Raw genomic sequence first — 56,804 nt, forward strand, 5'->3', positions numbered from 1 at the left:
GTTTTCGGTATCTAGCTTGGCAAAGGTGATGTCCTCGTGCTCTTCCGAAGCCTTGTCAAAGACGGGGGCAAAGCGCTTGCATGGACCACACCATTCAGCCCACGCATCAACAATGGTGATGCCGTCACCGATAGTGGTTTCTTCGAAATTTTCCTTGGTTACTTCTACGGTTGCCATTTTTCTCCTTAAGTTACGAAATTTTCCGCTCTGTAGTTACTCAACGGTACCGAAAGGCGAAATATTCCGTCACCAACCCCTTGCCAGATACCCTATGGGGGTATATCGTGGAGGTCGTTCAGGAAAACCACGTACCAATTCAAGGAGCATTCATCATGGCAACGAAAAACTACACCGTAGAAGGCATGACCTGCGGACACTGCGAAATGTCCGTGCAGGAAGAAGTCGGCGAGATCGCCGGCGTTACCAGCGTCAACGCTGACCACAATACCGGTGCCGTAACGGTTGAAGGCGCCGATTTCACAGACGAGCAGGTCTCCGCAGCCGTTGCGGAAGCCGGATACAAGTTGGTTTAGGCTCCCATGTCCACCACACATATTGATCTCGGCGTCACAGGCATGACCTGTACGTCGTGTTCTTCGCGCGTGGAGCGCAATCTCAACAAGGTCGAAGGCGTCAACGCGACGGTCAATTACGCCACCGAGTCGGCTTCAGTGGAATATGATTCCTCGCTGACCGCACCAGAAGACCTCATCAAGGTCATCCAGGGCGCCGGGTACGACGCCTACGATGCCAATCCCAGAACCGAGGACGCAGATTCGCTTGACGATGCCTCCCCGGCCGATGTAGCACGCGAAGAAGAAGCAGCACAGCTGAAGCGTTTGACCATCATGTCCGCTGTGCTGTCTGTCCCAATCATGGCATTGTCCATGATTCCGGCCTTGCAGTTTGATTACTGGCAGTGGGTCAGCGCCATTTTGGCCACGATTGTCTTTATCAACGGCGGCGCGCCGTTCCACAAGGCCACGTGGACCAACCTCAAACATGGCTCTTTTACCATGGACACGCTCATTACCATGGGCACCTCCGCGGCCTATTTCTGGTCGCTGTATGTCATGATTTTCGGCAACGCCGGCGAACCAGGCATGCGCATGCACATGGAGTTTTTCTCCAACGACGCCCAGATGGACCACATCTATCTGGAATCCGTCGGCATGGTCATTACCTTCCTGTTGCTGGGCCGCTACTTTGAGGTCAAGGCCAAGGGACAATCATCGGAAGCTTTGCGCACCTTGTTAAATATGGGCGCCAAAGACGCTTCCTTGCTTGTCGATGGCTCCGAGACCCGCATTTCGATCTCCCAGCTAGCAATCGGCGACGTCTTCGTCGTACGTCCTGGCGAAAAGATTGCCACAGACGGCAAGGTCGTCGAAGGGTTCTCAGCTGTCGATGAATCCATGCTCACCGGCGAATCCGTCCCGGTAGAAGTCCAAGAAGGATCAACCGTCACCGGCGCTTCCATTAATACCTCCGGCAAACTGGTCGTCCGCGCAACCCGCGTTGGCTCTGATACCACCTTGTCGCAGATGGCAAAGCTGGTCACAGAAGCTCAGTCTTCCAAGGCTCCCGTGCAGCGCCTCGTCGATCGCATCGCGCAGATCTTCGTCCCGGCCGTGGTTCTCATTGCCATTGCCGCGTTAGTGGGGCACATGCTGCTCTCCCAGGGCTTAGCGCCGGCGTTCGTGGCCGCTGTCTCGGTCTTAATCATCGCCTGCCCGTGTGCGATGGGTCTTGCTACCCCGACCGCCATCTTGGTTGGCACCGGCCGCGGTGCACAATTGGGCCTGCTGATTAAAGGCCCCGAAATCTTGGAATCCACCAAGAAGGTCGACACCGTTGTCTTAGACAAGACCGGCACGGTGACCACGGGTGTTATGAGCGTTACCCACGTCGCCGCCGCCGAAGGCACCGCTGAACAGCAGCTACTTAATTACGCAGCCGCGGTCGAGTCTGGCTCCGAGCACCCCATCGCCAAAGCGATCGTGGCACACGCACCGGATCATCCTGCCGCCCACGATTTCCAGTCCGAAGCTGGCATGGGTGTGAGCGGCACCGTCGAGGGCCACCGCGTCAGCGTTGGTCGCGCCGGTGACAAGGACCTCGGTGCTCTCGCTGACGCCTTTGCCGCCGCCGAAGCAGACGGTGGCACCCCAATTGTGGTGCACATTGATGACCAGCTCGCAGGGATCATCACCGTGCGCGACACCATCAAAGACACCTCCACTGCTGCTATCGCGCAGCTGCAAGAATTAGGTCTGACCCCCTATCTACTCACCGGTGATAACCCCGGCGCTGCCCGCGCGGTTGCCCGCGAGGTCGGCATTGCCTCAGAACACGTCTTTGCTGGGGTCATGCCCGAAGATAAAGTCTCCAAAGTTCGCGAGCTCCAAGAGGCAGGCCTAACCGTGGCAATGGTCGGCGATGGCGTCAACGACGCCGCCGCCTTAGCCCAAGCGGACCTGGGCCTAGCGATGGGTGCCGGAACCGACGTCGCGATTGAAGCTTCCGATATCACCTTGATGAACTCGGATCTTCGCTCCGCCGCGCACGCCATCCAGCTATCGCGAAAGACCTTTAGCACCATTAAAGGGAATTTATTCTGGGCTTTTGCCTATAACGTCGTGCTGATTCCGGTCGCCGCAGCAGGTTTCTTAAACCCGCTCTTTGCCGGTTTGGCCATGGCTTTTAGTTCCGTCTTCGTCGTTGGCAACTCCTTGCGCCTGCGGTCCTTTCAAGCCACGTAGGTTTTAGCCCATTAGGCCGAAACCTGCGTGATTGTTTAACATCAGCGGCCATGACGCAAACCACTACTTCTCACTTATCGCGAAACGAGCGCCTTGACCGGCTGCCAGTAACCTCAAAACACAAAAAGCTGTTATGGGGCTCTGGCATCGGCTGGGCGCTCGACGCGATGGATGTCGGGCTTATCTCCTTTATTATGGCCGCCCTCGCGGTCCACTGGAACCTAGAGTCCTCGCAAACTTCTTGGATCGCCACCGCCGGTTTCGTCGGCATGGCATTAGGCGCAACCTTAGGCGGGCTGCTGGCCGATAAATTCGGCCGCCGCCATGTCTTTGCCCTAACCTTGCTGGTCTACGGTCTTGCCACCGGCGCGTCCGCACTCGCTACCGGTTTAGGTGTGCTGATTGTCCTGCGCTTTATCGTTGGCCTTGGCCTCGGCGCAGAATTACCAGTCGCCTCGACGTTGATTTCCGAATTCGCTCCCCGCAAAATCCGCGGGCGCATGGTCGTCTTACTCGAAGCGTTCTGGGCAGCCGGTTGGATTGCGGCTGCCATCGTCGGCACCTTTGTGGTGGGAGCCTCCGATTCCGGATGGCGCTGGGCCTTAGCCATCGGCATGATTCCCGCCCTCTACGCACTCTATGTGCGCATGGCGCTGCCAGAATCCGTCCGCTTCCTCGAAGCCACCGACCGCCACGATGAGGCCGAAAGCATCGTCGTCGACTTCGAAGACTCCGCCCGCCACGAAGGCCACGAGCTAAGCCTCGACGCCCCACCCGCAGAAGTCGACGCAGATGCCCGCGAATCCTCCATCTGGTCACCACGCATGCGCGCTCGCACCGCAGCGTTGTGGGTCATCTGGTTTTGCATCAACTTGTCCTACTACGGCGCGTTTATCTGGATTCCGTCGCTGCTGGTTGCCGATGGTTTTACCCTCGTGCGCTCGTTTACCTTCACGCTGATTATCACCCTCGCGCAGCTGCCCGGCTACACCGCTGCCGCCTGGCTGATTGAAGTATGGGGCCGCCGCGTCACCCTCGCCGTCTTCCTCGTCGGCTCCGCCATATCCGCCGGCGCCTTTGGCATGGCCGAGACCGAATTAACCATCATCATCGCTGGCTGCTTCCTGTCCTTTTTCAACCTCGGCGCGTGGGGCGCGCTCTACGCCATCGGACCAGAGCTCTACCCCACGCAAATTCGCGGACGCGGCACTGGCGCTGCCGCCGGCTTCGGGCGCATCGCCTCGATTGTCTCCCCACTCATCGTTCCCCCGATCCTCGCAGCCGCCGGCCAGCCGTGGCTGTTCGTGCTATTCGCCAGCGCCTTTGCCCTAGCCGCCGTCGCGGCCTTTACCTTGCCGGAAAATAAAGGAAAGGCCCTCGCTGACTAGCAGAGGTACTCCAAGCAACCGCGTCAAACCTTATCGTCCTGCAAAGCCTAGCTTCACAATGGACTGGTTATCCCCTCAATTGGGCGGCCAACCAGTCCATTGTTCTTTACCCCCAAGCCAATAATGAAGCAGAGAACAGGGCGGTACTCTTCAAATAAAGCAATTTAGATCTAGGAAATATTAAACTAGACGATTTTAGTATTTCTCACATATGCCACTCACCCATAAGATGTCTTACATCACATTACGGTTGCCACTGTTAGCAACCGCGCATTTAAGACATAGAAGGTGAGTCAATTGATGGACCAGCTGCTTCGCTACATCGCTAAAATCCCCGGCGCCCTGATGGTTGTTCCGCTCTTTTTCGGCGCGATCATCAACACTTTAGCGCCTGAGGTGTTGGAAATTGGTAGTTTCACCACGGCGTTATTCAAAGACGGCACCAGTGTCCTCATCGCCATATTCTTCGTATCGGTCGGCTCTCAGATTAGCTTTAAGACTGCACTGCCCTCCGTGGAAAAAGGTATTGTCCTCCTGTTATCCAAATTTGGTGTAGCCGCCTTAGTCGGCGTGGCAGTCGCCTTCTTAACTCCAGACGGCACGCTTTGGGGGCTCCTACCATTAGCTGTCATCGCAGCAATGTCGAATTCCAGCGGCTCACTTTTCGTTGCTCTAACCTCACAGTTCGGCTCTAAGACTGACAAAGGTTCAATCTCAATCTTGTCAATTAATGACGGGCCATTTTTAACGATGATTGCACTCGGTGCTGCAGGGCTGGCGGATTTCCCTGTCCAGACTCTCTTTGCAGCAATCTTTCCAATCATCCTCGGCTTTATCCTGGGCAATTCATCCAGTATTGCTCGTGCCTTTTTAGCTCCTGGTGAAAAACTTATTATTCCGTTCGTCGGATTCTCGATTGGTGCAGGTATTGATTTCAATGAACTAGTCCGTTCTGGGGCAATCGGGGTATTGCTCGGGCTAATGACGCTTGTATTCTCAGGTACTGCCACCATCACTTGTGTCTATCTATGGCACCGAATTCGTCGACACCCCCGGGAATCTCGCAACCTTGTTGCCGGCGCTGCGGAATCCGCTGTTGCAGGCAATGCAATTGCCACACCAGCCGCAATTGCAGCTATCGATCCTTCGCTGCTAGGCATCCAAGCTGAAGCCACTGCTCAAATTGCAACGGCTGTCGTAGTCACTACCTTCCTCACACCATTTCTCGTATCGTTTGTTGCTTCACGGCAAAGAAAGCTTGGGATTACACCAGAAGCAGAAGATCGACTCTTTGAAGAAGCTACTCCAGACACCAGTGACAATGAATCAGAAAGCATTGAGCATACAACTAGACCCACTGGCCAGGAAGTAAAACAGCCAGAATTTACGCTCGACCGAGAATAAACGGTCTAGGAAAACCTGCCGTTCGTTAGTTCATCTCTAATAACCGCGCTAACTTCTTGGATGAGCGCAGAGTTCTGTCCAACGAGCTTGCTAATTGCTAGCTCTATGGGCGGAACGTCTCGAATCTGGCGGTACTTCACAGGGTGACGCATCGGGGAACCAGAACCCGTAGGTACTACGGCGATACCGGCTCCTACCCCGACCAGAGTTAACAGGGTCGACATTCTATCGGTTTCATGGACTACATTGGGAAGGAATCCCGCCTTACTACACGCTGCATAGAATGCCGTAGCCGCCGCTGAATTTGCAGGGTACGAAACAAATTCACGACTTCTAAGTTCGGCGATGTCCAAAGGCTCCTGAGTCCCAGCCAGTTCGTCACTTGCTGAAAAGCAGACTTCAAATTTGTCGCTCCTCAGGAATTCAACCTCTATCTCAGGTGATGTGACCGGCGGGCGGATAACCGCAATATCGAGTTTCTTTCGGTGCAGCAGGTCCTCAATTTGTGGGGTCAAAAGCTCGCCTTCCACATCGACCTTAATTCCTGGCAGCTGCTTTTTGAGACCCGCTAACACCTGCGGCATCAGGAAATGAGTTGCAGTTCCCACAAACCCGATTCGCACGCGCCCTCTAAAGCCGGCTTGAATATCTCTCGCTTCCCGAATTACTCCCTGTAGTTCCGTCTGCCAATCGCGAATCTTCTCTTCAAAGAATTCTCCGGCCCTAGTTAGCTCGACCTTTCTCGTAGTGCGATGGAAGAGATTTACTCCGAGCTCAGTTTCTAGCGCCTTAATTTGCTGGGACAGCGGAGGTTGGGCCATATGCAACCGGTCAGCCGCCCGCGTGAAATTCAATTCTTCCGCAACTATTAGAAAATAACGCAACTGACGAAGTTCCATGGCTCTCCTGTTTTTCTTTTTTAAATTCTGCAAATGCTATCACTCTCAAAGGGATTCTCCTGCTACTACGTGGGGAAAGCGGCAGAAACCACTCACATTGTCAGCGGCACAAAAGTTCAGTATTTTTCCGGTACCCATCTGGAGCCTCGAGACATATCTTGAGAGCTAAGACCAATTCTCGAGAAGGAGTACTACATGTCACGCAACGTCGGTTATCTCTGGGACACTCTCTACGGGTGGATGGACACTGGCAGTGGTGGGTTCGTTCCGGCGGATCCCGCAGCTGGGCTTCAACCAATTGGACGCCATTTGGCACACCCTGATACGAAACGACGTTTTCACGAAGTCGTTCAAACTTCCGCACTTCGCGACCAACTCACAAATCTGCAGGCTCAGCCTGCCTCTGAGGAAGACCTTTTGCGTGTTCACACAGCCGAACACATTGAATACATTAAAGACCAATCTTCGCAGCCAAAAGGTGGTGACGCCGGAGATGGCGCCTCCCCACTTGGAAAAGGGGGCTACGAGATCGGGTTGCTAGCTGCAGGCGGTGCGATCCAGGCAACCAAATCCGTGCTAACTGGAGAGGTTGATACTGCCTATGCGCTTATCAATCCCCCGGGACATCATGCAGAACGCGAACGCGGCATGGGCTTTTGCCTCTTCAATAACGCGTCAGTTGCGGCCGCGTATGCCAAGGAGCACCACGGACTAACCCGAGTGGCGGTTGTTGATTGGGACGTCCACCATGGCAATGGAACCCAGCAGATCTGGTGGGACAACCCTGATGTCCTCACAATTTCGCTCCACCAAAATAAGTGTTTCCCGGCAAATTCTGGATTCCGCGAAGACAATGGTGGACCTGATGCACTGGGAACAGCACTCAACATTCCTCTGCCTCCTGGAAGCGGAAACGCTGTATACAACCTGGCTTTTGAGGAAGTAGTTCTTCCCGCGCTTGAAGCGTTTCAGCCGGAGCTAATTATCGTGGCCTCTGGTTTTGATGCATCAGCTATGGATCCATTAGCCCGGCAAATGGTCACGCAGGATGGATTTAAGCAGATGACAGAAATGATCGTCTCCGCTGCCGACTCGATTTGCGACGGCAAACTCGTCTTTGTTCAGGAAGGTGGCTACAGCCCTTACTACCTTCCCATCTGTGGCCTTGGCGTGTTGGAAGTCCTCACCCAAACGGAGTCCGGTTTTGGAGATCCTTTTAATACCCTCCTTAGCACCCAAGGAGTAGACGATCTCTTCGATCACCAGCGCGAAGAAGTAAACGAAGCTGCCAAGCTTATCGCAAACATTCCCGCCAAATAAACCTATCTACTTATCTACCGCTTCCTCGTGCTATCTGCTCCAACGGAGCAAGCCGGGGATGCGGTATGTAGAGACCTCGTCCAAGTGCAATTACAACAGCCTCGAGCCGGCTGGAAGCGTTCAATTTCTTTCTGAGCGAGCTAATGTGAGACTGCACCGTTCGAATGCTCAAATGTAGTCGGTTTGCCACTTCAGCATCCGATACTCCACAGCACAAGACGCTCAAGACAGCCAGTTCTTGACGGGAAAGGCCTGCAGTTTTATCCACAGGTGCCGGACGAGCTTGCAAATTGCCAGGTTGTGTAATTCCCACTTCCACAAGACAGTCGCCCGCCCACCACAAGTGCTCAAGCATCGCTAGGGGAGAGTTCTTACACTGTTCAAGTAGTGCAAGGAATTGCGGGTCGGCAAGGAGTGCCTCCTCAATTCCTGAGTGGGAGGAGATCGGCCAAGGATTGTTCTTACGAGCCGGATGCAACGCTACCAATTGTCCCAGGAGGCCAGATACTGCTAGCGCAGCTTTTCGGGGCTCCCCACTGAAGGCGGCAGCCCTTCTGCTGGAAAAGTGAGCAAGTCCCACCGGCCCACTTCCTGAATGTAGCTCCAGCGACATTCCTTCCGCATATCCCTCCCGTGACAAATGCTCCCGAAAGAGCGTCGATGAAGTAAATTCACCCTGAATCAAAGATGTCGATATCGTCGCCGGCAATGGAGGGTCCGCACTCGCGTAGCGAGTAAACCCATGGGGATACTTTTGTGGAAACATATGGGCCAGAGCCCACGCAGTGTTAGAACTATAGCCCTGTCGAAATATCTCTTGGGGCCGTCCTAGGGACTCAATACGCAATAGCTGTACCGCGTCGAAAGGGATAAGCTCACGCAGCATGTTAATTGAAGTGCGCATCGCTGAACTCCCTACCTTCATAGCCCAAAGCTTAATTGGCCGAGCAGTCTAATACGTCCGAATTCAGCACCGAAACTAATAAGGCAAAAGGGAAGGCCCTCGCTGACTAGCAGCAAAGGCCGTAGAGGTTCCAGGGTGGGAGACCATAGTCCGTGTCTCCCACCCGCATTCTATTGTTGTTTAGTTGGACTTATAACCAAAGACGCGGGCTAAGAACTGAGCAAAACCTGTAGGGCGCGCTGCCTGGCGTTCAATCTCGCTGATATCGCGGGGAACGTTCGACAAAATGGTTGCGTTCGTGGTGCGGGCGACCGAAATACTCATCTTTCCTCCTCACAAAATGTCGATAAGGATAGATTGCCACCCCTGAGCAGGGATTTCATCGATGGATAGGCATACCTAGCTATGGTCGCCCTTAGATAGGGCAGGCTCACAATACCAACAATTAACCCCGTGACCTGCGCAAATAAAAATCTCCGCCGCGAGCACCTACACCTAAGTGAGACAGCTCGCGACGAGAAGTGAGGAAGTTAACAAATACCGGGGCTAGCCGTGCGCCATATTCACGAACTTCGAGTAGTGCAACTGGTGCGCCACTTGCACCGTATCGATCGGTCCACCACGGTGCTTGGCCAAAATAACATCGGCCTCACCGGCACGCTCACTATCGCGGTCTTGTGAGTCCGGGCGATATAGCAACATCACCATATCGGCGTCCTGCTCCAATGAGCCCGACTCACGCAGGTCCGCCAATTGCGGCTTTTTATCCGTACGCGCTTCCGGCCCACGGTTAAGCTGCGAAATCGCAATCACGGGAACTTCCAATTCCTTGGCCAACAGCTTTAACTGACGCGAGAACTCCGAAACCTCCTGCTGACGCGATTCCACGCGCTTGCCAGAACTCATCAACTGCAAGTAGTCCAACACCACCAGGTCAAGGCCCTGCTGCTGTTTCAACCGACGCGCCTTGGTGCGAATTTCCATCATCGTCAGGTTCGGTGAGTCATCGATATACAACGGGGCGTCCTGAATCCGGTTCAGCGTATCCGTGAGCCGCTCCCAGTCTTCACCAGAGACCTTGCCCGAGCGCATGTCCGACAGCTTCACCTCAGATTCTGCCGACAGCAAACGCATGACAATCTCCGACGCACTCATTTCCAAAGAAAAGACCACAGACGCCTTATTATGGTGCAGCGAACAAGACCGCATAAAGTCCAACGCCAACGTGGACTTACCCACACCAGGACGCGCCGCGATAATAATCATCTGCCCCGAGTGCAAACCATTGGTTAGGTTATCCAGGTCAATAAAGCCCGTGGGCACGCCCGATTCCAGACCACCATTATTTTGCAGCGCCGTGAGCTCATCGATGGTCGGGATAATCAGATCACCGATGACTTTGTAGTCCTCCGTGGTCTTTTTCTGCGCAACTTTAAACACTTCCTGCTGCGCTAAGTCCAAGACCGCATCAATCTCGGCGTCCTCATCGCCGTTAAAGCCCAGCTGCACCACGCGCGTGCCGGCATCGACAAGCTTGCGCAGCAGTGCTTTTTCCGCGACGATTTCGGCATAGTAGCGCGCATTCGCCGCCGTGGGCACCGTGGCCAGCAAGGTGTGCAAATACACCGCGCCACCAATGCGCTCTAAGTTTTGCTGGCGGTCCAACCGGCTCGAGACAATCACCGGGTCAATATCGGTGCCATCGGAGTACAAATCCAACATCGCACTATAAATAAGCTGGTGCGCCGGGTAGTAGAAGTCCTCCGGGTCCACCTCATCGATGACCTCAATGACCGAGGACGGCGATAATAACATCGCGCCAAGAACACCTTGCTCGGCATCTTTATCCGAGGGCGGCTGGCGAAATTCGCCATAGCGCTGCGGGTTTTCTAACTCATCCCGCTTGCCGTATTTCCGGCGCCCGCCGCCATAGTTATCGCGCGGGAAACTTTGTCCTGGGCCATCGAAGGACTCCGGTGGTTCCGGGCCATATTCTGGTGCCGGTTCTTCCGGTGGCAGGTAGTTATCGTCATCGAAACTCGCTCCCATACTCGAAGTCATCGACGTACCTCTCTCATTTCTTGCAACTCCTTCAAGGCTAATACATCGCATCCCTTTTACGACGTTTCCCGTCCACCACGGTGAACACGACGTTGAACATTTCGGTGGGTTTGTACACACCCTTGGGGATAGTTATCCACAGTTATCCACAGGCGCCTGTGTAATTGCCTGCTAAGGCGCACAATTGCCGCCAATCCGCTTGGGAATAGCTTTCTGCCAAGGCACCTTCGCTTGACGATGCCCCCAGTTTACACAGCTCACATAAGGTTTCGGGTAGCAAAGTAGGCATCGATAAGCAAGCGATGCAACGTGTCACCGCGGGCACTGCGAGCGGTCTGTAGCATAAAAATCTTTGCCGCGGCAAGGAATCTATCCACAGATTTTCAAAGTTATCCACAGATACAAATGCGCGCAGGTCCCGATTTCACTCCCACCTCACATAGGAGTGTCCATCAGGACCTGCGCGCAATGCTGTTGTCGTTGGGTCTATAAATTTCTAAAAATTATGACCGTCGAACGCGCCAATTAATTAGGCAGCGACGACCGAGAAATTAATCTTGCCGAGAACGTCAGCGTGCAGCTTGACCTCGACCTGGTAGTTGCCAGTCTTTTTGACTAGGCCCTTGGGCAATTCGATGATTCGCTTGTCCAACTTTGGGCCGCCAGCCTTTTTGACTGCCGCAACAATATCATCAGCGGTAACAGAACCGAAGAGCTTGCCCTTGTCGGAGGTCTTGACCTCGACAACGACCTTCTCCAGCTGCTCGAGCTGAGTGCGGACCTCACGTGCATGGTCCAAGTCGCGGATTGCGCGAGCTTCCTGTGCACGCTTGATGCCTTCAATCTGCTTCTCTGCGCCGCGGGTAGCAACAATTGCTAGTCCGCGTGGAAGCAGGTAGTTACGTCCGTAACCGTTTTTAACCTCAACGACTTCGCCTGGAGCGCCGAGGTTATCAACGGCAGCGGTGAGGATCAGCTTCATGATCCCTGCCTTTCACTTATATGTGTTTAAGTTGAATGTTGATTATTCGCTGACAGTAACTTAGAACGGGGGTTCGTCATCTCCGCCGAATCCACCAGCTGGTGGGGCAGAGTTCCAAGGGTCATTAGCTGGCTGAGACTGACCACCGGAGGATTGGTTTCCACCAAATCCACCCTGGTTGCCGCCTTGGCTTGCGCCGCCTTGGTTTCCACCAAAGCCGCCACCGAATCCACCTTGGTTGCCACCGGCTTGTCCGCCGCCTTGATTTCCGCCGAAGTTCCCGCCGGATCCACCCTCACGGGGATTGCGAGTCACTTGCGCGGAGGCATAGCGTAGCGATGGCCCGACCTCATCAACGTCGATTTCAAAGACGGTACGGTTCTCGCCCTCGCGGGTTTGAAAAGTACGTGCCTTCAAACGACCAGTAACCACAATGCGCATGCCCTTGCTCAGGGTCTCTGCGACATTTTCTGCGGCCTGGCGCCAGACGTTGCACGTCAAAAACATAGCCTCGCCGTCTTCCCACTGATTAGTTTGGGAATTAAAACGACGTGGGGTGGACGCTACGCGAAAGTTCGCGACTGGCGCACCCGACGGGGTAAAACGCAGTTCTGGGTCAGCAACAATGTTGCCAACAACCGTGATATTGGTATCGCCCTGTGCCATGGTATTTGCCTACTCCTTGAGAATCGGATGAATGAGTTTGACCCCAGTATCCGTTATTTGCTGTCTGTGCGCAGAACCTTGGTACGCAGAACAGAGTCGTTCAGGCTCAGGCGACGGTCGAACTCCAGCACGGTCGCAGACTCGCACTCGAGATTTACAACAGCGTAAACGCCCTCTTCCTTTTTGTTGATTGGGTACAGCAAGCGACGCTTGCCCCACACATCAACGTTCTCGACCTTGCCGCCTTCAGAGCGAACGGTCTCGAGGAACTTGTCTAGGGACGGGGTTACAGTGCGTTCATCTTGGCTCGGATCCAAAATGATCATGACTTCGTAGTGACGCACGGACCTCATCACCTCCTATGGTCTAGTAGTTTCGGCCACATCACCTTTGCGGACATGGCAGGAGGGTACGTTGCGTCAAGCAACCTCACCAGCGTACCGCATCACCCCCGGGATCGAAAATCCCCTACACCAGCGCAATTGCTCCGCAAAATTACACCGTTGTAGTTTGCAAGTTTTTCAGTACCCGTTCGAGGTCGCGGCATAAAAGACCGCGCAAAAGACGGGGATGATGGTTAAAAAGACTAACGTCGCGATTCCCAGCGCAATAGGAACGCGTCGATCCTTGCCGCGCTGGAAGGTGTAGTACGCGCTCAGGAAACAAATAAACCCGATGGCGATGGACACGATTCCGATGGTGACAACATTCATGTCCTCCATTATCGCCTAAGAAATGCAAAAGACCCTCTTCCTTCACGAAAGAGGGTCTGCACGGCTCAAGCGCGCTAAGACTTAGCCAAATATATCTTCTAGGTCGCCGATGACATCATCGACTGATGGTGGCGCTGGTGGTGCTGGCGCATTACCGCCACCGCCTCCGCCGTCGTCACCGCCGGTATCGCCGCCTTCTGGCGGATCACTAGGACGCGCACCGTCTCCCGCATCGGGGCTTGGCGTGGTGCCGGAGTCGGTCTCTTCTTCCCGGGTGGCTTCGCCGCCTGCGCCACCGCCACGGGTGGTACCTCCCGTGGTACCTGAGCTATCCGTCGATGGCGTTGAGTTCCACGATGGATCCCAGGCCGTTGCATTGGATAGTTCGTTAAACCCGTAACTAACTGGCACGGCTTGCGGGAAGGACTCCCACTCGGCATCGGCAAGCGAGGTGTCTAGAATCTGCTTCCAAATCTGCGTCGGCGCACCCGCGCCGTACATCACGCCACCCCAGGCGTTGTTAATCGCCGAGGCATTATCCGCGGCACCGACCCACACCGCCGAAGCCAGCTGCGGGGTCGAACCGACCATCCAAGTGTCCTTGTTCAGACCCGTATCCCCCAACTGGTGGGTACCGGTCTTCGCGGCCGATTCACGGCCTCCGGCTAATGCACCATTCGACCAGCCCGCAATCGGCTTCATCGCCTGGATGACGTTATCCGCAACCTGCGCGGATACGCGGCGTTCGCCTTCATCGTTGGGGTGTTCATACAGAACTTCGCCAGAGTTGGTTTCCACACGCTGTACAAAGTACGGGTCATGCCACACGCCGCGGTTGGTCAACGTCGCCATCGCTACTGCCATATCCAATGGACGCGAGCGGTACTGGCCCAGCACGATGCCTTCATAAGGCTGCTTGCCATTTTCGGTCAAGGTGCGCTCAATGCCCGGCAGCGATTCCGCAACGCCCAAGGAATACGCCATATCGGCGGTGTCTTGGGTGGTGTTTTCCAAGTCCTGCTGCAGGCGCATAAAGGAGGTGTTGTACGAGTGCATCAGCGCTTCTTCAATAGAACACACACCACAGGTGTTGTTATTGACATTGCCGATGGTAATCCCAGTCAAATCATACGGCGCCGAGGAGTAGTTCTGGCTCAGCGGAATACCCTGCTGCAATGCTGCTGCCAGCGCCATGATCTTAAACGTCGACCCGGTCTCGGTGGCACCATTGGCGTAGTCCCAGCCCGAGGCTTCGTTGCCGCCAAAGTACCCACGCACGGCGCCTGTCGATGGATCGATGGTCACCGCCGCAGCCCGAGCATCTTCTTGCAATGGTGCCAGGTTGGCATCGACCGCATCAACGCTGGCATTTTGCACGGTGGGATCGATTGTGGTGGTAATGCGCAGCCCTCGGGTGTTGACGTCATCTTCCGAGATGCCGACTTCTTCCAATTCCGCAATCACTTGGTCTTTAATGTGGCCATTGGCACCGGTGGCCTCAGTGTATGCAGAGACAGCAGATTGCTCTTCGGTATGCGGAAATTGCATGCCCGCGCGTTGGTCTTCGGGCAAGGCATCCATTTCCACCATGCCGTCGAGCACGTAGTTCCAACGCTGTTCGGACTGCTGCGCGTCCACCGCTGGGTCCCAGTTGCTCGGTGCCTGAATGATGCCGGCGAGCATGGCACCTTCTTCCACGGTGAGCTCTTCGACGTCCTTGTCGAAATAGGCCAAGGACGCAGCCTGCAGGCCGTAGGCATTGCGGCCGAAGTAGACCGTGTTCAGGTAGGAGTTGAGGATGTCTTCTTTCTCCCACTGGTTGGTCATCTTGATGGAGTAGACCAACTCGCGCGCCTTGCGGATATAGGAGACCTCATTGCCCACCAGGGTGTTTTTCACATACTGCTGAGTAATGGTGGAACCACCACCGGCAGAGTCATTGCCGGTAACCTTACCCAGTGCAGCGCGAACAAACCCGGTAAAGGAAAAGCCCGAGTTCGTCCAAAAATCGCGGTCTTCGGCGGCGAGCACAGCATTTTCCACGTGGTCAGGAATCTCGTCCAAACTCACGTGGGTGCGGTTGCCTTCCGGCGGCACGATGCGCGCTATCTGCGTGTTGTTATCCGAGGCGTACATCGTCGAAATCTGGTTATTAGCCAGATCTTCCGGCTCCGGCACCTCGTATTGCACATACGCATACGCAAAAATTCCGCCTGGGATAGCGATGAAAATTGCAACAATAATCAACACAATCCACGGCCAGCGGCGTGTACCTTTTTTCCGCCTCCTGCCGGAAGACGGAGTCGTTTCCTTCTTATCGCTCACCTAAACGCGCCTTACTTCTATAGTGCTTAATTAGTCGCCGGGTATAACTCTGGGGTTTCATACTACTGCGATACACGCACGTTAACACTTTCCATAGGCTACTTCGGAGGTTAAAAGATGGTTCCATCGACAAGCAATGCATACCTCTACGGTATGGACAGTAAATTCTAAACCTTCTGCCACAAACTCGGCGATTTCCTTCTCGCTCCGGGCGCTGCCCGCGCGACGACCTAAAACCTCGCCATACACCCAGCGTGTATTACGCAGTGTAGACCCACATAACGGGCATGGCCGTAAAGAATCGACCCCGTGGTGGGTTGCGGCTGCGCGCAGCAAGAAATCCGCGTCACGGACCGCGTCAGTATCGACCCGCCCAGCACGCACCTCGCGCAGGGTTGCCGCGCGTTCCCACTCGTGTGAAACCTTGTGTTTATAGGCCACTTGAGGTGTTATGCCACTCACCTTTTCCACCTTAATATCATCAACTTTATCGATCCACCTCCGCACAAAGTAGCACTTGAGAGGCCGTCAACCCTAGGGTTGGGAGTTCAAGGCTTAACCAAAATTATAGTCAAGGAGCATGCCGAAAAATGGCCTCAACAGTAAAGGTTGCCATCGTTGGTGTTGGCAACTGCGCCACCTCGTTAATCCAAGGCGTGGAGTACTACCGCAACGCCGCGGTCGATGAAAAAATTCCCGGGCTCATGCACGCCCAATTCGGCGATTACCACGTGGGCGATATCGAATTCGTTGCCGCCTTCGACGTTGACGCCGCCAAGGTCGGCCAGGATCTCTCCGATGCCACCCGCGCTTCGCGCAACTGCACGATTACCATTACCGAGCTCTCCCATATGAACGTTACCGTGCAGCGCGGCGTTACCTTGGATGGTCTGGGCACACACTACCTGGAAACCATTGAAGAATCCGACGCAGAGCCTGTCGATGTCGTCCAAGCCTTAAAAGATTCCGGCGCCGATGTCCTCGTGTCCTATTTGCCGGTAGGTTCCGAAGAAGCCGATAAGTACTACGCCCAGGCTGCTATCGATGCCGGCGTTGCTTTTGTCAATGCCCTGCCCGTCTTTATTGCCTCCGACCCGGAGTGGGCGCAGAAATTTACCGATGCTGGCGTGCCGATTGTCGGCGACGACATCAAATCCCAGGTAGGTGCGACCATTACCCACCGCGTGATGGCCAAGTTATTTGAAGACCGCGGCGTGCGCCTCGAGCGCACCATGCAGCTCAATGTCGGCGGCAACATGGACTTTAAAAACATGCTGGACCGCAACCGCTTGGAATCCAAGAAGATTTCCAAAACCCAAGCCGTGACCTCCAACTTGCAGGATTCCCCGCTGGCAGGCAAAAAGGAAGACCGCAACGTGCACATCGGCCCGTCCGACTACGTCGAATGGCTCGATGACCGCAAGTGGGCCTATGTCCGCTTGGAAGGCTCCGCCTTCGGTGAAGTTCCGCTGAATTTGGAGTACAAGCTCGAGGTCTGGGATTCGCCGAACTCTGCCGGCATCATCATCGATGCTGTGCGCGCCGCCAAGATCGCCTTGGACCGCGGCATCGGTGGACCTATCTTGCCGGCATCGGCGTACTTGATGAAGTCGCCGCCGCAGCAAATGCCTGACGATGAAGCCCGCGCCGCCCTCGAAGCGTTCATCATCGGAGCAGACACGGCCGACAATCAGGCGTAGACAAACCCACGTAGACCACGCATTTCGGGCTTTCAAGATGTGAGAATATGCCCGGAAGCGTGGTTTAGCTTTGGGTCAAAATATTTTAGGGTCCAAAACCTAACTTTTTGGTTAATTAACTACAAATACGTACATGTGAGCGGTATTCTTGTTTTATGACCGAAGCTAATAATCAATCCCCGTCCAGCCTGGAAGATGCGCTCGAAGTAGCCGAAGATATTCAACCGGCACTTAATAAATTAGTCGTGATTTTCCAACGCACCACCGAAGGTGGATCGTTGACGACCTCGCAGGTCTCGATTATGAACCAGCTCAAAGCCCGCGGTGCCGCGCGCGTTAGCCAGGTCGCCGCCGCTGAGTTAATTCGCATGCCCACGGCATCGAATGCGCTTTACCAATTAGAACAACGCAACTTTATTGAGCGCAGCCGCGATGAAAAAGACCGCCGCGGCGTGATGGTGCAGCTGACTAAGAAGGGCGCTGCCGAATTAGAACGCGTGAGCAAAGAGCGCGCCGAGGCTTTAGCAGAGATTTTGCGCTGGCTAGATGCCGAGGGCTTGCAAACCGCCCGGGAGATCTCCGAGCTTATTACCAAGCTCGCGGAAATTTACCGCCCTACCCAGGATTCACAGAAATAGCGTCGGGCTTACTAGGATGAGGGTGTACAACACATCCTTAACCCCTGACGTTGTTTCTTTATGCCGCTGAATTCAGATAAACGCGCTTACCGTATCCTCATTTCCTGGACGCCGGCCTCCGGTGGTACTGAACCGATCGAATATGCGGCTTGGCTGGCCCGCACCACCCCGGTGGAAGTTCGCGTGCTGTCTGCTTTTGTGCAGCCGTGGCACGAGGTCTCCATGCAAAAACTCGGCGGGAAATACCATAAATGGTTTGCGCAAGAAGCCAAAGCCTGCAAGCAAGCGGTCAAAAACACCCTGCAAGCCGCCGGCATCCCCCGCGAGCAGTGGAATAAAGATTATTCCGTGCTCATGGACGGTCCGTCTAAACCGCAGCTTTTAACCCAAGCCGCCGAAGAATTCGACGCTGACTTGGTTCTGTTGGGCCCCAATCAAGGTGCTGCCAAAGGACGCTTTCTCGCCGGCTCGACCGCCGATAGTCTCTTGCACTATTCGCCGATTCCCGTGGGACTTAGCCCCCGCGCGGCGAAATTATCCAAGCACGGGGTAACCCGGTTGAACTTTGCGCTGACCGAAGAGCAAGGCATCGACGATGTGCCCGCGCTTATCGATGCCGCCTTTTTAGCCTCCACTTGGAACGTGCCCCTGCGCATCATCGTGTTTTCTTCCCACGGGTTAGTCAACGCGCCTATTAATGACAACCTCGATGTGGCCTTGGAATTAACCTCGCAGTGGCGCGAGCATTCTTTGGGCCGGCTAGATATCGCCCGCGAGCGCGTGGGCGAGCGCTTTCCGGACCTCGAAATCCGCACGGAGATTGGCTCCGGCAAGGGGTGGCGCGCCGCAGTAGATTCACTGAAATGGAAAAAGGGCGATCTCATCTGCTTGGGTTCATCACCCATGGGTGCTTTAGAGCGGGTGTTTATTGGATCGCGGGCCACGGAATTGCTGCCGCATCTGTCGGTTCCGATCATCGTATGGCCATCGCGGAAGACAAGCTAGTAGGGTCAAAGATATGAACGATCGTCGGTTTGATTTCACGGGCCCAGATCATCCGGAAAATGATCTGTCCACAGACGCGGACTTTACTAATATGCCGCGGCCTGAGCCCGCGTCGTTCGATGACTTAGCGGATGAGCCCGATCCGGCGCGCATCGCCGAGTTAAACCGCGCCTCAACCCGGCAAGCCGTGTGGTTTACCATCATCACCGTGGCGATCTCGTTGATCGTCGCAGTGGGGTCCGTCGTCATTTTCCGTCTCGTCGGCGGTCCCGAATGCGACGCGGGCAATGCCACGTGGTTTTGCTCCTCAACCCAGCAGATCATCTGGGTCATCGTGGTATCGATCACCCCGATCTTAGGCTTGATCGGCTCCGCAGTAATGTTGATCCGCAAATTGCGCAGTTACCTGCGGTGGCGTCCGTGGATGGGCGCTTTTTGGGTCATGGTGCCACACTGCATGTTTTGGATGACACAAACCCTGCTGGAATTATCCAACGTTTTAAACTCTTAAACCCACACCTTCTTCGCGATGAGATGCATCGCGCCGCGCGTGCAATTGTCATGCCGATTGGCGATGATCCGCCCCGACGGGGTGGTGTAGCGCACGTGCCCGAAGTGTCTATCCACTCGGCCGCGCCGGCGTTTATTCGCCTCATCATCGTTGACTCCGTTGTGATAGGGGCACAGCATCGTCAGATTCGATGGTTCGGTCTGCCCGCCGTGCGCGTGCGCGTCGATGTGGTGGACTTGGCACCTATCGGCCGGCACCGCGCACTCAGGCCACGGGCACACCAGGTTTTCGGCCTTCGCCAACATTCGCTGCTTGAACGAGGCAAAGCGCGCGCTATATAAGTTCACCGGGCCGGAGACGGGGTGGAAAAGCCCCGCGAAGATATCGCGTCCCAGCTCGCCGGCATCCATCGCCGCGAGGTACTCGGCTCCGGTCATCGTGGTGCCATCGGATAACCCGAGCACCACATCATCACCGCGACCGCTCAGGATGCGGAAGGCGTCATCAACCCCGATCGCGATCACCGTGGAATACGCCGGTTTAATTACTCCGCCACCGTCGCGCAGATGCTGCCAAAAAGCCGTGCGCAAGGCTTCACTGCGCGGGACCACGTCCTGCGTTCCCGCGTTTGACGCGCTCGCCGCGTCGTCGGCGCCCTTCTTGCCCGCAGCACAAATGGCATCCAGGGTCTTTTCTAAATCTGTAATCTCGCGCTGCTCATCGGTCACGGTCATCGTGCGCATGCCATCGCGGCTGCGCGAAAACCGCACGCCCGGCTTGCGCGGGGTCGGCCCTACAATCTCGCGCACCCGCTCGGCCGCGAATTCATTGACCTCGTCGAAAGTGCCCGTCATCGCCACTAATTCCGCGCGCAAAGCCCAGGCTTGACCGCGGGCTTTTACTTTCGTCGCGTGCCGGTCAATCATGATTAACCGGTCCACCGACATTCCTTGGCGCTCGGCGAGCTCCAGCGTCTCACGCTGCACGCGCGGGGAATCAGCCGGACCTAAGAACGCGTTGGCGACCCGCTTATACCGTTTGGCTTGATCAACCGACATGCCGTATTCCACAAGATCATAGGCATGCAAGTCCATCACCGCGCGTAGAAAGGACACGCCATGGCTGCTAAAGAAGGCAAAGGCCGATAAAATGTTCATGCCTTCAACCTAATAAGCCCGCGCCCCAACCACGAGCGCAGGCGGTAAAACCTGTGGATAACTCCGCTGTCACATCACCTAAACCGCGAAGTTATCCACAGCTAGCTACTTCTCCGCTGCCTCTAGCTCTGCTGCGACCTGCTGGCAATCCTCGCGGCCACAGTTGGCGGTCGAGGTCTGCGACGCGCAGTCATCGCAAAGCAAGACCTGCTGGCGGCAGGTATCTTCATTGACGCAGTTGACAAAGGTATTGGTCCCCGCCCCACACTGCACGCAGTGACCGAGCTGGATAAACCCCGGATCGTTGACGCCAGCGCCAAATTCGTGGTGCATGCGCTTGTCAAAGACATACATGGAGCCTTCCCACAGCCCCTCGTTGCCATATTTTTCGCCGTAGCGCACAATGCCGCCATCGATTTGATACACGTCTTTAAACCCACGGTTTTTCATCAAGACCGATAAAATCTCACAGCGAATCCCGCCGGTGCAGTAGGAAACAATCGGGCGGTCTTTCATCCAGTCATATTTGCCGGATTCGATTTCTTTGATGAAATCATGGGTGGTTTTCACATCGGGCACCACGGCATTTTTAAATTTGCCAATTTCGGCTTCCATGGCGTTGCGGCCGTCGAAAAAGACCACGTCATCGCCATGCTTTTCGACGAGCTCGTTGACCTCCTCCGGCTTTAAGTGCACCCCACCGCCAATGACGCCATCTTCATCGACTTTGAGCTCACCCGGCGCGCCAAAGGCCACAATCTCATCGCGGACTTTGACCGACAGGCGCGGAAAATCGTCGGCATCGCCGTCGGACCATTTAAAGGCCATCTTTTTAAAACCCGGGTATTCCTTGGTTTTGCGCACGTATTTTTTGCACGCGTCCATATCTCCGCCCACGGTGCCGTTAATACCGTGTTCGGAGATGAGGATGCGCCCTTTGAGCCCTAAGGATTCGCACAAGTCGCGCTGCCACAACATGATGGCTTCCGGGTCTTTGAGGGGAGTAAAGCTGTAGTAGAGAAGAATTTTGCCGATGCTCACGGGAGCTAGTCTAAACCCGCCCCGTGGCATTGGATAAATTATCGCTTCTGATACAGCGCCGTCTTGCGTGCAAAGACAGGATCCGAGGTGACCAAAACGCCTAAGTTGCGGAAGATGCCTTCATCGACCGAGCCTAAGATCGTCGTGGTGTGTACATCGCAGCCCCGCAGTTGTTTGATTTCATTCAGCGCCCGGCGCGCATTGTCATCTTTGGCCGCCGAGACCGACAAGGCAATCAAGACTTCATCGGTGTGCAGACGCGGGTTGCGCGAGCCCAAGTGCTTGGTCTTGAGTGTTTGAATCGGCTCAATGGATTCCGGCGAGAGCAATAAGATGTCATCGGAGATTCCCGCTAAGTGCTTCAGCGCATTAAGCAGCATGGCCGCAGAACAGCCCAGCAGTTCGGAGGTGCGCCCGCGAATGATGGTGCCATCGGCAAGCTCCATGGCGGAGGCGGCGTCTTTGGTCTCCTCGGCGCGCAACCGCGCGGGCATGACCACGCGGCGGTCGGTGGCTTTAATGCCTGCTTTGGCCATGACCACCGCTGCGCGCGAGGACCATACGTCGTCGAGGCCGGCGCGGGCTTCATCGACAAGCGTTTTGAAATAGCGGCGAATGATTTCTTGGTCGCTGGCCTCGCGGCACACCTCATCATCAGTGATGCAATAGCCGACCATATTCACGCCCATATCCGTGGGCGATTGATAAGGCACATGCCCGGTCATCTTCTCCAACAGGGCAGACAGCAGCGGGAAGGCTTCAACGTCGCGGTTGTAGTTGACCGCGGATTCGCCGTGGGCTTTGAGGTGAAAGTGGTCGATGACATTGGCGTCATTGAGATCCACCGTGGCCGCTTCATAAGCCAGGTTAACGGGGTGCTCTAGAGGCAGGTTCCACACGGGGAAGGTTTCAAATTTGGCATAACCAGCCTTGAGCCCCGCATTGAGTTCGTGGTAGATCTGCGACAGCGCCGTCGCCAACTTTCCAGACCCCGGCCCCGGTGCAGTCACCACCACCAAGTCGCGGGTGACCTCGGCGTATTCATTTTTGCCCAGCCCGTCTTCGGAAACAATCAGGTCCGTATTGGTGGGATAGCCCGGGATATTGCGGTGTTTGGAGACTTTCAGCCCCAACCGGCGCAAGCGGTCGACCACCGCGACGGCTTGTTCATTGCTGTCTTCAAACTGGGTGATGACAACATTTTCCACCAAAAACCCGCGCTCGCGGAAGACATCAATCAACCGCAGCACATCATCTTCATACAAGATGCCCAAATCGGCGCGGACTTTTTGCCGGGCGATGTCTTTGGCGTTGATGCACACCAAAATCTCGACGTCATCTTTGATGCGCTGCAGCATGGCGATTTTATTGTCCGGGGTAAACCCGGGTAAAACGCGAGAGGCGTGCATGTCATCGAAAAGCTTGCCTCCCATTTCTAGGTAAAGCCGCCCGCCGATTTCCGCACGCCTGTTGTTGATGTGTTCGGATTGCAACGAGATGTATTTTTCTCGGTCGAATCCTTGTGCTTGCCCCATATCGTGTGCCTTTCTCGCTGACGCGTCCAATCACTGAATGTACCGGAAAACTTATAAACTAGATATCATGCCTGAAGGTCACGTCATTCACCGTTTAGCCCACACGTTTAATCAAGATTTCCGCGGAATGGATCTTGAGGTCTCCTCTCCGCAGGGGCGTTTTGCCACCGAGGCAGAGCAGTTAGATGGGTTTCGCTTAGAGCGCGCGGAGGCTTTTGGCAAGCATCTTTTCTTGCTTTTCGATGCCCCCTCCCCCGCCCACATCATCTACATTCACTTAGGGCTTATCGGGCAGTTTTTATTTGAAGACCCAGAGTCGCGTCGCGGGCAGATTCGGCTGCATATTTCTAATGGCGAACAGGCGGCGAATCTGCGCGGTCCGCAGTGGTGCCGGTTAATTACGGAGGAAGAATACGACGCGCAGCTGGCGAAGGTGGGTTTTGATCCGCTGATTGCCGACACCGACCCGGAGCCGCTGCGTGTGAAAGTGCAGCGGTCGAAGCGCACGATTGGCTCGTTGTTATTAGACCAGGCGTTATTTGCCGGGGTGGGCAGTATTTATCGCACCGAGGTGCTATTTCGCCAGCAGATTTTGCCCTCGCGCCGCGGCAATGAGCTTACGGATGCGCAGTTCGCCGCCATCTGGCAGGACCTGGTGGAGTTGATGAATTACGGCGTGGTGGCGGGCCGAATTGATACGGTGGCGCCAGAGCACACCCCGGAGGCCATGGGGCGTGATCCCCGCAAAGATGACCACGGCGGTGAGGTCTATGTCTATCGGCGCGAGGGTTTGCCGTGTTATGTGTGCAATACGCCGGTGGTCTCGCAGATTCTGGAAGGTCGGAAAGTATTTTGGTGCCCTACGTGTCAGCATTAAGCCCCGTTTATTCGCTCCAGGCCGCGCGCGCGGCAGAGCAAGAAGTCTTAGCTGCCGAGCCCGAGCCGGATGCGGTGATGAAAAAGGCCGCGCAGGCGTGCGCGGGGGTTGCGGTGGCGATGCTGCCGGATACAGGCCAGGTCTTGGTTATTGCCGGTCCCGGTGGCAATGGCGGCGATGGGCTTTTTGCCGGCGCGCACCTAGCACTAGCCGGGCACACGGTGCACGCGGTGCTGGTTGCCGAGCGCGCGCATGAAGCAGCGCTAGCCACCTTTCAAGCCGCAGGCGGGGTCGTGCATACCGGCGCCGATACCGACGATGACGAAACCTACGACCTGGTCATTGATGCCGTCGCCGGCCTGGGGGCCTCGCGCGAGGTGTCAGCTGAGGTCGCCGCGTTAGTCGATCGCGGGGATAAGGTCTTAGCCATTGACTGCCCCACCGGTTGTGGAACGCAGCGCAGCGTGCTGGCCGATGCCACAATCACCTTTGGCCATGCGCGCACCCCACATGCCAACCATCCCGAGTGCGGGCAGGTGGTGGTGGCAGATATTGGGCTCAAGGCGGCCATCGACAAGCATGCCCCCGTGGGCTATACCAGCTTTGAGCCCAGCCGCACCACGGATGTGTGGACTCAGCCTTTACCTGACGATGTCCACCACCTAGCCACTACCGGCCCGCTGCCGAGGTTGATACCGGGGATTTTTGATAATAAATACACCCACGGTGTTACCGGTATTGCCGCGGGTAGTGAGCAGTTTCCCGGCGCGGGCATCATGTGTACGGCAGGTGCGCTGCACATGAGCTCGTCGATGGTGATGACCCTCGGTGATATCACGGAGTTTCCCGAGGTAGTCCCTGCCCGCGATGTGGCTTCTGCCCGGCGCGTGGATGCATGGGTGGTCGGCCCTGGCCGCGGTACAGATGATGCGGCATTAGCAGAGCTCGAAGAGATTTTAGTGACGTCTTTGCCCGTGGTCATCGATGCCGATGCCATTTCTTTAATCGCCCAGCACGACCATCTCCACGATAAGCTTCGCGGCGCGGTGCTGACCCCGCACGCCGGGGAATTTGCGCGCCTGGGTGGCTCGCAGCAAGAACTCAGTGATCAGTGGGGCTGCCATATCCTGCTGAAAGGGCGAATTGCCACGATTACTTCGCCCCAGGCGTTACCCGTCAGTGTTAATACCGGTAATTCTTTCGCAGCAACGGCCGGCTCCGGTGATGTGCTCGCCGGTATTATCGGCGCGTTAGTCGCCCACCGCGCAAAGCAATCCGAAGCGCCGCGGCCAGCGCAGCATTCGATGCAGCGCACGCTGCTATCCGCGGTGGCACTGCACGCGCATGCGGCGGCCCTCGCGGCCGCGCAGCCCGCAGACAATGCGCCAGCAGGTTATGCCCCGACTACGGCGATGGCGATTGCACGCGCGATCAGCCCGGCGATTGCGAAGCTAAGCGCAAGAAACCGACGCCGCAGCTCATAGAGCTTCCGGCGCCGGTTCGGGGGATATGTCCTCAGTATCTCGCAGTTTTCTGCTGTTGGTGCTTAGTGTTTTACTTCGGCGTAATTGACGCGACCGTCGTGGACTTCTACTGCTTGGTCCACAAAATCCAGCAGGGAGCGGTCGTGGGTAACCATCACGGTGGCGGTGTTCATCTCGCGCGTTAAGCGCACAATCAACCCCATGATCTCCTGCGAAAGCGTGGAGTCGAGGGCGGAGGTGGGCTCATCGGCAAGCAAAAGCTCGGGGTCGGCCATCAAAGCGCGCGCAATATTAACGCGCTGGCGCTGACCACCGGAAAGCTGTGCCATGCGACGATTGCCCATGCCATCCAATCCCACGAGGTCCAGCAATTCATCAGCGTGGCTCGGGCGCATGCGCACCCCGCGGATGTGGTCCATAATCAACAGCTGTTCGCGCACCGTAAGTGAAGCAATGAGGTTGGCCTGCTGGAAGATAACACCAATGTGGTCCCGGCGTACCTGCGAGCGGGTCTTGTCATCGGCGCCGGTGAGGTCGATGCCGGCGACTTCCACGCTGCCGGAATTAGGACTGACCAGACCTGCGGCGACAGACAGCAGGGTGGATTTGCCGGAGCCGGACTCTCCGACAATCGCGGTCATTTCCCCCGGCTTGGTGGCAAGGTCGGCGTTATCGAGTGCGGTGACGGTGCTTTCGCCGTCGGGGTAGATAACGGTCGCATTGGAAATCTTCAGTGCGTAGTTCGTGTCGTTTTTCATGTTAAGCATTTCCTCCAAGAGCAATCATGGGGTCAGTTTGAGATACCTTGCGGGTAGCGAGCAGGGCGCCGAGCATGCCGAGCAGCCAGATTCCGATGGTGGGGGCAAGGACGGTGGCAGCGCTGAGTTCAAAGGGCAGGACACCGGAGGCCAGAGCGCCTAAGCCCCAGCCGACCAGGCCGCCGAGGCCAGCGCCGATGGTCAAGATGACAGCGGCTTGGCCGAGAGCATCTTTGAGCAGGTAGTTTCCGGAAGCGCCCAAAGCGCGCAGGATGGATAGGTCACGGGTGCGTTGGATGGTCCAGACGGATAAGAAGGCCACGGTGACCAGGGCGGAGATGACGTACAGGAAGCCTTGCATCGTCAGCAAGGAGCCTTGCTCCGAGGAGTAGGAAGCTAGTCCGTTGAAGGATTCCTTGAGGCTGACGGCATCGCCGTCGTCAGTGGAGGTGAGCAAGACCGTACCGCGTACATCAGCGGGGGCGTGGGTGATATCGGCCCAGTTTTGGGTGGTTGTCCACACCACGGGTGAGTGGGAGTAGTACATATCCGGCACGATGGCAGAGATGATTTGGTCCTGGCCGGCGAGCTTGACCTCGTCGCCGGCAGCAAGGTCTAGGTCCTCGGCGGTGGTCTCGGGGATGGCGATTCCATCGTCGACGGCTTCGTCCGTGCCCGGAATAGTGGTGCCTTCCGGTAGGCCGAACAGGCCAATGCCGGCGGCGGTGTCGTTGACTTCCATGCGGGTTTGGCCCACGCCCAGTGGGGTGGCACCGTCGTGGGCGCTGATATCTTCCGCGGTAACAGCTGATTCAGTAAAGGATGGTTCCTCGGAGGTAAACACGACCCCTTGTGGGTTGAGTGCTTCCAACGCGGAGGTGTTTTGCTTGCCTAGGCCGCCAGTAAGCCCAGACAACATGACAAGTAGAAGGGTGATCATGGCCACGACGCCGGTCATCATGGCGAACCGGCCGCGGGCGAATGCGATATCTCGAAGACTTAAGAACATGACTTCTATTGTGGTTTGCGCAGGTCATTAAGTAATCGGGTCGCCGGTTGGTTTCGCAATCAACCGTCTGGTTGATTCCTCGTCCACCCTCATTCGCACTAGCCTGGGAAAGGTGAGTACTTCGGATTTAAATCCCTTATTGCGCGTGCTCGATGGACTGCGGGTGGGCTTGCATGTCATGTTTGCCTTCCTTTTAGGTTTCGGTGTGCTGCGCTCGCTTTTCGATGCCCCCTTGAACTACGCCGTGCCGCTTTTGTCCGTGGCGCTGGCTTTGTTATATGTGGCGGGCACTGTCGTGGAGCGCCACCGGGCTCAGCGGCGGGAAGCCATTTCGGTGGGGGCGAAATATGGGTGGCTGGCCGGCATCATCGTGTTGTGGCTGGTGTTATTGACGCATTCGCAGGATTTTTTGTGGCTGGAATTTCCGCTGGTGTTTTTGACCTTGCACATCCTGGCTTTGGTGCCCGCGCTTGTAACGGTGGCCGGGCTGTGGGTGGCGGCGGCGTTTGTGCCGTTGTGGTTGCATCCGGAGTCGTGGGCGTTGGCCGCGGCGATTGGTCCGTTGATTGGCACGGCTTTAGCGGTGGCTATCTATTTTGCGTACCGGGCGTTGCACGCCGAGGTGCAGCATCACCGCGCGGTGGCGCGGCAATTGCGCACCACGCAGGAAGAACTCGCTGCCAGTGAGCATCAAGCAGGCCGTTTGGAAGAACGTGAGCGGCTCTCGCGCGAGATTCATGACACGGTCGCGCAGGGGTTAAGCTCCATTGTGCTATTGGCGCGCGCGGCGAAAAGTTCGGAGGATCCGCAGACACAATTGGCCACGATTGAATCCGTCGCGGTGGATAATTTGGCCGAGGCCCGGCGCTTTGTCCGCGATTTGGCCTCGCCGGATGTGCAGGAGTCGTTGCCGGATGCGTTGCGGGGAACACTAGCGCGCATGCGTGAGCGCGGCGCCGCGCTGGGGGAAAAGACGGAGTTTCGCCTGGAATTTGCCGGTGATATCACCGCGACTATTCCGCAGCCGATTGCCGCCGCCGCTATTCGGTGCACGCAAGAAGGGTTATCTAATGTGGTCAAACACGCCCACGCCTCGACGGCGGTGGTGACCTTAAGCGTCTTTGCCGATGCCGTGACCATTGATGTCGTCGATGATGGCGTCGGCATGGATACAACCTCGCCGGAGGGTAGCTTCGGACTGGCAGGATTGGACAGGCGGATTGCAGCCCTTGGTGGCAGCTTGAGTATTGAATCCCAACCCGAGGGCGGTACGGCTTTGGCGGCCCGGTTGCCGTTGACCAGTGAGAAGGAGAAGTAGATGACGATTAAAGTCATGCTCATCGATGACCACCCGGTAGTGCGCGCAGGGCTACGGGCTATTTTGGATTCTTTTGACGATATTGAAGTCGTGGCCGAAGGCCGCAGCGGCAAAGATGTCGAGCGGTTATTTGCGCCGGAATCACTGGCGGTGGATGTGGTGGTCTGTGATATTCAGATGCCCGGCATGGACGGGATTTCTGCAACCCGGCGCGTGCGCGATGCCGGTGGGCCGCCGGTATTGATTTTGACCACCTATGACACCGAGGCCGATATTATCGCCGCAGTCGAAGCCGGGGCATTGGGCTATTTGCTCAAAGACTCCCCCGAGCAAGTGCTTCACGATGCCGTCGTGGCCACCGTTGAAGGCCGCCGCACCCTCTCGCCGGAAGTCGCAGGGCTGCTGGCTGAGCGCGTGGGCCGGCCGCAGCAATCGCTATCGGCACGCGAGATTGAAATCTTGCAGGCGCTTGCGACCGGCGCGTCGAATAAGCAGTTGGCGAAGCAGATGTTTATCTCCGAGGCGACGGTGAAAACGCACCTGATTCACATTTATCAAAAATTGGGCGTGGACAACCGCACCGCGGCGGTGACCGTCGCGCGCGAGCGCAAATTGATTTAGCGGTGGTGACAAAATTCACCATCGCGCGGACTTTTTTCGCCGCGCAATTCACCGCGAGCACGGCCTTTACGGTGATTTCGAGCGAAAACCACTTCCGCGCCGGCGCGCGAGAATTGCTAAAAGCTTGAAGTTTTTCACCTCTTTGGGTCAATATTGACCCTTTGATAGGCGAGGCGACACAAAAGAGGTTAAAGTGGCCTCACATGAGTGTTTCACAAAGTCTGCTGAATATCGGGGGCAATGTGACTAATGCCCTGGGGTCACTAGTTCAACGCCGCAGTGTGGATGCGGAAGAGATCGTCCCCGTGGGGTGGTATCGCCATCAGCAGGGCATCGATAAGCTCAAAGCTAGCTTTGACGCCGTACCCCGTGGCCAGCGTGTGCGTTTGGCGAAAAAGACCTCGAATCTCTTTCGTGGCCGCGAGGGCAACTCGGCTGGTTTAGATGTCAGCGGCCTAGCTGGGGTTATTGAAATTGACCCAGTGGAGCGCACCGCCGAGGTCCAAGGCATGTGCACCTATGAGGACCTGGTGGATGCGACCTTGCCGTATAAGCTGGCGCCTTTTGTTATCCCGCAGCTCAAGACCATTACTTTGGGTGGCGCGGTGACGGGAATGGGCGTGGAATCGACCTCCTTTCGCAATGGGTTGCCGCATGAATCCGTTCTTGAAATGGATATTTTAACCGGCACGGGTGAGATTATTACCTGCTCGCGCACTCAGAATGTGGACCTATTTCGCTCGTTTCCCAACTCTTATGGCTCGTTGGGTTATGCCGTGCGTTTGAAAATTGAGCTGGAAGAAGTCGCGGATTTTATTGAGCTCAACCACGTGCGCTTTCATGACTTGGAAAGCTACCAAGACGCGGTGGCACGCTACGTTAATGAGCAGACTTTTGAGGGCAAGGACTTACACGGCATCGACGGGGTGTCTTTTTCGGCCGATGAGTCCTACCTGGTTTTAGCCGTAGCGACCGATGAGCCGGGCCCGGTCTCTGATTACACCCGGGATGAGATTTACTACCGCTCGCTGCACCACCCGGAAGGTATCAAGCGCGACCGGTTGACCATCCGCGATTATATCTGGCGCTGGGATACCGACTGGTTCTGGTGCTCGCGGGCTTTTGGCGCGCAGGAACCGGCGGTGCGCAAGCTGTGGCCGCGGGAGCTGCGACGCAGCTCGTTTTATTGGAAGTTAATTGGCATCGATCGCAAATACGATGTCGAGCACAACCTGATTAATAAGCGCAAGGGCGAGCCGCATCGGGAGCGCGTGGTGCAAGACGTCGAAGTCACCGTCGACCACATTGCAGAATGGTTGGACTGGTTTTTCAACGCCTGCGATATCCAGCCGGTGTGGCTGTGCCCGATCAAGCTAAATTCCAAGTCGACGGAGCTTATCGGCACCGGTGAGAAGACCAAGGATGCCACGGTGCCGTGGCCGCTGTATCCGCTGGATCCGGAAACCACCTGGATTAACTTTGGTTTCTGGTCGGCGGTGCCCGGTGACCATGTCTCTGCGGATGCTGAGCCCGGCGCGTTTAACCGGGTGATTGAACAGCGTGTCTCGGAGATGGGCGGGCATAAGTCGCTGTACTCCGAGGCGTTTTATAGCCGCGAAGAGTTTGAACAGCTCTATGGCGGCAAGCTGCCCGAGGCACTCAAGCAGGTCTATGACCCGGATAAGCGCTTTCCGGGGCTGTACGAAAAGACCGTCACTGGGGCATAGCCCGATGGGCTAAACGCCCATCGGGGACGAAAACCCCCTGCACAATTTCATAGTCATATATCAATAACCATAATTAGATGAAGGAATGGATTTAGCGATGAGTACCGCGTTTCAACCGATGACTGTCGGCGAGATCATCGATGCAATGATCAAGACCCCAAACCCTTTTTACTGGAAGGCTTTTGACGGCTCGACTGCTGGATCCCCCGAGGCGAAGTACACCGTAAACATTAACTCCCCCGAAGGCTTGTCCTATATCGTCACCAACCCCGGCGATGTCGGCCTCGCGCGTGCTTTTGTCACCGAAGGCCTCACCGTCGAAGGAGAGCACCTCGCGCACCCCTATGGCATCTTCGACTCCCTGCGCGATCTCTACGCCCAGTTCCAAAAGCCGGATTTTTCCACCATGGCAAAAATCTTGCGCTCTTTGGGCTCCATGGGTGCTATCCAAGTTCAGCCGGTGCCCGAGGTAGAGCGTTCCTCGTGGATTGAGCGCAAGTTGCGCAGTGGGCTATCGCGTCACACGAAAGAACGCGACGCCGAGGTCATCTCCGACCACTACGACGTGGGCAATGACTTCTATGAGTTGTTCTTGGGTGAGGCCATGACCTATACCTGTGCCTACTACCCAGAAGAAGATGCCAGCTTGGATGAGGCGCAGGAAAATAAGTACCGCCTGGTCTTTGACAAGCTCAATCTCAAACCTGGCGATACTCACTTGGACGTCGGCTGTGGCTGGGGCGGCATGGTCCGTTATGCCGCACGCCAGGGCGTGAAGTCGTTGGGCGTGACGCTATCGCGCGAACAAGCAGACTGGGCGCAGGCCAAGATTGAAGAAGAAGGCTTGGGCGATCTCGCAGAAGTGCGCTTTTTGGACTACCGCGATGTGACCGAAACCGGTTTTGACGGCATCTCGGCGATTGGTTTGCTCGAGCACATCGGCGTGGATAACTACAAGGACTTCTTTAACTTTATGCATGACAAGCTGCACGAAGGCGGCGTCATGCTCAATCACTGCATTACCTACCCGGACAATCACAAGACCGCCAAGGGTACGTTTATTGACCGGTATATCTTCCCCGATGGTGAGCTCACGGGCTCGGGCACAATTACCAAGTCCATGCAGGATATTGGCTTTGAGGTCGTACACACCGAATCGCTGCGCTTTGATTACATGCGCACCTTGCGCGATTGGTGCGAGAACTTGAAGGGCAATTGGGACCGCGCCGTGCAATTAGTCGGGCTTCCCACCGCTAAGTTGTGGGGCATGTACATGGCAGGATCTGAGTGGGGCTTTGAGCACAATGTGGTCAACCTCTACCAGTTCGTCGGCATCAAGCTTGATGATGAAGGTGGCCGCGCAGGCCTTCCCGAGCGCCGCTGGTGGAACGACTCCGTCTTCTAAAGGCGTTTACTTACAGGTGATAGCGCAGCCCCAGCACCGTCATGCCGGCCAGCAGCAGACTCAACAATACTGCGGTAAGCCGCATGAGTCCGGGGTGCTCGCGGCGCGGAATCACAACCAGTAATCCGGCGCCTAAGACGCCGCCGATGGTGTTGAAGAAAAGGTCATCGATATCGGTATAACCCAGTGCGAAGGCGTACTGGGTTATTTCGATCCCCACCGAGGCAGCACAGCTTGCCCCCACGGCAAGCAAAAAGCTTTTGGTGCGCGCATAAAGCCCTGCGGCCAAGGGCACAAAGAGGGCAATATTGCCCAAGGAGTTAGTCCAGGGGGCGTACCAATAGTTGGGGCGGTCGAAGCCATCGAAAAGCTTGGTATCGATGCTGCGGACGGCGTGCGCTGGCCCATCGACGAGCCCGGGGATGTCAACAAAAGGCTTGCCGAGCGTCACTAATGCGATCACCACAATAGATAGGGTAATTACAAGCGGTGCTGACACAGCGCGTGACGAAGGAGCAGCCGGTGACGGACGGGTCGAAGACGGTCGGGTCGAAGTTGAGATCATGATCCACACAACTTAGCAGGCTGAGATTAAAGGCGGCTGGCAAGTTTGACGCGAATTGACCATAGCATGGAAAAGGACTGGGGAGAGTATGAAAATCTGGGACGCCATCGTGGTGGGCGCGGGGCAATCGGGGCTGGCCACGGCCTATTATTTGCAGAAATTCGGCGTGGAGTTTGTGATGTTAGACGCACATGACTCCGCCGGTGGCATGTGGCCAGATACCTGGCCGTCCTTGACGTTATTTAGCCCAGCGGATGCCTCGAATCTGCCTGGTAAACCCATGCCGTCCTATCCGGGCTTTCCGCCGGCCTCGCACGTGGTGGAGTATTTAGAAGACTATGAAGCCCGCTATGATTTTCCGATTATCCGGCCGGTGCGGGTCGAAGATGTCTCCGTGGATGACGGAGTGTTTCGCGTGCACGCGGGTGACAAGGAGTGGCATGCGCGCGCGGTGGTGGCGGCCACGGGCACGTGGGATGCACCGTTTGTGCCCTTTTACCCAGGGGAGTTTGCTGGCACGCAGTGGCATGCGCGCAATTATCCGGGGCCAGACGAGTTTGCTGGTTCCACAGTCGCGGTGGTCGGCGGTTCGGATTCCGGCGCGCAGATTGCCGCAGACTTGCTCAACGCTGGTGTTGCCACGCGGTGGTTTAGCCGGGAAGAGCCGCACTGGTTGCCCGATGATGTCGATGGTCGCGTGTTATTTCAACGCGCGCGGCAGCAGATCCTAGGAACTAGGGAGCCGGACGGAGAATCCGAGCGAAAGATTCAGGGCGATATCGTGGTCGTTCCGCCGGTGCGCAAGGCGCGCGATGAGGGCAAGCTGTATGCGCAGCCGATGTTTTCTTCGCTCGATGAGCTCGACGTCGATCACCTGATTTGGGCGACGGGGTTTCGGCCGGTGCTCAAGCCGTTTCGAAATCTGCTCGATAAAAATAGCCAACCAAAGGTAGAGGGACTCTACTTGGTTGGCTATGGCAACTGGACCGGGCCTGCCTCAGCAACGTTGGCAGGCGTCGGGCCTTTTGCTAAGAAGACGGCGCGCAAGGTTGCGCGGGGGCATCGATAAGCAAAGGCTAAACGTGGAGGTCTTTGTCCTGGATGCCCTTGGGCACAAGGAGTACGCCGATCAGCGAGATAATAGTGATGACCACGCAGTAGGCGGCAATGGCCATCGAGGTGTTGTAGGTGGTGTAGAGAATTTCTGCGAGCATCGGAGCGAAAGCGCCGCCGATAATCGAGCCGATGGCGTAACCGATGGATACTCCGGACAGGCGCACCTTAACGGGAAACATCTCAGCAAAAAGTGCGCACATCGGGCCGTAGGTAGGGCCGAGTAAGAAGCCGACGACGATAACGGCGAGGTAGAACATCGCAACATTGCCGGTGTCAACGAGCAACCACATGGGCACGGACCAGATGGCGAGGAAGATATAGCCGATGAGGAAGGTGCGCTTGCGGCCGACGCGGTCGGAGAGTTTGCCGAAGTACAAGGTGGAGACCAGCCAGGCGGCGGCGCCGGCGAGCGCTACGGCGAGGGCATCGGTGCGTTCATAGCCGATGTACTTGGTGCCGTAGGAGATGAAATACGCGATAACGAAGTAGCCGATGGCGTTATTGGCGGCGAAGATCAGGGCGCACTTGAGCACGGTGGCCCAGTGGTTTTTAAATAGCACGGCCAAAGGTGCGGAGGAATCCTTCTTGAGCTCTTGCATCTCTTCGAAGGCGGGAGATTCCTCCACGGTGCGGCGGATGAAGTAGCCGACGATGATCAGCACGACCGAGGAGAGGAAGGGGATGCGCCAGCCCCAGGCGAGGAACTCCTCTGTGGTTAAGATGCTGGATAAAATCAGCATGAAGATGGTGGCTAGCGCCATGCCCGTGGGCACACCGATTTGTGGGAAGGCGCCGAAGAATCCGCGGCGACCGTGTGGGGCGTGCTCCACGGTCAGCAGTGCGGCACCGCCCCATTCGCCGCCAGCGGACATGCCTTGCAGGATGCGCAGCAGCACCAACAAGATGGGGGCGGCGATGCCGATGGCGTGATAGGTCGGCAAAAGCCCCATCAACATGGTGGCTGCACCCATGCCCAGCAAGGTGATAACAAGTACGGGTTTGCGGCCCATGCGGTCACCGAGGTGACCGGCTAAGACTGCGCCGAGCGGGCGGAAGAGGAAAGAAATACCCAGCGACGCCCACGAGATGATCTGGGCCAGCGAGGGGTTCGCATTGCTGACGGGGTCAAAGAACTGTGCAGCAAAAATGAGTCCTGCTGCTTGGGCGTAGATGAAAAAGTCGAACCATTCAATGGTGGTTCCAACCATGGAACCGGCAAGCACGCGTTTGTGTTCAGCGGTCATGCCTGCGGTTGGTGGTTGTGGTGGGTTATAAGTTGTAGAAGCAGTCATGTCCTACAAACCTCCGGAATTTCGGCGACAGAGTGTCGGTGGGTCAGTGTCGTCGTCATCAAACGCCTAAGCGCCCGGGGACGTCGTGGGGGAATTAGTGGTTTTCTTTCGGGCGGTTATCAACAAGGCGCTTGGCCTTGCCGTCGCCGCTGGCAACTTGGTCTTGCACAACAACTTCGACGGAGATGCCGATGCGTTGCTTGATCTGCTTGCCGAGCCATTCGGTGGAATCTTCCACGTCATTTTCCGTGGATTCCGGATCGCGCTCGACCAACAAGGTCAGGTGATCGAGGCGGCCCTTCTTCGACAGCACGCACTGGTAGCGAGGACGCAGGCGGTGGTCTTCGGTGATGATTTCTTCGAATTGGGAGGGGAAGCAGTTCACACCGCGCAAGATGATCATGTCGTCATTGCGTGCGGTAATGCGGTCGAGGCGGCGCATCGAGCGAGCCGAGCCCGGCAAGATGCGGGTCAGGTCGTGGGTGCGGTAGCGAATAATTGGCAGCGCTTCCTTGGTCAAGGTAGTAATGACCAATTCGCCGTATTCGCCATCAGGGAGTGGTTCCAGGGTCTCTGGGTGCACGATTTCGGGGTAGAAGTGATCCTCCCACACCGTTAAGCCATCTTTGGTTTCGATGCATTCTTGCGCCACACCTGGGCCCATGACCTCAGACAGGCCATAGATGTCGGTGGCATCGATGCCAAAGCCTTCTTCCAGCTCGTGGCGCATGCCTTCGGTCCAGGGTTCAGCACCGAAGACGCCAACGCGCAAGGAAGTCTCGCGCGGATCCATGCCTTCTTTCTTCATGCGATCTAACAAGGTGAGCATGTAGGACGGGGTGCCCAAGATGGCATCGGGCTGGAAGTCGTGCATGAGCTGGATTTGACGCTCGGTTTGGCCACCGGAGGTCGGAATGGCGGTGGCACCTAGTGCCTCAACGCCGTAGTGCGCGCCCAGGCCACCGGTAAACAGGCCGTAGCCGAAGGTCACCTGGACTTTATCGGAAGGGCGCAGGCCACCGGCGCGGAAGGAGCGGGCCACCAATTCCGACCAGACCTTAATATCGTTGTGGGTGTAGCCCACCACGGTGGGGCGGCCGGTGGTGCCCGAAGAAGCGTGGATACGCGCAATTTGGTGCTGTCCTACCGCAAACATTCCGAAAGGGTATTCGGCGCGCAGAGTGGACTTGTCAGTAAATGGGAACTTCGCCATATCGGAAAGTTCCTTGAAGTCATCTGGGTGCACGCCAACCTCGTCGAACTTACGGCGGTAGTGAGGCACGTTGTAGTACGCGTGGCGCAGCTCGTTTTTCGCGCGCTGGGTTTGCAGCGCGATGATTTCATCGCGTGATGCGTACTCAATGCCCATCTGGGGGCCGTTATTATCGGAGAAGATATCAATTGTGGCGGTCAAGTTAATGCCTTTCTAACCGGGAAGTCTGGGGGTCCACACCCTTGAACCAGATATTCCCACTGGCTGTGCAGAGATCTAGAATGTCATCTGAAATTTTTGCCACAGCGCGATCTTGGGATTCAAGATGTCGCAGACTCTGACCAGATGTCCGCGCGCAGCGCCCTGGGTGGCTGAAATTCACTTACTGACTTACCAATCGGTCAGGTAAATCATGAATGAAGCGTACTAAGAGTTTGTGTTAGGTGCAACACAATTCAAAATCTTTTTTAGCCACATCGCATTTTCGCGCGGAAAACCCCAGCGCTTGATAGCAAACGCGCACCCCGGTACCCCCCGATACCCTTACCCTCGTTCGGGACTAGCTGTGCGCAGCGCCGCCGAAAAGCAGTACCTCAGCATGGCGCGCAATCTCCCCCGGCGAGAGTCGCCCGCCGGGTTCATACCACTCGACTACGGAGTTGACGGTGCCGAACATCAAGCGTGTAAGCACGCCGGTATCTAAATCAGAGCGTACTTCTCCGGCGACCTGGGCGGCATCGATAAGCGGAATGACACGACGGGTTAATTCCCGACGCCGTTGCAAGGCATGTTTTTCCACCTCGGAATTTCCGCGCAGGCGCAGCAGCAAGGTGACAGATTCCTGGTCAGCGCACAGCACTTCGATGGAACCGCGAATCAGCGCGCGAACCTTCTCCCCCGCCGACATATCGCTCTCCGCCGCTTCTTGAAGCACGGCATCAAGGGCGTCTTGGGCACGGGTGACCGCAAGTTCTAAAATCCCCTCTTTCGAGGAGATGTGGTGATACAACGCAGACTTAGAAATACCCAGCACGCTGGCGACATGGCCCATGCTGGTGGCTTCGTAGCCGCGTTGGTTAAATTCGCGCACGGCCGCGTCAATGACGTCGTCGCGGGAATATCCCGGGCGTCCGCGGTGGGTGGAAGTTTGGATATTTACAGGTGGGTTCACACGCCCCATTCAAGCAAAGAAAATCACATTTCCATAGCGCCGCAAACGCAACGACCTGCATTACTGCTGGATACAGCATTAACAAGACCGACCGGACAGTCACTAATAAGACCCCATTTCGCCGTTTAGGCATGTAGACTTTGCCCCACCACACCCGATGAACCGCTCGTTTCTCGCATGGCCTGGCAGATTACCGCTGCAAGGAGTAGCTCATGCGCAATATTTTGGCACCTGGTGTCGCCGAAGAAGAACAATTCGCCCACGTGCGCGAGATGTTCGCCGATGATTTGGCCACCGCCCGACTGGGCATTTCCATCACCCACCTCTCACTTGGCCGCTGCGACGGCACGTTTACCATCACCCCGGAAATGTGCAATGGACACTTAACCGCGCAGGGCGGGTTTTTATTTACCTTTGCCGATTCGCTGTTCGCCGGCGCGTGCAATTCCCCCGGTGAAGTCGCTGTGGCCGTGCACAATTCCATCCACTACATGGCGCCCGCCTTTAGCGGCGATGAAATCCACGGCACCGCAGAAATCAAACAGCACTGGGGTCGCAATGGCATCGTCGATGTCCTGCTGAGCAAAAACGGCGCGCCCATTGCCGAATTCCGCGGGACCTTCCGCCAACTCCCTGGCAAGCCACAAGCCCGATAAGCCGCATCGCTAAGCGGCATCGCCAAACGCCGCGTCGAGCAGCAGCAATGCTCGTGTCGGGTAACAATTCGGCCGCACATGTTGACGTGCATCACATTTAGCCATATACTGACCAACCATTCAGTAAGTATTTGAATTTTCGACAGTTCACCATCCATTTCCCAAGGAGGGTTGCCCACCATGACAACCGCAGAACGCTCCCTCGCTTCCGTTAGCGAAGACGACGTCGCCGGCCAGAAGCTTTTCGATGAGCTCATCGCCGCCGACTCCCGCGTCGAACCCACCGACTGGATGCCGGAGGCTTACCGCAAGACTTTGGTGCGCCAGGTATCCCAGCACGCACACTCGGAAATCATCGGCATGCAGCCGGAGGCCAATTGGATCACCCGCGCTCCATCGCTCAAGCGCAAGTCGATCTTGATGGCCAAAGTCCAAGATGAGGCCGGCCACGGCCTGTATCTTTACTCCGCGGCAGAGACGCTGGGCACCTCACGCGATGAGATGGTGCAGCAGCTTATCGATGGCACCGCGAAGTACTCATCCATCTTCAACTACCCGGCGCGCACGTGGGCTGATATCGGAGCAATTGGCTGGTTGGTTGACGGCGCAGCTATTTGCAACCAGGTCCCGCTTTGCCGCGCATCCTATGCTCCCTATGGCCGCGCGATGGTGCGCATTTGTAAAGAAGAATCCTTCCACCAGCGCCAGGGCTGGGAAATTCTGTATGAATTGGCCCATGGCACCGAGGCGCAAAAGCAGATGGCGCAAGAAGCCATCAACCGCTTCTACGGCCCCGCGCTGCAGATGTTTGGCCCACCAGATGCAGATTCCCCGAACTCCCAGCAGTCCATGGCGTGGAATATTAAGCGCTTTACCAATGATGAGCTGCGTCAGCGTTTCGTCGACATGATTGTTCCGCAGGTCGAGGCTTTGGGCTTGAGCTTTGAAGACCCAGACCTGAAGTGGAATGAAGAACGCGGCCACTATGACTTTGGTGAATTGGACTGGGATGAGTTCAAGGACGTCATCAAGGGCGAAGGTCCGTGCAACGTGCAGCGTATGCAGCGTCGTCGTCAAGCGCATGAAGACGGTGCCTGGGTGCGCGAGGCTGCTGCTGCCTACGCCGAGAAGTACCACGGCACCGCATCCAGTCTGTCGGCCTAAGTACCGCAACCACACTGATTTCAAAGAAGTTGAAGGAGTCACCTCATGACTGAAAACCAATGGCCTATGTGGGAGGTCTTTGTTCGTTCCTCCCGTGGTCTCTCCCACGTCCACGCTGGTTCTTTGCACGCCCCTGATGCCACGATGGCGCTGCGCAATGGCCGAGACCTCTACACCCGCCGCAATGAAGGCAGCTCGGTATGGGTCGTTCCTTCCGAAGCCATCTCCGCAACGGATCCAGATTCCAAGGGTGGATTCTTCGAGTCCGCCAAGGGCAAGGCTTACCGCCACGCCACCTACTACAACAAGAGCGAAGGGGTGCCTCACCTATGAGTGGATTCGCAGCTGCTGATTCCGCCACCACCCAGTCTTTGGGCACAGCTATTTCGGCGGAAGATATTCGCAACTCCGGCATCAAGGCCCCAGACGATGTTGCGCAATACGCCGCCATGCTTGGCGATGACGCCCTGATTCTGGCCCAACGCTTAGGCTGGTGGATCTCTCGTGCCCCGGAGATGGAAGAAGATATTGCGCTTGGCAATATCGCACTCGATCTCATTGGCCACACCCGCTTTTTGTACACCTACGCCGGAACTGCGTGGGATAAAACCGAAGATGACCTGGCTTATTTCCGCACCGAAGAAGAGTTTCGTTCCGCTCGCTTGGTAGAGCAAGAAAACGGCGACTTCGGACAAACCATTGCCCGCCAGTTGCTCTTTTCGCACTACCAATACGCGCTGTATGAAAAGCTGCAGGATTCCGCAGATGAAACTCTAGCGGCTATCGCTGCTAAGGCCATCAAAGAAGTCGAATACCACGTTGACCACTCGAATCAGTGGATGCTGCGTTTGGGCCTAGGCACCGAAGAATCACACCGCCGCATCTCCGCCGGTATCTACTACATGTGGCCTTATCTGGAAGAACTTTTCGAAGACTTAGAACTGCATAAGTCATTGGCCGAGAAAAATATCGCGGTCTTGCCGTCGAGCTTGCGGGACGAAACCCTGGCTCGCATCACCGAGGTGCTAGAAAAGTCCAGCGTTGAAGTGCCGAAGGTCAAGCCTGCTCGGTCTAATCAACGCTCCGGCCGCTTTTCGGAATACCGCGGCTATATCTTGGCAGAAATGCAATCGCTGGCGCGCCAGCACCCTGGCGCAACCTGGTAAAGGAGGTCCCACGCCATGTCTGCAGCAACATCCCCCCATCCATTTGAAAAGCCCACTGTCTCCCCTTCCGATCACGAACTGCGTCCCGATAATGACGCAGACGCCGCGGTCTGGGATATTGCAGCCCGGGTTCCGGATCCAGAAATCCCGGTGATTTCGATTGCCGATCTGGGCATCTTGCGCGGCGCGCAGATGATTGATGGCACGGCCGTTGTCACCATCACCCCGACCTATTCGGGCTGCCCCGCGATGGATCACATCACCGCCGATGTCACCGATGCGTTAAAAGACGCCGGCTTTGACCACGTCACGGTGGATTTGGTGTTGCAGCCGGCATGGACGACGGACTGGATTACCGAAGTCGGAAAGCAGAACCTGCTGGACTATGGCATTGCGCCTCCGACCGGAAAAGCCGCTGTGGGCGGCCCGGTGCCGTTGACCCTCGCACCGCCTCCGGCCATCGCATGTCCGCGATGTGGGTCGAAAAATACTTCCAAACTTGCCCAATTCGGTTCAACCTCGTGCAAGGCGCTGTATAGCTGCCGTGACTGTTTTGAACCTTTTGATTACTTCAAGGTGCACTAATGACTGCTTCGCTGAAAAAGAAAAAGGCCACGTTTAATACGCTCAAGGTCTCCAAGGTTCGCCCCCTGACCGATAATGCCGTGGAAGTTTCTTTCGATATTCCGGAAGAACTCCAGGATGACTACGACTACGTCCCCGGCCAATACGTTGCGCTGCGCGCGACGATTGATGGCCAGGAACACCGCCGCTCCTACTCGATTTGTGATGTGCCACGCCCCGGGCGTTTGCGCGTTGCTATCAAGCGTGACCGCGGCGGCATCTTTTCCACTTGGGCCAATGACACGTTGGAAGCGGGCACGGAAATTGACGTGATGAACCCACAGGGTGCGTTTATCTCGAAGACACACCTGACGGGTCTGAATAACCCTGAGGTCATCCGCGAGGAAATCGCGAAGTTGTCCAATCCGCACCTGGTGGCCGTGGCTGCTGGCTCTGGCATCACGCCGATTATGGCGATTGCGCAGACCGTGCTGGCAGAAAGCGAGGCCAGCACCTTCGAGCTGATTTTTGCCAATAAGGGCGGCGCCGGGGTGATGTTCGCCGAGGAAATCGGTGACCTGAAGGACAAATACCCCACCCGCTTTGCCGTGCACCACGTGCTCTCCCGCGAACAGCGCGTCAACCCGCTGTTTTCGGGCCGCATTGATGCTGAAAAACTGCAGTCGCTGCTCGATAATGTCATTCGCACCGAAACCATTGATGAATGGTTCCTGTGCGGACCATTCGAGCTGGTCCAGCTGGTGCGCGATGAGCTCAACTCCCGCAAGGTTGATGAGCAGGCCGTGCGCTATGAACTGTTTACCACCGGCAAACCCACCGGCAGCCAGCAGCAGACCGGCCGCGAGGTCGAAGTTGACCCTGAGGGCAATAACGTCGATATCACCTTCAACCTCGACGGACTCTCTGGTTCGGTGGAATCTCCTGAATCGGCGAATGAAACCTTGCTCAATGCCACCCTGCGTGCCCGCCCGGATGTTCCTTTTGCCTGCGCCGGCGGCGTGTGCGGTACCTGCCGCGCCAAGCTGGTTGAAGGCGAAGTGGAAATGGCGGAGAACTTCGCGCTGGAAAAGGATGAAATCGACGCCGGTTACATCCTCACCTGCCAGTCTCGCCCGAAGACCTCCACCATCAAAGTGGACTTTGACGCGTAGCTTTCATCGCACAAGCAAAGGATTTCAATGATTGATCTGCATCTGGATGACGACAACCACATCGCCGAGGTTGTGCTCAACAACCCCAAGGCGATGAATGCCCTGGGCCCAGAAGACCTCCAGGAGCTTTCCGAGGCTTATGCCGAAGCGGAAAAAGCTGGGGTGCGCGCACTACTTCTGCGCGGCGAGGGTCGCGGGTTTAGCGCGGGCCGCAATATTAAAGGCCTGGATCCGCGCGATGATGATGCCACGGACTATCTGGCCAATAAAGTCACCCCGGTGCTCAAACAAATGGCGCAGTTTCCAGCCCCCACATTCGCCGCCGTCCACGGAGTCTGCCTCGGCGTGGGCCTGGGTTTGGCCATCGCCACCGATATTGTTTATGTCGCAGAGGATGCGAAATTTGGCTCGCCTTTTGCCAATCTCGGTGCCACGTTAGATTCCGGTGGGCACGCGCTATTCGTCGACAGGCTTGGTGCACACCGCGCGATGGACTTGATTGTCACCGGCGACATGATCTCTGGTGCCGAAGCAGTCCAGGCTGGGTTATTTTCCCGCGCTGTGCCTGCCGATGATCTTTTGGATTTCACCCGCGAGCGCGTCCAGCGTGCCGCGCACGGTGCTACTCAAGCGTATATCGCATCGAAAAAGCTCATTGCTGATATTCGCGATAACAAAACGGGGCTGTGGGACTCCGTTCATGATGAGAACTTCGCCCAAGGCGCACTGTGCTCCTCCGAGGATTACCTCGAAGGTTTTGCGGCCTTTAATGAAAAGCGCGCACCTGTCTTCCATGGCCGCTAAAGGGCCGTTTTCGGGCCACGACATGATTATTAACCAGCGATAATTAAGGATAAATATGACTGACTCTGATTCGAGTGCCTACCTGGTATCTGGGTTTCGCACCCCGGTGGGCAAATATGGCGGCGCACTGTCTTCGGTACGCCCGGATGATTTGATGGCATTGACCATTAAAAAGACCGTCGAGGAAGCAGGACTGGATCCTTCTGCCGTCGATGAGGTCATCATCGGCAATGCCAATGGCGCCGGTGAAGAAAACCGCAATGTCGCCCGCATGTCATGGCTACTTGCCGGCTACCCCGATACCGTGCCGGGTATTACCGTCAACCGTCTGTGCGCATCAGGTATGTCAGCGATTGCGCTGGCTACCGCGATGGTCGAATCAGGTCAAGCCGATATCGTGCTCGCTGGCGGCGTGGAATCCATGTCGCGTGGACCGTGGGTACTGGAAAAGCCCACCAAGGGCTTTGCTCGCCCCGGAGAAATCTTTGATACCTCCATTGGCTGGCGCTTTGTCAATAAGCAGTTCGCGGGCATGGACAAGATGACTTACTCCATGCCGGAGACCGCCGAAGAAGTAGCAAATGTGTTTAATATCAGCCGCGAAGACGCCGATGCTTTTGCGGCACGCTCGCATGCTCGCGCTTTAGCTGCCATTGAAGCAGGCAAGTTCGATGCGGAAATTGTTCCGGTGGAAGTCAAAGACCGCAAGGGCAATGTCACCGTTGTGGACACCGATGAAGGGCCGCGTCCGGGTTCCACCCCAGAAGTTTTAAGTAAATTGCGTCCGGTCACTTCCCTTGGTGAGGTCACTACTGCAGGTAACTCGTCCACGCTTAACGATGGTGCTTCGGCGGTCATCGTGGCATCGCAACGCGGCATCGACAAGCTGGGGCTTAAACCCCGTGCTCGCGTGGTGGCTAATGCTGCCCGCGGCTTGCAACCCGAAATTATGGGCATGGGCCCCGTGCTGGCTACCCGCGAGATTTTGTCCCGTAGCGGCTGGGACCTGGCGGAGGTCGATGCCGTGGAGCTGAATGAAGCTTTTGCCACGCAATCGCTCGCGTGCATGCGTGAGCTGGGTTTGGATGAGGAAAAGACCAACGCTTGGGGTGGTGCGATTGCCCTGGGCCACCCGCTCGGTTCTTCGGGCTCCCGTATTACCTTGACCCTGCTCAACCGACTGGAAACCGAAGGTGGCACGCGCGGTATCGCCACCATGTGCATTGGTGTTGGCCAAGGCACGGCGATTGCGATTGAGAGGGTCTAATGGCACATATTGAAACTGTCAGTGAGTCTTTTACCGCACTGCAGGTTAGCCAGGAAGATGGTTTTGTTCTCGCGCGCATGAATCGTCCCGAGGTACGCAATGCGATTGATGAAACCATGGTCAGTGAGTTTCACGCACTCTGTGGCGAGCTAGAACGTGAACCACAGATTCTGGTCATTAGCGGTTGCGTGGCGGAAACGTCCAAGGGACCCCGCGGGATTTTTGCCTCCGGTGCGGATATCGCGCAGTTGCGTGAACGCCGCCGCGAGGATGCGTTGCGGGGAATTAACTCGGGCATTTTTCAGCGCATCGCCAAGCTGCCCTCGCCGGTGATTGCCGCGATTGATGGCTTTGCTTTGGGTGGCGGTTTGGAATTGGCGCTCGCCGCGGATTTCCGAATTGCTACGCCCGGCGCGAAATTTGGTCAACCAGAAGCCAACCTCGGCATCATCGCGGGTGCCGGCGCATTGTGGCGGTTGAAAGAAACCGTGGGCAACCCGCTGGCGAAAGAAATCTTACTGGCCGGCCGCGTGCTCTCCGGCGAAGAAGCAGCTCAGTCACACCTGGTCAATGAGCTTTTTGCTGCCGATGAACTTGATGCCGGGGCGCGCGAGTGGGCGCAAAAGATTGCGTCACTTGACCCTTTGGCGGTGCGGTTGTCCAAGCAGCTTTTTGATATGCCGGTCGAAGCCCATCCAGCGGTGGACAACATCGCGCAGGCTGTGCTGTTTGAATCCGAAGCCAAGTTTGACCGCATGCAAGCATTTTTAGACCGCAAGAAGAAATAACAACAAATAACAACTACGGAAAAAGGATGACAAAGATGGCTGTACCTGAACAAGTTGGCGTGCTCGGCGGCGGACGCATGGGCGCAGGCATTGCGCATGCGTTTCTAGCAGCCGGAGCGACGGTCAAAGTCGTAGACATTAATGAAGAAGCTACCGCCGCGGCCAAAGCCCGAGTGGAAAAAGCGATTCAAGGTTCCATCGACCGCGGCGCCGAAGGCACTTTTGAGTCTTGGGCCGAGCGTTTGTCGTTGAGCACGGATGTCAATGACTTCGCCGGCTTTGAGTTGGTCGTTGAAGCTGTTCCGGAATCCATGGATTTAAAGACCACGGCGTTTAATAATATTGCGCAGGCGGCGCCGCAGGCTGTGATCGCGACCAATACTTCTTCGCTCTCGGTGTCGGAATTGGCAGACACGGTGGCAAATGATGTCATTGGCCTGCACTTTTTCAACCCGGTTCCGGCGTCGAAGTTGGTGGAAGTCGTCGTGGCTAAGTCCACCCCGGATGCTTTGGTAGAAACTGCAAAGGGCTGGGTGGAAGATTTAGGAAAGACCGCGGTGGTGGTCAATGACGCACCGGGCTTTGCCTCCTCGCGTTTGGGCGTGGCCATTGCCCTAGAGGCCATTCGCATGGTCGAAGACGGCGTGGCCTCTGCGCGCGATATCGATAACGCCATGGTCTTGGGCTATAAATTCCCCATCGGTCCGTTGGAGCTGACCGATATCGTCGGCTTGGATGTGCGCCTGGGTATTGCGGAATACCTCGAGTCCACCTTGGGTGAGCGCTTTACTCCCCCGCAGTTGATGCGCGATATGGTCGCGCGCGGAGAATTAGGGCGCAAATCCGGCAAGGGTTTTTATGACTATAAGGACGATGCCTAATTTTTCTTCTCCACGATGGCATTAGAGATTCGTGCCGTGCACAACCTGCGGCCGGATTCATCTTCAATGACGATCTCATGGCTGGTCATCGTGCGTCCCAAACGGATTGCGGTGGCAGTGGCAGTCACTACTCCCGTATGTCCCGAGGCATGGTGGGTGGCATTGATATCTACACCCACGGCGACTTTGCCCATGGTTGAAGCATGGATGACCGCAGCCCAGCTGCCCACCGCTTCTGCCAGGCACACCATCGCCCCGCCGTGCAGCAGACCGAGAGATTGCCGGTTGCCATCAATAGGCATGGTGGCCACCACCTTCGAGGCAGATTCTTCAATCACCTGAACGCCCATTTTTTCATCGAGTTCGCCCAGCACAATCGTCCATGGCTCAACTTTTTCCATTTGTTTCTTCCTTCTTTAAAAACACTGCAAGTAATGTGACGTTCATTATACTGACCGAGTAGACAGTTATTGTCGAGCAGGTCGCTTTAGAAAGGCAAAAATGACTACCTCCATCATCGATACCATCGTTCCCAGCTTTTTATCCGGCAAGTGGCAAACCCCGGATGACCCATCGAAAGTCACCGATGTAGCAGACCCGTCAACCGGTGAGATTGTGGCGCGTGTATCCGCGGAAGGCTTAGATATTGCAGCGGCGGTTGAGTATGCCCGCACGGTGGGCCGGAAAAACCTGCAGGAGCTGACCATTCATGAGCGTTCTTTGAAAGTCAAAGAATTAGCTATCTTCCTCCAAGATCACCGCGACGAACTCAACCAGCTCGCGCATCAAACCGGTGCTAATAAGCGCGATAACTTCGTTGACGTCGACGGTGGCATTTCCACCATGTTCACCATTTCTTCCAAGGGCCGCCGCGAGATGCCGAATTCGCACGTCGTCACCGATGGCGAGCCTGAGGTCTTATCACAAGACGGCTCCTTTTTAGGCCGTCATATCTACACCACCATTCCAGGCATTGCGGTACAAATTAACGCTTTCAACTTCCCCGTCTGGGGCATGTTGGAGAAATTCGCGCCGTCGTTTATTGCGGGCGTGCCCAGCATCGTCAAGCCTGCAACGCCCACCGGTTTTGTCACCCAGGCGTTGGTGCGGTTGATGCTGGAATCAGGAATTTTGCCGGAAGGCTCCTTGCAGCTGATTTCCGGTTCGGCGCGGGATTTACTCGACCACCTGGATTTCCGTGACCACGTGGCCTTTACCGGTTCCGCGGCAACGGCACATACGCTGCGTGCGCACAAGAACGTACTCGAAGGCGGCGTGCAGTTTACTGCGGAAGCCGACTCGCTCAACGCAGCAATCTTGGGCACCGACGTCACCGAGGACGCACCGGAGTTTGAAGCCTATACCAAGGCCGTCTTTAATGAGATGACCTCAAAGGCCGGGCAAAAATGTACAGCAATTCGCCGCGCCATTGTGCCCAATAACCTGGTGGAACCGTTTATCGCAGCACTATCGCAACGTTTGGATTCCAAGGTGGTCGCTGGTGACCCCCGTGATGCAGACGCCACGATGGGCCCCTTGGTATCAACCGAGCAGCGCGATGATGTCGCGGCAGCGGTGCACACGCTTGTCGATGCCGGCGGCGAGGTCGTCTACGGCGGCGCCGATAAGCTCGACGGGGCATTTTTCGCCCCAACCATCCTGCGCTTTGCGGATGCCACAACGGAGGCTGTGCACTCGACGGAAGCTTTTGGCCCCGTAGTCTCTGTCATTGGTTATGACGAGCCAACCGAGGCCGTCGAACTTGCCGCACAAGGCGCTGGCTCCCTGGTTGCTTCTGTTATTACTCACGACGATGAACTAGCGGCGCTCTATGGTCGCGGGATTGCTGCTTACCACGGCCGCGTGCACTTTTTGGACCGCGTGGATGCCAAGACTTCTACCGGTCATGGCTCTCCACTGCCCCACTTGGTACACGGCGGCCCGGGACGTGCAGGCGGTGGCGAAGAACTCGGTGGTATTCGCGGCATCTTGCACTACATGCAGCGCACCGCGATCCAGGGCAGCCCCGATCACCTCACCGCCGTGGTTGGCCAGTGGCACCGCGGCGCGGCAGTAAACCGCGTAACCCGCAAGGACGTGGAAGCCGGCACCGGCGTGCACCCCTTCCGCAAGGATTTGGCTACGCTGAAAATCGGCGACCAATTCGCCTCTGACCTGCGCAAGGTCACCTTGGAGGAAATCCTGGCTTTCGCGAAGGAAACCGGCGATACCTTCTACGCGCACACCGATGAAGAAGCCGCCATGGCCAACCCCTTCTTCCCCCGCCGCGTCGCACACGGATACCTGCTGGTCTCCTGGGCTGCCGGACTCTTCGTGGAACCCGCACCAGGTCCAGTCCTGGCGAACTACGGTTTGGAAAACCTGCGCTTTATTGAACCAGTTACCTACGACGATTCCATTCGCATTGAGCTGACCGCCAAGCGCATTACCCCACGCGTGACCGATGACTACGGTGAAGTCTGCTGGGACGCAGCACTGTACAACCAAGACGACGTGCTCGTGGCGTCCTACGACGTGCTGACCTTAGTGGAAAAGGTAGACACCCTCTACGCAGAAAAGCAGATCGTCTCACAATAGATAGTTCTAAGCAGCCTGGTCCAACACAAAAATTGGGCCGGGCTGCTTTGTGCGCTTAATGCCAAAGACATTGCGCTTAATCACCGACACCGCAACGTGTGCTGGATTACATGTATTTCTACACTCGTTTCATCGCACAGTAGTGGAGGAAAGTCATGGTTGAGCAGAATTTTGATTTCATCGTCGTTGGTGCCGGTTCTTCCGGAAATGTCATTGCGCGCAGGCTTGTCGATGCCGGGCACACAGTCGCCATCATCGAAGCCGGCTCTTATGACACCAACCCGGATATCACCAAGGTCTTTAACCTCGGCAAACTATGGCACAGTGAGCAGGACTGGAATTATCACACGCTGCCGCAGGCTCATGCGAATATCCGGGAATTACACATTCCCCGCGGCAAAGTCATGGGTGGCTCGCATGCCTTAAACGCCACCATCTGGGTCCGCGGCGCGAAGCAAGACTATGACACCTGGGCGTACCTCGGCTGCGATGGCTGGTCCTGGGATGAGGTCTTGCCCGTTTTTAAAGCCATTGAAAACTATCCACAAGGCGATCCCGACACCCGCGGGCAGAATGGTTTGCTCGATGTTCGCAGCGATTATGACACCAACCCGCTACAAGATGCCATGTTAGAAGCTGGCCAACAAGCCGGCATTGCGCTTAATGAGGACTACAATTCCGGCAACCCGGAGGGCATCGGACGCATCCAGGCCAATGTCCGCGACGGCAACCGGTTTAACACCTGGCATGCCTACCTCAAACCCGTTCAAGACGCGGAGAATCTCACCATCATCACCGATGCCAAGGTGCAACGCGTCATCGTCGACGGGAACACTGTAAAGGGTGTGGAAATTAAGGGTGAGGGTGGCATCGACAAGCTTTATGCACCAGAGACCATCCTGTGCGCCGGTGCTTTAAACTCCCCGGAGATCTTGCTGCGCTCTGGCATTGGCCCCGCTGAGGAACTGGACGCACTAGGTGTGACAGTGACCCATGATCTGCCTGGTGTGGGCAAGAACTTACATGACCACGTGCTGTCCCCCGTCATTTTTGAAACGACGAAGAAAGAAGTACCGGATTCCACGGTGCTTCCGGCGGAAGTGCACGTGTTTACCAAGTCCACCCAGGATAAGGCCGTGCCTGATACCCAACCGCTGTATTTTTCCATTCCCATGTATAACGAGGGCATGACCGGCCCGGAAAAGGGCTTTACCTTAATGGGCGGGCTGGTGCGCCCGGCCTCACGCGGTGAGCTAACCCTGACTGGCCCGGACGATGACGACCCGATTGCCCTAGACCTGGCCGCGCTCAGCGTGCAGGCGGATGTGGATGCATTGGTGGCCTCGGTCAAGCAATCCCGCGAGGTTGGCCGCCAGGAAGCTTTGGCCGAATGGGGCCCGGTGGAGCTGTATCCCGGCGCGGAGGTATCCGATGATGACCTCGAGGACTATGTACGCGAAACGGTCATTACCTATCACCACCAGGTTGGCACCTGCAAGATGGGCACCGATGCGATGGCGGTAGTCTCACCTCGAGATTTTCGGGTCACGGGGCTGCACGGGCTGCGGGTGGCCGATGCCTCAGTCATGCCGATGATCCCCTCGGGCAATACCAATGCCCCAACCATCATGATTGCCGAGCGCGCCGCGCAGGTCTTCGTCCATGATGTGAACTAACGCCTAATCCCCACGCAGTCCTTGCCAGCCATTACAAGTCCCAAGGGCCTGCTCACATTCCCTTCGTAGTCTAAGAACTCCACACAACAAGACAACCTGCTTGCGTTAGTGGAGTTCTCCAAGACGAACGATTAGTTAGTCCCCCTTTTTAAAGAAGACAAAGCTAGACGCCGACGCAGTGCGGAAGAACCGCCACTGATCATAAAGCTAACGCCGAGAAACACAAATGCACCCGCCCCAATATTTGGCCCATCAGGCAGGGTCTCTACGAATCGGATCATTAATAATCCCGCCACAATAAAGGCAATGTCGAACCAAAAAGCGCACTTTGGTTAATACCAATGGAATTCCGATAGGAAGGGAAATCACCGCAGACGCCAGAATCATTTCGCTGAAAGTGTTGATGTCAAAATTCTCATCTTCACGAAAGAGAACAAAGGAAACAACAGCGATGAAAATGGTAACGATCTCTGGGATCGGCCAAGCAAACTTTCCTTGGCGGGATAGTCGCTGTTCCTTGACCGGTATGGTCTCTCCTTAGAAAGAAGCTCCGGTTGCTGCACTCAACCGGATGGGCAGCAAGGCTTTAGACTATAAGCCATGATGGACAATGAATATGCCGCGGTGGGCTTCGCTTATGATTCCTTTGATGATTTGATGTACGACCTCATGGAGGAGACCGGCGGAAAGGCCCTCGTGGTTCCAGGTTTTGAGGGTGTTGTGGTCTATCAGGACCCAACGGGCCCACGCATGGCGGCGTTTAAAGACGAGACAGGTTGGCACACTAACCCCGGGTTTTTAACTGATACACCTATTGATGCCACTGCTTACCGCGCAGGCGATTTCATCGCACATGTCGCTCTACGCCGCGCTGATAACGGCGAAGTATTTGCTTCGGTGATTGCCGCCAGCGACGAGTTCTTTGCACTGCCACCGGGAAATCCCGCCGGTGGTGACAGCATTCGCACTCCACAAGGTTCTTTGAGCGCCTGGGCTACCGAATACAAGCTTTTCGATGATGTCTCCGCCTGGGCCGATTCCGATCGAGCCTTTGAATCCAAGGATGCGAAAGGCAATAAGCAGACCACGCCAAATATGTTATTTAGCCCTTCGGCGGAAAAGTTCCACCAGGATTTCAGCCCGCGTGACTTAAGCCCGTATGCCAAGTTAGTTGGCGAGGTGGCGGCTGTTAAAAAGCGCACGAATCAACTTACTGAGCAGCCTTTTATCGTTGCCACGATTAAGTACCCCGCGGGCGAATTGCCAGTTCTTTTCGCTGCAGATGTGGAAGTTACCGCTGGCAATGTCTTTGATGGCACAGTTTTCCTATCCTTCGGAGCAGGGTTTTGGGCTAATCGCCATCAGAATTAGCCATGGATAGATAGAAGTGAGGCTCGGGACATTTCCGGAGCCTCACATCTATGTGTGTATCGCGGTGTTAGAAGGTTTGGGTTTAAGAAACACCCTCGGTAACTCGCGCTGATGCCTTGGAAGATGCAGTTGGCTCGGTAGAAATTACCTGCTCAACTGCCGGTGACTTCGGAATCAGCACGGTGCAGATGACACCGATGACGGCAACGCCAGCAAACATTCCAAATGCCCAGGTTGGGCCGAATCCGGCACCAATCATAAGGCCGGTTGCCATCGGGCCAACGATGCCGCCGAGGCGGCCAAAGCCAGCACACCAAGCAACACCGGCAGCGCGTGCGGAGGTATCGAAGTAGTTCGAGGTCAGCCCATAGGTCAGAACCTGAGTGCCCAGCACGCCAACGCCAGCGATGACGATGGGGATGTAGGTCAGGTAGACGTTGTTGGTAAACGGCAGGAGCATCAGTGAGATAGCGGCCAAAATAAAGGTCACGGTGATAACTGCCTTTGCGCCGACACGGTCCGCAACCATTGAGGCAAACAGACCGCCGACGACTGCACCGCCGTTGAGGAATAACAATGTGTACATGGAGTGCGCTGCTGATGCTCCGTTATTTTCCATGATCACGGGTAGCCAGGTATTCAAACCGTAGGTAGACAGTAGGCCCATGAAACTCATGGTGCCGATAAGCAGGGTTCCTGGAAGGTATACACGGGAGAAGATTGCGGCAAACCCGGATCTTCCAGTAGGGCTCGAAGGAGTCACTTGAGCTTCGGCTGCCGCCTCACGGCTGACAGGTTTGGTGAGGAATTGGGATTCCGGAAGTCCGAACTTGCGGCATAGTTCTTGCGCACGCATGGAACGGCCGGTGGCGACCAGCCACTTTGGGGATTCTGGCAGCAGGAACCACGCGGCAGGTAGCAAGAACACAACGGGGGTTGCGCCAATGAGGAATAGGCCGCGCCAGCCGATGGCATCTTCAAATGCGAGTGCCGCCAACGATGCCATCACGCCACCTGCGGGGACACCGGAGTATGCAATGGCGTTGAAGAAATTACGGCGTCCAGCCGGGGCAAATTCCGCGACGATGGCGCCACCGGTTGCGACGATGATGCCCACGCCTAGGCCCGTGAAAAAGCGCAGAACACCAAAGGCCAAAATAGAGGTCGAGAATGCAGTTAGCGCCATCCCAATGGAGAACCACGCGATGGCGGTAAGGAATACCCGGCGACGGCCCAGGCGGTCACCAATCGCGCCAGCGGAAAGTGCGCCGATGGTCACGCCGATCATCGCCCAGGATCCAAGGGTTCCTGCAACGCCTGCGCTGAGCTGTCCAATTTGGGTCGGGTCTGCCAGTAGGTTTGGCAGAACCGCTCCGTAAATAACGAGGTCATATCCATCAAATAAAATGGCTATAGCCACGATGGCTAAAACGCCGTAAACTGTGCGCTTATGCGCCGGTGATTCCCACGTGGTGTCTTTCGACGTAGGTGTAGTTGATGTGGTCATCGCTGCTCCTTTAAAGTGTGGCCACAATGGAAGTGAAAATCCGATATATGATTTCTCACATAAGAGCATCAAACCGTGATCTGCACCATATGTCTTTAGGGAATTTCCTACGATTCGCCTCGGGCCACATGTCCTCTAGCCGCACTGACATTCCAGGCGCGCACACTCACCACATACACCAAAAGCCCCAACGAAAGCGCAACGCTTCGCTGGGGCTTATCGATGAAATTTTAAGCTGAGTGCTTATGCAACACCTTCTGCGACCTTAAACGGTGCGCCAGTGATCTCTTTTAGCTCCTCGATGGTGACCTCTGGAGCAAGGTCAACCAAGGTCAACCCTTCTTCAGCGTCAACGTCGAAGACAGCATGGGTGGAGACAATCTTGTCCACGCACTTCGCGCCGGTCAAAGGCAGGGCGCACTCCGCAAGAATCTTCGGCGTGCCCTTCTTGGTCACGTGATCCGTCATGACGATGATGGTCTCTGCGCCGTGCACTAGGTCCATGGCACCGCCCATGCCGCGGACCATCTTGCCGGGGATCATCCAGTTAGCCAGATCGCCGTACTGCGAGATTTCCATAGCACCGAGGACGGCAACGTCCACGGAGCGGGAGCGGATCATCGCAAAAGACATCGAAGAACCAAAGTAGCTCGCGCCTGGTCCGGCGGTAATGGTTTCCTTGCCGGCGTTAATAAGCTCTGGGTCGAGCTGTTCTTCGGTGGGATATGCGCCCACGCCCAAAATGCCGTTTTCAGAGTGCAGAATAACTTCCTTATCTGCAGGAACGAATCCCGGAACCTTGGTGGGCATACCAATACCTAGGTTGACGTACTGTCCGTCTTGTAATTCGGCAGCAACACGCGCTGCCATTTGATCATGTGTCCAGACCATTAGCTCTGCACCGTCCTGTTCTCAATTCCAGTTTCTTGCTCTCCCACTACCACCACGCGGTCGACGAAAATGCCCGGCAGGTCGATTTCCTCGGGGTCTAGGACATCCACGAAGTGTTCGATCTGTGCGATCGTGATTTTGCCGCTCATAGCTGCGTCGGGGTTGAAGTTCTGCGCGGTCTTGCGGAAAGAAAGGTTGCCGTAGCGGTCACCCTTGTGCGCGTGGACTAGCGCGAAGTCAGTGCGGATGCCGGTTTCCAACACATAGGTCTCACCGTTGAATTCACGGGTTTCTTTAGGCTCCGAATACTTCGCAACCGTGCCGTCAGGGTTATAGCGCATCGGCAAGCCGCCGTCTGCCACCTGGGTTCCGACACCGGCGATGGTGTAAAACGCTGGAATGCCAGCGCCCCCGGCGCGCATGCGCTCGGCCAAAGTGCCCTGCGGGGTGAACTCCACGGTGAGCTCACCAGCGAGGTACCGACGTGCATATTCCTTATTGAATCCAATATAGGAGCCAATGGAATAAGAAATGCGGCCATCTTCCAGCAACAAGCTCAAGCCGAAGCCATCCGCGCCCAAGTTATTGGACACGATGGTGAGATCATCAGGGCCCTGAGTACGCAGAGCCTCAATGAGCACGGTGGGGATTCCTACGAGCCCGAAACCACCGACGGCAATCGAGGATCCCGAAGCAATGTCTTGCACCGCCTCTGTGGCGGAATTAGTCCTTTTATCAACCATGTGCCTTATGCTACACTCATGTTCATCATTAGTACAATGGTTCGCAGGGCGTACGCTACGGGCTTTTGAAGGAGAGAATTATGGTTAGTCCCTCAAGTGACTTTGTGCAGTCCTTTGCCCGTGGTCTCATGGTGATTCGCTCGTTTGATGCCACGGCACCGTCACAAACACTGTCGCAGGTCGCTGCCGCAACGGGCCTGTCCCGCGCAGCTGCTCGCCGCTTCTTGCACACCTTGGTGGAAGAAGGCTATGCCGTAAACAATGACGGCCAGTTCTCTTTAACCCCCAGGGTGATGGAATTGGGATATAGCTACCTATCCGCGCTGAACCTGCCCGCCTTGGCACAGCCGCGGCTAGAAGGTTTATCCGCGCAGGTGGGTGAATCCTGCTCGATGTCAGTGCTGGATGGCACCGATATCCACTACGTCTCCCGCGTGGCGGTGCGCAAGATTATGACGGTCAACATCACCATCGGCACGCGCTTTCCCGCGCATTCCACATCGATGGGGCGCGTGATCTTATCCGGGATGCCTGATGCAGATATTCGCAGCTTCTTAGATTCTGTTCCGCTAGAGCACGGGCTGACGCCGCGATCACTGACCGATAAGGAGCAACTATTCGCAGAAATTATCGCCGTCCGCAACCAAGGCTGGTCACTGGTAGACCAGGAACTAGAGCTGGGGTTGCGCTCGCTGGCGGCCCCCATTTTTGATGCTGACGGCAAGATCGTCGCAGCGATCAACATCTCCACCCAATCCGCGGTGAGTTCTGTTCATGAGTTGACCAGCAACTATCTGCCAGTACTGCTGGCTACCGCAGATGAAATCTCGCGGGATCTGCATATGGCCAGTACCTAAAAAGCCCTGCGTTTCCCTTTTGACTTTTTGTACCTATATATAAGGAGTATTTAATGACCAACCACAACGATAATGACATTGTCTTTTGCTCTCCGCTGCGCACACCAGTCGGGCGCTACGGCGGTGTCTTCCGCGATATCGCCGTAGAAGATCTGGCCACGACCGTCGTTGATGCCATCGTGGAGCGCACTGGACTCGGCGCGCAGGATGTCGATGACATCATTTTGGGACAGGCAAGCCCCAATGGCGCGGCACCAGCTTTAGGTCGCATCGTTGCGCTGAACTCGGCGTTGGGTAAAGAAGTACCTGGTATGCAGCTCGATCGTCGTTGTGGTTCGGGACTGCAGGCAGTGATGACTGCAGCGGCCCACGTTGCTGTGGGCGCCGCTGACCTCATTATCGCTGGTGGCGCGGAATCCATGTCACGCACCGAATACACCGTGGACGGTGCCATTCGCTGGGGTGTAAAAGGTGGCGACATGCAGCTGCGCGACCGTTTGGCCGAAGCACGTGAGACCGCGGGCGGCAAGAAGCACCCAATTCCTGGCGGCATGATTGAAACGGCTGAGAACGTTCGCCGCGAGTACAAGCTCACCCGCGAAGCGCAGGATCAGATGGCTGCCGCATCCCACGAGCGCGCACTGAAGGCACAGGCAGAAAACTGGTTTGAAGAAGAGATCGTGCCGATCACTGTGCCAGCGAAAAAGCGCGGTCAGGAACCAACCGTGGTCACCGCCGATGAAGGCCCTCGTGAAGGCTCAACCCCGGAAAAGCTCGCCAACCTGCGCACCATTCGCGGCAAGCAGGATGATGAAGCAACGGTGACCGCAGGAAATGCATCCTCACAAAACGATGGCGCCGCAGCCATGATTGTCACCACTCGCAAAAAGGCGGCTGAACTGGGCCTTAGCCCTATGCTGAGCCTAAAGGGCTGGGCGGTTGCTGGTGTTGCACCGGAGACCATGGGCGTCGGCCCGGTTCCTGCTACTAAAAAGGCATTGGAGCGCACCGGTGTCAGCTTGGATGACCTGGATGCCATTGAGCTCAATGAGGCTTTCGCTGCTCAGGCTCTAGCAGTCTTGGAAGAATGGGACTTGAACTGGGATGATTCCCGCCTCAACACCTGGGGCTC

General features: G+C 56.4%; 55 protein-coding genes (2 of these 55 only partly in view). 31 read left to right on the forward strand and 24 right to left on the reverse strand.

Features of this window, described 5'->3' with window-relative positions; translation table 11 throughout:
• On the reverse strand, positions 1-177 hold the 5' end (the start) of the coding sequence (gene trxA / locus CAMM_RS12105) for a thioredoxin (RefSeq protein WP_003846817.1). 192 nt of this gene lie to the left of the window's left edge; only the first 177 of its 369 coding nucleotides appear in the window; the start codon lies at positions 175-177; the stop codon falls past the left edge of the window.
• A 155-nt stretch (positions 178-332) separates the two neighbouring features.
• Between trxA and CAMM_RS12110 the strand changes: the two genes are divergently transcribed.
• The 4 genes from CAMM_RS12110 (at position 333) to CAMM_RS12125 (ending at position 5,554) form a co-directional block, all read left to right on the forward strand.
• Positions 333-533, forward strand: a complete 201-nt coding sequence (locus CAMM_RS12110) for a heavy-metal-associated domain-containing protein (RefSeq protein WP_040355169.1) — start codon at positions 333-335, stop codon at positions 531-533.
• Between the two features lie 6 nt (positions 534-539).
• The gene (locus tag CAMM_RS12115; protein ID WP_040355174.1) at positions 540-2,762 is read left to right on the forward strand and encodes a heavy metal translocating P-type ATPase; all 2,223 of its coding nucleotides are present in this window, start codon (positions 540-542) and stop codon (positions 2,760-2,762) included.
• 50 nt (positions 2,763-2,812) lie between these two features.
• Positions 2,813-4,150, forward strand: a complete 1,338-nt coding sequence (locus CAMM_RS12120; RefSeq protein WP_003846823.1) for an MFS transporter — start codon at positions 2,813-2,815, stop codon at positions 4,148-4,150.
• Positions 4,151-4,450: 300 nt separating this feature from the next.
• Complete coding sequence (locus tag CAMM_RS12125) at positions 4,451-5,554, forward strand: 2-keto-3-deoxygluconate permease (RefSeq protein ID WP_003846824.1); 1,104 nt, start codon at positions 4,451-4,453, stop codon at positions 5,552-5,554.
• 5 nt (positions 5,555-5,559) lie between these two features.
• Here the strand turns inward: CAMM_RS12125 and CAMM_RS12130 are convergent, their stop codons facing one another.
• Positions 5,560-6,453 (reverse strand): LysR family transcriptional regulator, encoded by an 894-nt coding sequence (locus CAMM_RS12130; RefSeq protein WP_003846826.1) that lies wholly within the window; start codon positions 6,451-6,453, stop codon positions 5,560-5,562.
• A gap of 195 nt (positions 6,454-6,648) precedes the next feature.
• Here CAMM_RS12130 and CAMM_RS12135 point away from each other — a divergent pair, with 195 nt between their 5' ends.
• Complete coding sequence (locus CAMM_RS12135) at positions 6,649-7,773, forward strand: class II histone deacetylase (RefSeq protein WP_003846829.1); 1,125 nt, start codon at positions 6,649-6,651, stop codon at positions 7,771-7,773.
• Positions 7,774-7,783: 10 nt separating this feature from the next.
• Here CAMM_RS12135 and CAMM_RS13245 read toward each other — a convergent pair whose 3' ends face one another.
• From CAMM_RS13245 to CAMM_RS12175, 9 genes are all read right to left on the reverse strand, one after another.
• Complete coding sequence (locus tag CAMM_RS13245; protein WP_003846830.1) at positions 7,784-8,698, reverse strand: response regulator transcription factor; 915 nt, start codon at positions 8,696-8,698, stop codon at positions 7,784-7,786.
• Between the two features lie 159 nt (positions 8,699-8,857).
• Complete coding sequence (locus CAMM_RS12900) at positions 8,858-9,001, reverse strand: hypothetical protein (RefSeq protein ID WP_003846831.1); 144 nt, start codon at positions 8,999-9,001, stop codon at positions 8,858-8,860.
• A 222-nt stretch (positions 9,002-9,223) separates the two neighbouring features.
• The gene (gene dnaB, locus CAMM_RS12145; protein ID WP_040355177.1) at positions 9,224-10,738 is read right to left on the reverse strand and encodes a replicative DNA helicase; all 1,515 of its coding nucleotides are present in this window, start codon (positions 10,736-10,738) and stop codon (positions 9,224-9,226) included.
• A 529-nt stretch (positions 10,739-11,267) separates the two neighbouring features.
• The gene (rplI, locus tag CAMM_RS12150; protein WP_003846837.1) at positions 11,268-11,720 is read right to left on the reverse strand and encodes a 50S ribosomal protein L9; all 453 of its coding nucleotides are present in this window, start codon (positions 11,718-11,720) and stop codon (positions 11,268-11,270) included.
• 60 nt (positions 11,721-11,780) lie between these two features.
• Positions 11,781-12,386 carry a single-stranded DNA-binding protein gene (locus CAMM_RS12155; RefSeq protein ID WP_003846840.1) on the reverse strand — a complete coding sequence of 202 codons (606 nt, stop codon included), beginning with the start codon at positions 12,384-12,386 and terminating at the stop codon, positions 11,781-11,783.
• A gap of 53 nt (positions 12,387-12,439) precedes the next feature.
• Entirely contained in the window at positions 12,440-12,730 is a 291-nt protein-coding gene (gene rpsF, locus CAMM_RS12160) for a 30S ribosomal protein S6 (protein WP_171974897.1), read from the reverse strand.
• Positions 12,731-12,907: 177 nt separating this feature from the next.
• Entirely contained in the window at positions 12,908-13,099 is a 192-nt protein-coding gene (locus CAMM_RS12165) for a hypothetical protein (protein WP_040355260.1), read from the reverse strand.
• An 81-nt stretch (positions 13,100-13,180) separates the two neighbouring features.
• Positions 13,181-15,424 carry a transglycosylase domain-containing protein gene (locus CAMM_RS12170; protein ID WP_040355180.1) on the reverse strand — a complete coding sequence of 748 codons (2,244 nt, stop codon included), beginning with the start codon at positions 15,422-15,424 and terminating at the stop codon, positions 13,181-13,183.
• Between the two features lie 81 nt (positions 15,425-15,505).
• Positions 15,506-15,877, reverse strand: a complete 372-nt coding sequence (locus CAMM_RS12175) for a DUF5318 family protein (protein WP_232051085.1) — start codon at positions 15,875-15,877, stop codon at positions 15,506-15,508.
• 137 nt (positions 15,878-16,014) lie between these two features.
• Here CAMM_RS12175 and CAMM_RS12180 point away from each other — a divergent pair, with 137 nt between their 5' ends.
• The 4 genes from CAMM_RS12180 to CAMM_RS12195 all read left to right on the forward strand — a co-directional run bounded on the left by CAMM_RS12180 (position 16,015) and on the right by CAMM_RS12195 (position 19,278).
• Positions 16,015-17,124, forward strand: coding sequence for an inositol-3-phosphate synthase (locus tag CAMM_RS12180; protein ID WP_003846849.1), 1,110 nt, complete (start codon positions 16,015-16,017; stop codon positions 17,122-17,124).
• A gap of 155 nt (positions 17,125-17,279) precedes the next feature.
• Entirely contained in the window at positions 17,280-17,762 is a 483-nt protein-coding gene (locus CAMM_RS12185; RefSeq protein ID WP_003846851.1) for a MarR family winged helix-turn-helix transcriptional regulator, read from the forward strand.
• A 60-nt stretch (positions 17,763-17,822) separates the two neighbouring features.
• Positions 17,823-18,767, forward strand: coding sequence for a universal stress protein (locus tag CAMM_RS12190; protein WP_003846853.1), 945 nt, complete (start codon positions 17,823-17,825; stop codon positions 18,765-18,767).
• 13 nt (positions 18,768-18,780) lie between these two features.
• Positions 18,781-19,278, forward strand: coding sequence for a hypothetical protein (locus CAMM_RS12195; protein ID WP_003846855.1), 498 nt, complete (start codon positions 18,781-18,783; stop codon positions 19,276-19,278).
• Here CAMM_RS12195 and CAMM_RS12200 read toward each other — a convergent pair.
• From CAMM_RS12200 to CAMM_RS12210, 3 genes are all read right to left on the reverse strand, one after another.
• Positions 19,275-20,435 (reverse strand): HNH endonuclease signature motif containing protein, encoded by a 1,161-nt coding sequence (locus tag CAMM_RS12200; RefSeq protein WP_003846858.1) that lies wholly within the window; start codon positions 20,433-20,435, stop codon positions 19,275-19,277. The genes CAMM_RS12195 and CAMM_RS12200 overlap by 4 nt on opposite strands.
• Before the next feature lie 105 nt (positions 20,436-20,540).
• On the reverse strand, positions 20,541-21,476 hold the full coding sequence (gene trhO, locus CAMM_RS12205) for an oxygen-dependent tRNA uridine(34) hydroxylase TrhO (RefSeq protein WP_040355183.1): 936 nt from the start codon (positions 21,474-21,476) through the stop codon (positions 20,541-20,543).
• Positions 21,477-21,514: 38 nt separating this feature from the next.
• Positions 21,515-23,011 (reverse strand): DUF1846 domain-containing protein, encoded by a 1,497-nt coding sequence (locus CAMM_RS12210; protein WP_003846861.1) that lies wholly within the window; start codon positions 23,009-23,011, stop codon positions 21,515-21,517.
• 67 nt (positions 23,012-23,078) lie between these two features.
• Between CAMM_RS12210 and CAMM_RS12215 the strand changes: the two genes are divergently transcribed.
• Together CAMM_RS12215 and CAMM_RS12220 are read left to right on the forward strand one after the other, a co-directional pair.
• The gene (locus CAMM_RS12215; protein ID WP_040355184.1) at positions 23,079-23,888 is read left to right on the forward strand and encodes an Fpg/Nei family DNA glycosylase; all 810 of its coding nucleotides are present in this window, start codon (positions 23,079-23,081) and stop codon (positions 23,886-23,888) included.
• On the forward strand, positions 23,876-25,372 hold the full coding sequence (locus CAMM_RS12220; RefSeq protein WP_003846864.1) for a bifunctional ADP-dependent NAD(P)H-hydrate dehydratase/NAD(P)H-hydrate epimerase: 1,497 nt from the start codon (positions 23,876-23,878) through the stop codon (positions 25,370-25,372). The genes CAMM_RS12215 and CAMM_RS12220 overlap by 13 nt, the downstream gene beginning before the upstream one ends.
• A gap of 62 nt (positions 25,373-25,434) precedes the next feature.
• Here the strand turns inward: CAMM_RS12220 and CAMM_RS12225 are convergent, their stop codons facing one another.
• Both CAMM_RS12225 and CAMM_RS12230 read right to left on the reverse strand, forming a co-directional pair.
• A complete protein-coding gene (locus CAMM_RS12225; RefSeq protein ID WP_003846866.1) occupies positions 25,435-26,139 on the reverse strand; it encodes an ABC transporter ATP-binding protein in 705 nt (234 codons plus the stop codon).
• Complete coding sequence (locus tag CAMM_RS12230) at positions 26,132-27,139, reverse strand: FtsX-like permease family protein (protein WP_003846868.1); 1,008 nt, start codon at positions 27,137-27,139, stop codon at positions 26,132-26,134. Before CAMM_RS12230 ends, CAMM_RS12225 begins: the two co-directional genes overlap by 8 nt.
• Before the next feature lie 178 nt (positions 27,140-27,317).
• Here CAMM_RS12230 and CAMM_RS12235 point away from each other — a divergent pair, with 178 nt between their 5' ends.
• From CAMM_RS12235 to CAMM_RS12250, 4 genes are all read left to right on the forward strand, one after another.
• Positions 27,318-28,457 (forward strand): sensor histidine kinase, encoded by a 1,140-nt coding sequence (locus CAMM_RS12235; RefSeq protein WP_077715844.1) that lies wholly within the window; start codon positions 27,318-27,320, stop codon positions 28,455-28,457.
• Entirely contained in the window at positions 28,458-29,078 is a 621-nt protein-coding gene (locus CAMM_RS12240) for a response regulator (RefSeq protein WP_003846874.1), read from the forward strand.
• Between the two features lie 203 nt (positions 29,079-29,281).
• On the forward strand, positions 29,282-30,805 hold the full coding sequence (locus CAMM_RS12245; protein ID WP_003846875.1) for an FAD-binding oxidoreductase: 1,524 nt from the start codon (positions 29,282-29,284) through the stop codon (positions 30,803-30,805).
• Between the two features lie 97 nt (positions 30,806-30,902).
• A complete protein-coding gene (locus CAMM_RS12250; RefSeq protein ID WP_040355193.1) occupies positions 30,903-32,210 on the forward strand; it encodes a class I SAM-dependent methyltransferase in 1,308 nt (435 codons plus the stop codon).
• 10 nt (positions 32,211-32,220) lie between these two features.
• On the opposite strand, the gene CAMM_RS12255 is transcribed toward CAMM_RS12250, so the two are convergent.
• Positions 32,221-32,676: a VanZ family protein gene (locus CAMM_RS12255; RefSeq protein ID WP_003846878.1), complete on the reverse strand. Its 456-nt coding sequence runs from the start codon at positions 32,674-32,676 to the stop codon at positions 32,221-32,223.
• Positions 32,677-32,863: 187 nt separating this feature from the next.
• Here CAMM_RS12255 and CAMM_RS12260 point away from each other — a divergent pair, with 187 nt between their 5' ends.
• Complete coding sequence (locus CAMM_RS12260) at positions 32,864-33,844, forward strand: NAD(P)-binding domain-containing protein (RefSeq protein WP_003846880.1); 981 nt, start codon at positions 32,864-32,866, stop codon at positions 33,842-33,844.
• Positions 33,845-33,851: 7 nt separating this feature from the next.
• Here CAMM_RS12260 and CAMM_RS12265 read toward each other — a convergent pair whose 3' ends face one another.
• The 3 genes from CAMM_RS12265 to CAMM_RS12275 all read right to left on the reverse strand — a co-directional run bounded on the left by CAMM_RS12265 (position 33,852) and on the right by CAMM_RS12275 (position 37,576).
• Positions 33,852-35,183 (reverse strand): MFS transporter, encoded by a 1,332-nt coding sequence (locus CAMM_RS12265; RefSeq protein ID WP_050759852.1) that lies wholly within the window; start codon positions 35,181-35,183, stop codon positions 33,852-33,854.
• Between the two features lie 94 nt (positions 35,184-35,277).
• On the reverse strand, positions 35,278-36,552 hold the full coding sequence (locus CAMM_RS12270) for an AMP-binding protein (RefSeq protein WP_415270373.1): 1,275 nt from the start codon (positions 36,550-36,552) through the stop codon (positions 35,278-35,280).
• 403 nt (positions 36,553-36,955) lie between these two features.
• Positions 36,956-37,576, reverse strand: coding sequence for a TetR/AcrR family transcriptional regulator (locus CAMM_RS12275; protein WP_003846885.1), 621 nt, complete (start codon positions 37,574-37,576; stop codon positions 36,956-36,958).
• Positions 37,577-37,779: 203 nt separating this feature from the next.
• Here CAMM_RS12275 and CAMM_RS12280 point away from each other — a divergent pair, with 203 nt between their 5' ends.
• The 10 genes from CAMM_RS12280 to CAMM_RS12325 all read left to right on the forward strand — a co-directional run bounded on the left by CAMM_RS12280 (position 37,780) and on the right by CAMM_RS12325 (position 46,029).
• The gene (locus tag CAMM_RS12280) at positions 37,780-38,223 is read left to right on the forward strand and encodes a hotdog fold thioesterase (RefSeq protein ID WP_003846887.1); all 444 of its coding nucleotides are present in this window, start codon (positions 37,780-37,782) and stop codon (positions 38,221-38,223) included.
• 180 nt (positions 38,224-38,403) lie between these two features.
• Complete coding sequence (gene paaA, locus CAMM_RS12285) at positions 38,404-39,387, forward strand: 1,2-phenylacetyl-CoA epoxidase subunit PaaA (RefSeq protein ID WP_003846889.1); 984 nt, start codon at positions 38,404-38,406, stop codon at positions 39,385-39,387.
• A gap of 45 nt (positions 39,388-39,432) precedes the next feature.
• Positions 39,433-39,720 (forward strand): 1,2-phenylacetyl-CoA epoxidase subunit PaaB, encoded by a 288-nt coding sequence (gene paaB / locus CAMM_RS12290; protein WP_003846891.1) that lies wholly within the window; start codon positions 39,433-39,435, stop codon positions 39,718-39,720.
• Positions 39,717-40,553, forward strand: a complete 837-nt coding sequence (gene paaC, locus CAMM_RS12295) for a 1,2-phenylacetyl-CoA epoxidase subunit PaaC (protein WP_003846892.1) — start codon at positions 39,717-39,719, stop codon at positions 40,551-40,553. Before paaB ends, paaC begins: the two co-directional genes overlap by 4 nt.
• Before the next feature lie 15 nt (positions 40,554-40,568).
• On the forward strand, positions 40,569-41,138 hold the full coding sequence (gene paaD / locus CAMM_RS12300; protein ID WP_003846894.1) for a 1,2-phenylacetyl-CoA epoxidase subunit PaaD: 570 nt from the start codon (positions 40,569-40,571) through the stop codon (positions 41,136-41,138).
• Positions 41,138-42,289 (forward strand): 1,2-phenylacetyl-CoA epoxidase subunit PaaE, encoded by a 1,152-nt coding sequence (gene paaE / locus CAMM_RS12305; protein WP_003846896.1) that lies wholly within the window; start codon positions 41,138-41,140, stop codon positions 42,287-42,289. Before paaD ends, paaE begins: the two co-directional genes overlap by 1 nt.
• Positions 42,290-42,316: 27 nt before the next feature.
• Entirely contained in the window at positions 42,317-43,093 is a 777-nt protein-coding gene (locus CAMM_RS12310; protein WP_003846898.1) for an enoyl-CoA hydratase/isomerase family protein, read from the forward strand.
• Between the two features lie 55 nt (positions 43,094-43,148).
• The gene (locus CAMM_RS12315; RefSeq protein WP_003846901.1) at positions 43,149-44,360 is read left to right on the forward strand and encodes a thiolase family protein; all 1,212 of its coding nucleotides are present in this window, start codon (positions 43,149-43,151) and stop codon (positions 44,358-44,360) included.
• The gene (locus CAMM_RS12320; protein WP_003846903.1) at positions 44,360-45,148 is read left to right on the forward strand and encodes an enoyl-CoA hydratase/isomerase family protein; all 789 of its coding nucleotides are present in this window, start codon (positions 44,360-44,362) and stop codon (positions 45,146-45,148) included. The genes CAMM_RS12315 and CAMM_RS12320 overlap by 1 nt, the downstream gene beginning before the upstream one ends.
• A gap of 35 nt (positions 45,149-45,183) precedes the next feature.
• The gene (locus tag CAMM_RS12325) at positions 45,184-46,029 is read left to right on the forward strand and encodes a 3-hydroxyacyl-CoA dehydrogenase family protein (protein ID WP_171974898.1); all 846 of its coding nucleotides are present in this window, start codon (positions 45,184-45,186) and stop codon (positions 46,027-46,029) included.
• Here CAMM_RS12325 and CAMM_RS12330 read toward each other — a convergent pair.
• Entirely contained in the window at positions 46,026-46,430 is a 405-nt protein-coding gene (locus CAMM_RS12330; RefSeq protein WP_003846906.1) for a PaaI family thioesterase, read from the reverse strand. The two genes, CAMM_RS12325 and CAMM_RS12330, sit on opposite strands and share 4 nt — an antisense overlap.
• A gap of 100 nt (positions 46,431-46,530) precedes the next feature.
• On the opposite strand from CAMM_RS12330, the gene paaZ reads away from it, so the two are divergent.
• The 3 genes from paaZ to CAMM_RS12350 all read left to right on the forward strand — a co-directional run bounded on the left by paaZ (position 46,531) and on the right by CAMM_RS12350 (position 51,674).
• Positions 46,531-48,627 carry a phenylacetic acid degradation bifunctional protein PaaZ gene (gene paaZ, locus CAMM_RS12335; protein WP_075761563.1) on the forward strand — a complete coding sequence of 699 codons (2,097 nt, stop codon included), beginning with the start codon at positions 46,531-46,533 and terminating at the stop codon, positions 48,625-48,627.
• A 155-nt stretch (positions 48,628-48,782) separates the two neighbouring features.
• Entirely contained in the window at positions 48,783-50,303 is a 1,521-nt protein-coding gene (locus tag CAMM_RS12340) for a GMC family oxidoreductase (RefSeq protein WP_003846908.1), read from the forward strand.
• Between the two features lie 600 nt (positions 50,304-50,903).
• Complete coding sequence (locus tag CAMM_RS12350) at positions 50,904-51,674, forward strand: hypothetical protein (RefSeq protein ID WP_003846910.1); 771 nt, start codon at positions 50,904-50,906, stop codon at positions 51,672-51,674.
• Positions 51,675-51,756: 82 nt separating this feature from the next.
• Here CAMM_RS12350 and CAMM_RS12355 read toward each other — a convergent pair whose 3' ends face one another.
• From CAMM_RS12355 to CAMM_RS12365, 3 genes are all read right to left on the reverse strand, one after another.
• A complete protein-coding gene (locus tag CAMM_RS12355; RefSeq protein ID WP_003846911.1) occupies positions 51,757-53,181 on the reverse strand; it encodes an MFS transporter in 1,425 nt (474 codons plus the stop codon).
• 243 nt (positions 53,182-53,424) lie between these two features.
• Positions 53,425-54,072: a 3-oxoacid CoA-transferase subunit B gene (locus tag CAMM_RS12360; protein WP_003846912.1), complete on the reverse strand. Its 648-nt coding sequence runs from the start codon at positions 54,070-54,072 to the stop codon at positions 53,425-53,427.
• A complete protein-coding gene (locus CAMM_RS12365; RefSeq protein WP_003846913.1) occupies positions 54,072-54,815 on the reverse strand; it encodes a CoA transferase subunit A in 744 nt (247 codons plus the stop codon). The genes CAMM_RS12360 and CAMM_RS12365 overlap by 1 nt, the downstream gene beginning before the upstream one ends.
• A gap of 80 nt (positions 54,816-54,895) precedes the next feature.
• Between CAMM_RS12365 and CAMM_RS12370 the strand changes: the two genes are divergently transcribed.
• Both CAMM_RS12370 and CAMM_RS12375 read left to right on the forward strand, forming a co-directional pair.
• Positions 54,896-55,672 (forward strand): IclR family transcriptional regulator domain-containing protein, encoded by a 777-nt coding sequence (locus CAMM_RS12370; protein ID WP_003846914.1) that lies wholly within the window; start codon positions 54,896-54,898, stop codon positions 55,670-55,672.
• A 53-nt stretch (positions 55,673-55,725) separates the two neighbouring features.
• Positions 55,726-56,804, forward strand: the 5' portion of a protein-coding gene (locus tag CAMM_RS12375) for an acetyl-CoA C-acetyltransferase (protein ID WP_003846915.1). The gene runs 157 nt beyond the window's last position; the window shows 1,079 of its 1,236 coding nt (coding positions 1-1,079); the start codon lies at positions 55,726-55,728; its stop codon lies beyond the right edge, outside the window.

The sequence above is a fragment of the Corynebacterium ammoniagenes DSM 20306 genome (genome assembly GCF_001941425.1).
Taxonomy (GTDB): Bacteria; Actinomycetota; Actinomycetes; order Mycobacteriales; family Mycobacteriaceae; genus Corynebacterium; species Corynebacterium ammoniagenes.

Coding starts and splice junctions, on each gene's coding strand:
- CAMM_RS13245 (WP_003846830.1), bottom strand. CDS start 8,698: ATGAAGGTAGGGAGTTCAGCGATGCGCACTTCAATTAACATGCTGCGT.
- CAMM_RS12260 (WP_003846880.1), top strand. CDS start 32,864: ATGAAAATCTGGGACGCCATCGTGGTGGGCGCGGGGCAATCGGGGCTG.
- paaE (WP_003846896.1), top strand. CDS start 41,138: ATGACTGCTTCGCTGAAAAAGAAAAAGGCCACGTTTAATACGCTCAAG.
- CAMM_RS12360 (WP_003846912.1), bottom strand. CDS start 54,072: ATGGTCTGGACACATGATCAAATGGCAGCGCGTGTTGCTGCCGAATTA.
- CAMM_RS12370 (WP_003846914.1), top strand. CDS start 54,896: ATGGTTAGTCCCTCAAGTGACTTTGTGCAGTCCTTTGCCCGTGGTCTC.
- CAMM_RS12225 (WP_003846866.1), bottom strand. CDS start 26,139: ATGCTTAACATGAAAAACGACACGAACTACGCACTGAAGATTTCCAAT.
- CAMM_RS12230 (WP_003846868.1), bottom strand. CDS start 27,139: ATGTTCTTAAGTCTTCGAGATATCGCATTCGCCCGCGGCCGGTTCGCC.
- CAMM_RS12325 (WP_171974898.1), top strand. CDS start 45,184: ATGGCTGTACCTGAACAAGTTGGCGTGCTCGGCGGCGGACGCATGGGC.
- paaB (WP_003846891.1), top strand. CDS start 39,433: ATGACTGAAAACCAATGGCCTATGTGGGAGGTCTTTGTTCGTTCCTCC.
- CAMM_RS12355 (WP_003846911.1), bottom strand. CDS start 53,181: ATGACCACATCAACTACACCTACGTCGAAAGACACCACGTGGGAATCA.
- CAMM_RS12180 (WP_003846849.1), top strand. CDS start 16,015: ATGGCCTCAACAGTAAAGGTTGCCATCGTTGGTGTTGGCAACTGCGCC.
- CAMM_RS12155 (WP_003846840.1), bottom strand. CDS start 12,386: ATGGCACAGGGCGATACCAATATCACGGTTGTTGGCAACATTGTTGCT.
- CAMM_RS12235 (WP_077715844.1), top strand. CDS start 27,318: ATGTTTGCCTTCCTTTTAGGTTTCGGTGTGCTGCGCTCGCTTTTCGAT.
- CAMM_RS12135 (WP_003846829.1), top strand. CDS start 6,649: ATGTCACGCAACGTCGGTTATCTCTGGGACACTCTCTACGGGTGGATG.
- CAMM_RS12210 (WP_003846861.1), bottom strand. CDS start 23,011: ATGGGGCAAGCACAAGGATTCGACCGAGAAAAATACATCTCGTTGCAA.
- CAMM_RS12320 (WP_003846903.1), top strand. CDS start 44,360: ATGGCACATATTGAAACTGTCAGTGAGTCTTTTACCGCACTGCAGGTT.
- CAMM_RS12120 (WP_003846823.1), top strand. CDS start 2,813: ATGACGCAAACCACTACTTCTCACTTATCGCGAAACGAGCGCCTTGAC.
- CAMM_RS12280 (WP_003846887.1), top strand. CDS start 37,780: ATGCGCAATATTTTGGCACCTGGTGTCGCCGAAGAAGAACAATTCGCC.
- paaA (WP_003846889.1), top strand. CDS start 38,404: ATGACAACCGCAGAACGCTCCCTCGCTTCCGTTAGCGAAGACGACGTC.
- CAMM_RS12330 (WP_003846906.1), bottom strand. CDS start 46,430: ATGGAAAAAGTTGAGCCATGGACGATTGTGCTGGGCGAACTCGATGAA.
- CAMM_RS12130 (WP_003846826.1), bottom strand. CDS start 6,453: ATGGAACTTCGTCAGTTGCGTTATTTTCTAATAGTTGCGGAAGAATTG.
- CAMM_RS12900 (WP_003846831.1), bottom strand. CDS start 9,001: ATGAGTATTTCGGTCGCCCGCACCACGAACGCAACCATTTTGTCGAAC.
- CAMM_RS12215 (WP_040355184.1), top strand. CDS start 23,079: ATGCCTGAAGGTCACGTCATTCACCGTTTAGCCCACACGTTTAATCAA.
- CAMM_RS12185 (WP_003846851.1), top strand. CDS start 17,280: ATGACCGAAGCTAATAATCAATCCCCGTCCAGCCTGGAAGATGCGCTC.
- paaC (WP_003846892.1), top strand. CDS start 39,717: ATGAGTGGATTCGCAGCTGCTGATTCCGCCACCACCCAGTCTTTGGGC.
- CAMM_RS12165 (WP_040355260.1), bottom strand. CDS start 13,099: ATGAATGTTGTCACCATCGGAATCGTGTCCATCGCCATCGGGTTTATT.
- CAMM_RS12250 (WP_040355193.1), top strand. CDS start 30,903: ATGAGTACCGCGTTTCAACCGATGACTGTCGGCGAGATCATCGATGCA.
- CAMM_RS12270 (WP_415270373.1), bottom strand. CDS start 36,552: ATGGGCATTGAGTACGCATCACGCGATGAAATCATCGCGCTGCAAACC.
- CAMM_RS12115 (WP_040355174.1), top strand. CDS start 540: ATGTCCACCACACATATTGATCTCGGCGTCACAGGCATGACCTGTACG.
- CAMM_RS12190 (WP_003846853.1), top strand. CDS start 17,823: ATGCCGCTGAATTCAGATAAACGCGCTTACCGTATCCTCATTTCCTGG.
- CAMM_RS12275 (WP_003846885.1), bottom strand. CDS start 37,576: ATGGGGCGTGTGAACCCACCTGTAAATATCCAAACTTCCACCCACCGC.
- CAMM_RS12110 (WP_040355169.1), top strand. CDS start 333: ATGGCAACGAAAAACTACACCGTAGAAGGCATGACCTGCGGACACTGC.
- CAMM_RS12265 (WP_050759852.1), bottom strand. CDS start 35,183: ATGACTGCTTCTACAACTTATAACCCACCACAACCACCAACCGCAGGC.
- paaZ (WP_075761563.1), top strand. CDS start 46,531: ATGACTACCTCCATCATCGATACCATCGTTCCCAGCTTTTTATCCGGC.
- paaD (WP_003846894.1), top strand. CDS start 40,569: ATGTCTGCAGCAACATCCCCCCATCCATTTGAAAAGCCCACTGTCTCC.
- CAMM_RS12240 (WP_003846874.1), top strand. CDS start 28,458: ATGACGATTAAAGTCATGCTCATCGATGACCACCCGGTAGTGCGCGCA.
- CAMM_RS12310 (WP_003846898.1), top strand. CDS start 42,317: ATGATTGATCTGCATCTGGATGACGACAACCACATCGCCGAGGTTGTG.
- CAMM_RS12200 (WP_003846858.1), bottom strand. CDS start 20,435: ATGAACATTTTATCGGCCTTTGCCTTCTTTAGCAGCCATGGCGTGTCC.
- CAMM_RS12245 (WP_003846875.1), top strand. CDS start 29,282: ATGAGTGTTTCACAAAGTCTGCTGAATATCGGGGGCAATGTGACTAAT.
- CAMM_RS12125 (WP_003846824.1), top strand. CDS start 4,451: ATGGACCAGCTGCTTCGCTACATCGCTAAAATCCCCGGCGCCCTGATG.
- CAMM_RS12315 (WP_003846901.1), top strand. CDS start 43,149: ATGACTGACTCTGATTCGAGTGCCTACCTGGTATCTGGGTTTCGCACC.
- CAMM_RS12340 (WP_003846908.1), top strand. CDS start 48,783: ATGGTTGAGCAGAATTTTGATTTCATCGTCGTTGGTGCCGGTTCTTCC.
- CAMM_RS12195 (WP_003846855.1), top strand. CDS start 18,781: ATGAACGATCGTCGGTTTGATTTCACGGGCCCAGATCATCCGGAAAAT.
- rplI (WP_003846837.1), bottom strand. CDS start 11,720: ATGAAGCTGATCCTCACCGCTGCCGTTGATAACCTCGGCGCTCCAGGC.
- CAMM_RS12365 (WP_003846913.1), bottom strand. CDS start 54,815: ATGGTTGATAAAAGGACTAATTCCGCCACAGAGGCGGTGCAAGACATT.
- dnaB (WP_040355177.1), bottom strand. CDS start 10,738: ATGACTTCGAGTATGGGAGCGAGTTTCGATGACGATAACTACCTGCCA.
- CAMM_RS12350 (WP_003846910.1), top strand. CDS start 50,904: ATGATGGACAATGAATATGCCGCGGTGGGCTTCGCTTATGATTCCTTT.